The organism is Agrobacterium pusense (assembly GCF_013285525.1).
Taxonomy (GTDB): Bacteria; Pseudomonadota; Alphaproteobacteria; order Rhizobiales; family Rhizobiaceae; genus Agrobacterium; species Agrobacterium pusense.
In genome coordinates, this window is the sequence record NZ_CP053856.1 from 57672 (window position 1) to 114740 (window position 57069).

Sequence of the window (57069 nt, forward strand, 5' to 3'; positions counted from 1 at the left end):
CCAGCCCGACTGATTTTTCCGAGGATGTGGCAAGAACTTCCGGATAGGCGGCAGGGCGCTTGCGGATTTTCTCAAGCGTTTCGCCAATCAGCCGCGGCACGCCGGCATCCTTGATCTTGTCCGTCTTCGTCAGCACGATCTGGTAGGACACGGCCGCCTTGTCGAGGAGGGTCAGAACCTCCTCGTCATTCTTTTTCACGCCGTGGCGGGAATCGATCAGCACGTAAACGCGCTTCAGCGTCGCACGGCCGCGGAGGTAATCGAAGACGAGCTTCGTCCAGGCATCGACCTGATCCTTGGGGGCCTGCGCATAACCGTAACCGGGCATGTCGACCAACGCCATCGGCGGAAGATCGCCCTCTGCACCGGAGTAGCCATCGGGAACGAAATAATTCAGTTCCTGGGTGCGTCCCGGCGTGTTGGAGGTGCGGGCAAGCCCTTTGTGGCCCACCAGCGCATTGATGAGCGAGGACTTGCCGACATTCGAACGACCGGCGAAGGCAATTTCCGGCGGCCCTTCAGGCGGCAGGAATTTCATCGCGGGGACGCCGCGAATGAAAATCCAGGGTCGTCCGAATAGTGGCTTTTCGGTTGCCGCGCCGGTTTCAGTCATTTCGATTGCACCGGCTTTCGCTTGAACAGCCCTTTGATGTTATCGAACAGCTCGATCTTGGCGCCCTGGCGCTTCATGATGACCGCCTGCTGGGTGATGGAGAGCGTATTGTTCCATGCCCAGTAGATGACCAGACCGGCCGGGAAGGAGGCCAGCATGAAGGTGAAGATCAGCGGCATCCAGTTGAAGATCATCGCTTGTGTCGGATCGGGCGGCGTTGGGTTCATGCGCATCTGCAGGAACATGGTGATGCCCATGACCAGCGGCCAGACACCGATCATCAGGAAGTGCGGCACATCGTAAGGCAGAAGGCCGAAGAGGTTGAACAGCGATGTCGGGTCCGGCGCGGAAAGGTCGTGGATCCAGCCGAAGAACGGCGCGTGCCGCATTTCGATGGTGACGTAGATGACCTTGTAGAGCGCGAAGAAGACCGGGATCTGCAGCAGCATCGGCCAGCAGCCGGCAACAGGATTGATCTTTTCTTCCTTGTAGAGCTGCATCATCGCCTGCTGCATGGCCATGCGGTCATCGCCATGCTTGGCCTTCAGCTCTTCCATCTTCGGCTGCACGCGCTTCATATTCGCCATGGAAGCATATTGCTTGCTGGCGAGCGGGAAGAAGAGGGCCTTGACGACGATGGTGGTGAGCAGGATCGCTACGCCGAAGTTACCAAAATAACGGAAGAAGAAATCCATCATTTTGAACATCGGCTTGGTGATGAAGTAGAACCAGCCCCAGTCGATCAGAAGGTCGAACTTCGGAATTGCGTAGGTCGTCTCGTAACGGTCAACCAGCGGCACTTCCTTGGCGCCGGCGAAAACAAGGCTCTTCAGCTCGATCGACTGGCCGGGCTCGACCGTCATCGGGTCGCTCTTGAAATCTGCCTGATAGCTCGGCTGATTGCCGGTGATGTGCGAATAACGGGTTTCGAATGGCGTCGTCTGGGGCGGAACGATGGCCGCAGCCCAATATTTGTCAGTGATGCCGAGCCAGCCGCCGGTCGCCTTGGCAACCGTTACCGGTGCTTCTTCGACGTCCTTGTACTTTTCTTCCGTCAGGCTACCATCTTTGCCCGAAACGCCGAGAAAACCTTCATGGATGACGAAGACCGGCGGAACTGCGGGCTTGTTGTTACGCGTCACGCGGCCATAGGTGGCGAAGGAGATGGCCGCCTGGCCGGGGTTCTCAACCTTGTCGGCGACCGAGATCATGTAATGCTCGTCGATCGAAACCGTACGGGAGAAAATCACACCCTTGGAATTGGTGTAGGTGAGGGTGACCGGCGTGTTTTCCGTCAGCTTGTCGCCGCTTGCGAGCATCCAGACGGTGGTCGGACCGGGAACGCCGCCGACTTCCTGCGCTGCAACGTAACCGAGTTCGGTGAAGTAACCGTCCTTGGTGTCAGCGGGCGAGAACAGCGTGATGATCGGGCTCGAGTCATCGACGGTCTCATGGTAGTCCTTGAGCCGGATGTCGTCGAAGCGGGCGCCGGTGAGATTGATCGAGCCGGCGATGGCATTGGTGTCGATGGCCACACGCTGGGTTCTTGCAATCGACTCTTCGCGGGTCGCCGTTGCGGCAGTCTGCGGTGAGGAGGCGGGCGGTGCGCCTTCAACGGCAGCACCTGGTGCGGCGCCCGGCGCCGGCTGCTGTTGCTGCGTGGTCTGCTGCTGCGCCTGGCGGGCCTCTTCGGCGCGGCGCTGCTGCTCGATACGCGGATTCATGTAAAGGAATTGCCAGGCGAGGACGATGACAACCGAAAGGGCTATCGCGATGAAGTAATTGCGGTTCTTTTCCATCATTCTTTCCTGGAGCGGGTCTCCTGGGACCGTTTCGGTTTCGCCGTTCCTTCAATGCGCTCGGCAAGGAGAGACTGAAGTTTCGGGAAGGCCGTATCAAGCACATCCCTGCGGGCGACAATCACATAGTCATGACCGGGCTTCATTGCGACCCCGGCAGAAAGCCTGACGGCTTCCTTCAGACGGCGGCGCATGCGATTTCGCTCGACCGCGTTGCCTTGTCTTTTTGTTACGGTGAAACCGACGCGAGGCTCGGTTTCCGGGGATTTCCGATCAAGCACTTCCAGAAGAAAGGTGCTTCCCCGCCGTTTTTCACCTGCCTGAACGGCAAGAAACTCCGACCGGTTTTTAAGCCGGCCGGGGCTTTTCTTAGTCTCGCTCATGTGCCCACGACTTTCATCGGGCCACAGATCGGCAATTAAGCCGACAGACGGGCGCGGCCGCGCGCACGGCGGGCTGCGAGAACCTTGCGGCCGCCGGCAGTAGCCATGCGGGCACGGAAACCATGACGACGCTTGCGAACAAGCTTGGACGGTTGGTAGGTACGCTTCGACATTTATTTAATACCGCGGTGTGCGGCCCTTCTTGAATTTGCAATTATTTGCAAGAGCGTTTCGTTTTTTGCACGGCTAAACCCGCCTGGGCGAGCTTTCAATGGCCGAGCGTGCGCGGCTTATAAGGGCATAGGCCAAGCAAAGTCAATTGCCGAAGGGGTTTTCGCTCTTCACCTTTTGCGGAAAACGCACCGCGATTTCTCTTGTCGACGACAGATAAGGGCCGATTCCCATCCGCAATCGATAAAATCTGAAATTCTTTCTTAAGGCCGCATTGATAAATCTTGTGACGCGAAAAGTTATGCCAGCTTCCCATTTTCATCGCGCAGCTGGTTTTTGTTGGGGGAACGAAATTGAGAATTCGCGGTCGTATCAATCTACTTGTCGGACTGATGAGCCTTGTTGCCTGTACCATCGGCGGGCTGTCCATCTATGCGATCAACGAATTCTGGGTTCGGTCGCACCATTTCGAACAAGCGGCCGAACGTGCTTACAAGGGCGAGGCGCTCAACCGTCTGGTAACGGCAGTCGTCATGGAGGCGCGTGGCATCTATGCAGCGGCGGACATTGCTGCGGCCGCACCCTTTGCCGACGGCATGGTCAAGAACCTCGACGCCATGGACAAGCTCATTACCAGCTGGGCACCGCTCGTGCCGGCGGAACAGAAGGCTGGTTTCGACAAGCTTGCCGGCCGCTCGAAGGAATTCCGGACTTTCCGCCTGGAGACCGTCCGGCTGGCTAAGGAAAGCGGGCCTCAGGCGGCGAGCCAGCAGGGCAACAACGAAGCAAACCGCGCCAATCGCAAGGCCTATCAGGCGGAGATCGACAGTATCGTGAAAAACGACATTGCCGAGCTTGAAGTCGTCAAGGCGGGGGTCGACGCTTTCAGCACTTCCATATTCTGGGTGATTGTCGCGGTGACTGTCGCCGGCGTGGGGGCGGGGGCTGCTTTCGGCCTCTATATCGGAACGCGTCAACTGAGTGCGCCGATCCGCCGGGTATCCCAAGTCATGAGCGAGGTGGCCGACGGAAATCTGGATGTGGCAGTTCCCTACCTTGGGCGCAAGGACGAGATTGGCGAAATGGCCGCGGCCGTCGAGGTCTTCAAGACCAATGGCCGCGAAGTGCGCCGCATGAACGCTCAGGAATCCGCCATGCGGGCCAAGAGTGACGACCTGCAGGCCGGCATGGCCGTTGTCGTCGATGCCGCCGCCGCAGGGGATTTCAGCCGCCGTATCAACAAGGATTATGGCGACGACAACCTCAACCGTTTCGCAGCCACGATCAACGCCCTGCTCATCGGCGTGGACAATGGTGTCTCCGAGACCAGCCGCGTCATCGAAGGTCTTGCGCGGGGCGATCTGACGGAGAAGATGGATGGCGAGTTCCGCGGCGTGTTCGCCGAACTCCAGTCGAACGTCAACCAGACGCTGGCCAAGCTGCGGGAAACAATGCGCGAAGTGCGCAGCAGCACGGAGGGTATCAGCGGTAATGCCGGCGAATTGCGCTCGGCCGCCGATGATCTTTCCAGGCGAACGGAACAGCAGGCCGCGGCGCTCGAGGAAACATCCGCCGCTCTGGACGAGATCACTGCCGTCGTCCGAAATTCCACCGACCGCGCCCAGGAAGCCAGCGCCATGGTGGCTGAAACCAAGCAGAAGACCGAAGAATCCGCCAATGTCGTACGCGATGCCGTTTCTGCGATGGACCGTATCGAGCATGCGTCGCGGGAAATCAGCCAGATCATCAATGTCATCGATGAAATCGCCTTCCAGACCAATCTCCTTGCTCTGAATGCGGGCGTGGAAGCGGCCAGGGCCGGCGAGGCAGGCAAGGGTTTTGCAGTCGTCGCTCAGGAAGTGCGTGAGCTCGCACAGCGCTCGGCAACGGCGGCCAAGGACATCAAGGCGCTGATCACCAAGTCCGGTGAGGAAGTCGGGCGCGGGGTATCGCTGGTCCAGAGAACCGGCAGCGCTTTGAGTGAGATCGAAACGCGCGTCCTGGCGATCAACGAGCATATCCACTCCATAGCTACCGCGGCGAAGGAACAGTCCACAGGCCTGCACGAGGTGAATACGGCCATTAACCAGATGGATCAGGTTACACAGCGTAATGCCGCCATGGTGGAGGAAACCTCGGCCGCAACCCATAAGCTCAGCAGCGAGGCGGACCATCTTGTCACGCTGGTGACCCGCTTCAATGTCGGCGCGGATGGTGTTCAGCGGAACCTTCGCGCCGAGACCGCGTCGCGTCCGGCCCGCGCCGCGCAGCCCATGCGGCCCGTTGCAGTGTCAGACAGAACGACGGCGGTGGCTTCTCCGGCGCGCAAATTGATGAACAGCGTCAGCCGGGCACTCAGCGCTCAGCCAGCCGTAGCGCCGGCGCAGGGGGACTGGCAGGAGTTCTGACGGGGTTACCTGATAACTAAGCCGCTTCTTGCTTCAGACGCCGCCTTGTGGCGGCGTTTGTTTTATTGCAATGAAAACCTTGCGTCGCAGCGCATTGGAAAAAAATCCGTTAGGTCCTATTATCGTTGGTGCATATAAACCGAGCCGTTCAACCGAAGCGGCGGCGCGCATACAGGATCAGGCCCCGGTGTTTTCTAAAGGCGTAGACAGCTTGGACCGCACGGAAGATAATCCGGCGCACGGCATGCCGGGATTGACTGCCGGTCTTTCCGGGCGGCTGCTGTTGCTCACGGTCATTTTTGTCATGATCGCGGAAGTGCTCATCTTCGTGCCTTCCGTCGCAAATATGCGCCTGTCCTGGTTGAGGGATCGTCTGAATACGGCTGCCGCGGCCGGCGCGGTGATTGACGGATTGCAGGCCGAATTGCCGCGAAGCGTGCAGAACGATACCCTGATGGCGACAGGCGCGAAACTGATAGCCCTGCGCAAGGACGGTACGTCGCGGCTGCTGGCGGCTGCGGAAACCCCGCCTGGCGTCGATGAGCAATATGATCTTTCCGATGTGTCGCAGGTGGCCGCAGTACGCGATGCCTTTTCCACCCTGCTGTTCGGCGGTAACCGCGTCATCCGCGTTTTCGATGTCGTTGGCGACAGCGACACCATCATCGAACTGGTGCTGGGCGAGAACAAGCTCAGGGCTGCCATGCTGGCCTATGCCCGCAATGTGTTCCTCATTTCCATCGTTCTTTCGCTGATCACCGCCGGCCTCATTTTCATCTCCATCAACCGCATCATGATACGGCCGATACGCCGGCTGACGCTCGGCATGCAGAATTTTTCGGAAGATCCTGGCAACCCGGAGCGGATTTTCGTGCCGGAGGAGGGAACGGACGAGCTGGCCGTTGCCGGGCGTCATCTCGCCGATATGCAGACGGAACTGCAGAAAACGCTGCGGCAACAGAAAAACCTCGTGGATCTCGGCCTCGCCGTCTCGAAGATAAACCACGACATGCGCAACATCCTCTCATCCGCGCAGTTGATGTCTGACCGTCTGGTGGACGCAAAAGACCCGATGGTGCGAAGCTTCGCGCCGAAACTGCTGCGTACCATCGACCGTGCCGTTGCCTATACCGGCGAAGTTCTGGCCTATGGCCAGGCGACGGAAGGTGCGCCGAAACGCAAGATGGTGCAGTTGAGCCTTCTGGTGCGGGACGTGCGCGATATCCTGGCGCTGGAGCCGGACAGCGGTATTGAATTCCGCGACAGCGTGCCCGCGGAGTTGACGGTGGATGCGGATTCGGAGCAGCTATTCCGGGTAATCCACAATCTGTGTCGCAATGCCGTCCAGGCCCTGCAATCCGATGCCGCCAATGCCGCGCCGAGGTATCTTTCCATCTCGGGCCAGAGGGCCGGCAGCGTCGTCAGCATCGTGATCGACGATAACGGTCCGGGTATGCCGCGGAAGGCCAAGGAGAACCTGTTTTCCGCCTTCAGGGGCTCGGCCCGTTCCGGCGGCACCGGGCTCGGCCTGGTCATCGCCCGCGAACTGGTGCTGGCCCACGGCGGCACCATCGCGCTTGTCGAGAAGCCGGGCCCCGGCACGCAGTTCCGCATCGAAATCGCCGATCGCGCCACGACGGTGCAGGCGGCCAGAACCGCCTGAAAGGCCCCCACCCGGATAGTCCAGCGCAGCCTTCATACCCGCTGGATGATATGCGGCTCACGCGCTCTCGAAAACGCACGTTTAGGAATGTCGTTTATTTTCAATGCGATAATTGAATTGCTGCGGAAAAATGACAATTTCGAAGCAAAATCGCTTGCAATCGGAATGAGGACGTTTTAGAGGATCGCCACGCCACCGGAAACGACCGGAACGGCACGCACCCGTAGCTCAGCTGGATAGAGCACCAGACTACGAATCTGGGGGTCAGGAGTTCGAATCTCTTCGGGTGCGCCATTTCTTTTCTTAAAAACAAGCATTGAAACACGCGATATTTCTAGCCTCGTATGCGGCTTGGATGAGCAAGTCCGTTCCGCCAGATTCCTCGGCCCCTCTGGCACGCGGCAGGACCGAACGAATTCCACACATCCCGAATATATGTTAAAATCATCCGATCGTCGGATGGCTCGGGGTGAAAGCCATGTTGGAAGCGGATAAGGTATTTGCGGGGTCGATTCCGGAAAATTACGACCGCTATATGGTGCCGTTGATTTTCGCACCTTTCGCCACTGATCTGGCGCGGCGGGCGGCGGCCTTGATGCCGGTTGATATTCTGGAGGTCGCTGCAGGAACCGGCGCCGTCACGCGCGAATTCACGTCCCGATTATTGCCTGCCGCCAGCTATGTGGTGACCGATCTCAATCAGCCTATGCTCGACTTTGCCGCGTCGCAGCAGGCACCGGATCACCGCATAAAATGGCAACAGGCCGATGCCCAGCTCCTGCCTTTTGCAAGCGCTGTTTTTGATCTTGTCTTCTGTCAGTTCGGCGCAATGTTTTTTGGTGATCGGCCGTCGGCCTATCGTGAGGCAAAGCGGGTGCTGAAGCCCGGCGGGCATTATTTATTCAATGTCTGGGATCGCATTGGGGAAAACCACTTCGCAGATGAAGTGACAAACGCGTTGGCGCGCCTGTTTCCCGATGATCCACCCCGCTTCCTCGCACGCACCCCGCATGGTTATCATGATGTGGCCGCGATCCGCCGCGAACTGGAGGATGCGGGGTTTTCCTGGGTGACGATTGAAACGGTGGCGACGCAAAGTCGGGCCGATTCGCCCCATATTCCGGCGGTTGCTTATTGCCAGGGAACGGTTCTGCGCACGGAAATCGAGGCAAGGGCCCCCGGAACACTGGATGCTGCGACAGATTACGTCACCGCAGCCATTGAAGCCCGCCATGGCAGCGGTGAGGTTACCGGCAAAATTCAGGCGCATGTGATTCTCGCCGCATTATAAGTCTGCGCCCCCAGCGATTTTCGGTTCACGGACAAGCGCGGAAATACCCATCAATTTTAGTGGTTTCGAGTAAAGGCCCATTCATCGCGGTTTTCGATTGTCCGAGATTTCCGGGCTTTCGCGTGTCATCGAACTTTCCTCAAACCTTCGTCATATTGTCATACAATATAAGCATATGCGCTTCAGAAAAGGAGCGCAGAATGACGCCACAATCACTTGAACTTTCGGGCATCGGCAAAGGCTTCGGCGCCGACGATGTTCTGAAAGAGATCGATCTTTCCATCCGCCCCGGAGAGTTTTTGTCCCTGGTGGGCATGTCGGGCTGTGGCAAGTCCACGCTGCTGCGCATCATAGCAGGGCTCGAAACGCCGGATCGCGGTTCGGTGTCCATCGGCGGACAGGATGTGACCGAGATCGATCCGAGCGACCGTAATCTCGCGATGGTGTTCCAGTCCTACGCCCTTTATCCGCATATGAGCGTGCGCCAGAACATCGCGACGCCGCTTAGGATGCGGCGTTTGCCCTTTGCCGCGCGGCTACCGCTGATCGGGCGGTTTGCGGCCCCGGCCGAAACGGTGAGAGAGATCGAAGCAGCCGTCGAGCAGGCGGCCGAGACGCTGCAGATCGCGCATCTGCTGGATCGCAAGCCGGCGCAGCTTTCCGGCGGCCAGCGTCAGCGTGTTGCGCTTGCCCGGGCACTGGTGCGTTCGCCGGCCGCCTTCCTCATGGACGAACCGCTCTCCAATCTTGATGCGAAGCTTCGCGCCCACATGCGCGAAGAGTTGGCAGGCCTGCACCGGCGGCTCGGCGCGACTTTCATCTATGTCACCCATGACCAGATCGAAGCCATGACGATGTCCGACCGTATCGCGTTGATGTCTGAAGGTCGTATCGAGCAGCTTGGCACGCCGGATGAACTCTACCGCAAGCCCGCCACGCTCACCGTCGCGCGCTTCATCGGCACGCCCTCCATCAATCTGCTGCCGGTCGAAATCGCCGCCAGCGGCAAGGTGACGGCTTTCGCCCGGGATCTTGGTCTCGAAGCCGCGGGCCGCGACGCCGGTCCCGCAACGCTTGGTCTTCGCGCAGAGGATCTGCGTCCCGGCGCGGAAGGTTTGGCCGTGCGTGTGGTCCGCAGCGAAACCCATGGCGCAGACCGCTTCGTGAGTTGCCGTCTTTTAAGTGATGAGACGGTGGCCGTAACCCTGCGACAGGGTGCCGGCGAAACGCTTGGCGCTGATGCGAATGGCGTCATGACCCTCGGTTTTGTGCCGGAGCGCGCGCATCTTTTCGCCGCCGACGGTCTCCGCCGCAAGGTGACCGTTCGCGAGCAGGTGCCGGCATGACGGCGGTTGATTTTTCTGGCGCGGCGCGTGCCAGCGCTCGCCCGCGGCTTTCAAAGGCCGACCGGCGGATGATCCGGCGCGGCCTGATCTTTGCGGCACCCGCAAGCTTGCTGCTTCTGGCAATCTATATCGTGCCGATGCTCGTTCTCGCCGGGTTTTCCGTCACGGATTATCAGCTTGGCGCGCTGTCCACGCGCTTTGTGGGACTGGGAAATTTCGTCAAGGCGTTTCAGGATCCGGTTTTCCTGCGTGCCTTGACGAATACGGCCATCTACGCTGCCATCGTCATTCCCTTCGGCGTGTTTCTGGCGCTCGGCGTAGCCTTGCTTGTCTATAATCGCAAGCGCAGCCGCGCCTTCTGGGAAGTAGCTTACTTCCTTCCGGTCACCGCAACGCTGGTGGCCATGGCGACCGTTTGGCAATTCCTGCTCCATCCATCGCTCGGCCCGGTGAATGCGGCGATCAAGTGGATGGGCTTCGAACCCGTCGCTTTCCTCTCCAACCCCGTTCTCCTTATCCCTACCATGGCGCTGATGGGCGTCTGGCAGATACTCGGCTTCAACATGGTGCTGTTCCTTGCCGGTCTCACCGCCATTTCGAAGGATTTGCACGAGGCGGCGCGTCTCGATGGCGCGAAGAACCCGGTGGACCGCTTTCTGACGGTGACATGGCCGATGCTCGGACCGACGACCATGTTCGTTGTGGTCACCACTTCCATCTCGGCCTTTAAGGTGTTCGAGACGGTGGCAGTGCTGACCAAGGGCCGTTTCGGATCGGAGACGTTGCTGTTCGATCTCTATCTCGAAGGTTTTGAGTATTCCAACACCGGTTATGCCGCCGCGCTGACGGTGATCTTCCTCGCAATCGTACTGGTGCTTTCGATCGGCCAGACGCTGCATATGGACCGGAAGGTGCATTATTGATGGCCGCACTCCGCAAATATCTTCCGCATCTTGTGTTGGCGCTCGGCGCTTTCCTGATGCTCCTGCCGTTCTACTGGATGGTGCTGACGTCAATCCGTTCGCCGGCGGAAATATTCAACGTTTCGCTCTGGCCGATCCCGGAGAAATTCGACGCGGCCGATAATTACAATCGCGCAGCCGGGCAAGTGCCCATGGCACGCTTCATGCTCAATGGCGTCATCGTCTGCTTCGGTATTCTTGTCGTCCAGATACTGACATCTGTGCCGGCGGCCTACGCTCTGGCGAAACTGCGGTTCCCGGGCCGCAAGCTGCTTCTTGGCCTGGTCGTCGCCGCGCTCTGCGTCCCCATCCAGGCCCTTGCCCTGCCGCTTTTCGTCGGTCTGGCAAAGACGGAGCTGCTGAACACCTATTTCGCGATGATGATGCCCTTCTTTCTCTCCGTCTTCGCCATCTTCCTGTTCAATCAGTCCTTCCGCAGCTATCCGGATGAAATCATCGAAGCGGCACGCATGGACGGCTTCTCTGAAATGGAGATCTGCTGGGGGCTTGTGCTGCGTGGTTCGCTGCCTTCACTCGCCGCCTTCTCGGTCTTTTCGCTCGTCGCCCACTGGAACGACCTTTATTGGCCGATGATCGTTATCTCTGACACCAATCTCGCGCCACCGCCGCTTGGCATGATGTTTTTCGCCGATGTTGAATCCGGCGCAAATTACGGCGCGCTGATGGCGGGCGCGACACTGATTACCGCGCCGATGGTGCTGTGCTTCCTCCTGGCACGGCGGCATTTCATCGCCGGTATTACCATGACCGGCGTCAAGTGACGCCGTTCAGACTTCCTCCTCCCAACCTCTCTGGAGACTGACATGAAACTAAACCGACGCGCTGTGATGGCCGGTCTGGCCCTTGGCATGGCTTTTGCGGGCCTCGCTCAGCCGGTTTTCGCCAACGAAATCACGCTCAATGTTCTCTACAACCTGCCGGGCTTCACGAAATTCCATCAGCCGCTGGCCGATGAATTCATGAAGAAGAACCCGGACGTGAAGATAAACTTCCTCGCTCCGGCTGCCGGTTATAACGAAGGCCAGCAGCAGGTTCTGCGCTCTGCCGTTACCGGTAATCTGCCCGACGTTTATTTCTCGGGCTACAACCTGACGGCGGAACTGGTGCACACGCTCGCACCGCGCAACCAGATCACCGATCTCGGCCCGTTCATTCAGGCTGAAGGCGGTCAGGCTTTCCTCGACAAGAACTACAGCCCGAAGATGGCGGCACTCGGCCAGATCGACGGCAAGCAGTATGGTCTGCCGGTCAACGCTTCCTCGCCGATCATCTACATCAACTCGGACCTCGTCACCAAGGCCGGCGGCGACCCGGACAAGATGCCGACGACCTTTGCGGAGCTCATCGCTCTTGCCAAGAAGATCAAGGCTCTCGACCCCAAGTTTGCTGGCATGAGCTACGACATCAACGGCTGGCCGGATGACTGGCTGTGGCAGGCGCTCATCGTCGAACAGGGCGGCAAGCTCGTCGACGAGAAGACCAAGACCGTTGCGTTCGACAACGAGATCGGCCTCAACGCCCTGAAGATGACCCGCCAGTTCGTCACCGAAGGTGGCCAGAACCTGCTCGATTGGGACCAGTCCCGCCAGCAGTTCGGTGCAGGCCTCACCGGCTTCATCTTCTCGACGCCCGCTCACGTTCAGACGATCCAGGGCCTGGTTGGCGACCGCTTCAAGCTGAAGACGGCGACCTTCCCGCTGGACAACAAGGAAAAGGGCGGCGTTCCGACCGGCGGTAACTCTGCCGTTATCCTGACGCAGGACAAGGCCAAGCAGGATGCTGCCTGGAAATACCTGAAGTGGATCACCGGTCCGGAAGCGCAGAACACCATCGTTCGCATCACCGGTTACCTGCCGACCAACAAGCTGGCAACCGGCCCGGACTTCCTCGCTCCTTATTACGTCGAGAACCCGAATGTGAAAACCGCTTCGCTTCAGGCTGACCGTTCTCTGCCCTGGGCCGGTTACCCCGGTGGCGATTCCGTCCGCATCTGGCGCACCCAGCGCGATATCATCGGCACCGTCATGCGCGGTGAGGTGACGCCGGAAGCCGGCCTCAAGCAGATCGTCGAGCAGACCAACGCCCTGCTGAAATAATCAGCACCATCGAGAGGCTGCGGGAAATCCGTTCCCGCAGCCATTTTGCGCAGGAAGCCCCAAATGAAGATTATCCAGATCACCGATACCCATCTTCTGCTGCCCGGCGTCGCCATAAATGGCGTCGACCCGGAAAAGCAGCTGCGCGCGGCAATCGCCGATATCGTTGAAAAACACGCCGACGCCGATCTTCTTGTCATGACGGGCGATCTTTGCAATTACGGTGAGGCGGAAGCCTATGAGCTGCTGCGCGGCATCCTCGCGTCGGTCTCCATGCCGGTGCGGCTGATGCTCGGCAATCACGATCGCCGCCCGGAATTCGTGGCCGCCTTTCCCGAACAGCCTCGCGACGATAACGGTTACATCCAGTCCTTCATCGACACCGATTTTGGTCGTTTACTGTTTCTGGACAGCCATGAAGCCGATGTCATAGGCGGCATGTATGGTGAGGATCGTCTGGCATGGCTGGAGAGCGCGCTGGAAAGCGCGGGCGAGTTGCCCGTGACGGTTTTCATTCACCACCCGCCGATGGATTGTGGCATCCGCCATTTTGAACATATCGGCATGCATGATGACGGGGCTGTCATGCGCCGGCTCGCCGCTCACCCGGCCGGTGTGCGTCACATCATCTTTGGCCATATCCATGTGCCAATGGCAGGCACGACGGCCGAAGGCATCGCTTATAGTTCCGGTCAGGCCTGCGCGCATCGCTTTATCACCGATATCGACGTTGTCGATCCCCTGTGGACGGGCGGCAATCCCTGTTACCGGGTCATAAGCCTCGGCGCGTTCGGCCTGCGTGCCTATGATGTGGAAGTAGGGCAGGTCGTGCTTGGGCGGGCGCCTGTCTGCGAAGGCCCCTGACGAGATGCTTTTTCCTCACCGCGATGACGCGAAGTGGGGCTCGTCACTCCTCGCCGGTCACGGCGTAACGGAAGTCTCCTGCGGATCGCAGGGCCGGCATGGTGTGAGGGCCTGCCAGCCTGTCGCGCCGATGCGTCACTTATTGTCGCTGAACGGGATTTGATACGCAGAAGTGATGGTTCCCTTCTTGCCCTTGATCTATGTCAGTTTCATCGATGAAACTGCACGCCATAGTCGCCGAATAGGTGGCCAGCCGAATGCCGTGCCATCGTGATTGCAGATCATGGAGAAGTGCATGCTCGAAAAGCGTATTCGCAACGCGTCCCTTTTGAACCGGATCGTCAGTGCCGAAGAGGCCGCCAGTCTCATTCGGGATGGCATGACTGTGGGCATGAGCGGCTTCACGCGTGCCGGGGAGGCCAAGGCGGTGCCGCTGGCGCTGGCGGAGCGTGCCAAGCTGCATCCCATGAAAATCACACTGATGACGGGGGCATCGCTGGGCAATGATCTCGACAAGACCATGGTCGAGGCGGGCATGCTGGCGCGTCGCATGCCGTTCCAGTCCGATCCGGCTTTGCGCAAGGCGATCAATGACGGCAAGGTCATGTTCATTGACCAGCATCTCTCCGAGACCGTCGAGCAATTGCGCGGCGGTCAGATTCACGGCGTCGATATCGCCATCGTTGAAGCCGTGGCGATCACGGCTGAAGGTGGCATCGTGCCCACCACCTCCGTTGGCAATTCCGCGAGTTTCGCCATCCTGGCCGATAAGGTCATCGTCGAGATCAACCTGTCCCAGCCCGAGGTGCTGGAAGGGCTGCACGACATCTTCATTCCCGCAAAACGTCCGACCCGCATGCCCATCCCGGTGGTGGCGACGGATAGCCGTGTCGGACTGCCCTTCATTCCGGTGCCGCCGGAAAAAATTGCCGCTATTGTCCTGAGTGACAAGAGCGACAGCTTCTCGACAGTGCTGCCGCCGGATGATGAAACCAGGGCCATTGCCGGCCACCTCACTGAATTCCTGCTGAACGAGGTGCGTCAAGGCCGTATGACCCACGAACTTCAGCCGCTTCAGGCCGGCATCGGCACGATCGCCAATGCTGTGATGCACGGTTTCATTGATACGCCGTTTCACGATCTCAAAATGTATTCGGAGGTACTGCAGGACTCCACATTCGAACTTTTCGATGCGGGCAAGCTGACTTTCGCGTCGGGTTCGTCGATCACCTTGTCCTCCGCCATGAATGAGCGGGTCATGCCGCGTCTGGCCGAATATAAAAGCAGGCTCATTCTGCGCCCGCAGGAGGTCAGCAATCATCCCGAAGTTATCCGTCGCCTCGGTATCATCGGCATCAACACGGCGCTGGAATTCGATATTTACGGAAACGTCAATTCGACCCATGTCGGGGGAACGCATATGATGAACGGCATCGGCGGCTCGGGGGATTTTGCCCGGAACGCCTATATGTCCATCTTTGTCACCAAGTCTATCGCCAAAGGCGGCGCCATATCGAGCGTCGTTCCCATGGTCAGCCATGTCGATCACACCGAACATGATGTCGATATCCTCGTGACCGAGACGGGCCTTGCCGACCTTCGTGGCCTTGCGCCTCGTGAACGCGCAGCGGTCATCATCGAGAACTGCGTGCATCCGGCCTATCGTGATGCGCTAACGGACTATTTCCAGCGGGCAGTCTCGCGGGGAGGGCACACGCCGCATCTCATCGAAGAAGCGCTTTCGTGGCATGGCGCCCTGCGTGAAAGGGGCACCATGCTGCCGCAGAAATAGCGGCGGATCAGGAATCCAGCCTGAGGTATCGGACGCGCCCACGCGAAATTGGGTCCGTTTGGACACACCGGGATGGAAATCATCCGCCACTTCGCTGTGGTTGCTGGCGCGTCAGTTCCGCCTCCGGTAGAAAATCCTCTCTCTCGGCAGCGACCCGGCTGCCTCAGGGTTGCAGGAGAGTGATGTAATGCCCATTCGCTTCGTCGCCATGATCGCGATTGTTGCCCTGCTTGCCGGTTGCGGCGGGCGGCCGATCGGAGTGATGACGCCAACGGGACAAACAGTGGCCGGTACGACGCCGGTGAATCTCCTTGTCGCGACGACACGCGCGCCGTCTGACAATCCTGCGGTTCTTTTCGGCGGCGAGCGGGGTACGGGGCTGAAGGTCGACGCGGTCACCGTCTCGATACCGCCAGACGCCAACCGCAAGGTCGGACAGGTGCAGTGGCCGAAGAAGCTGCCGTCCAATCCGCTGAAGGATTTCACTACCGTTGCGGTCGAGCCCATTCGCTCCGAAGCCGAGACGCGAAGCTGGATCGGCCGGAATATTGAAAAGGACCGCCGCGTGCTGGTCTTCGTGCATGGTTTCAACAACCGCTACGAGGAATCCGTCTATCGATTTGCCCAGATCGTCCATGATTCCAGAACCGATGTCGTGCCCGTCGTCTTCACCTGGCCGTCACGCGCCAGCATCTTCGACTATAATTACGACAAGGAAAGCACCAACTATTCCCGTGACGCGCTGGAAGAGATGCTGACGCGGCTGGCGAAAGACAAATCCATCCGTGAAGTCACGGTCATGGCGCATTCCATGGGCACCTGGCTTGCGGTGGAGGCGTTGCGGCAGATGGCCATCCGCAATGGCCGCGTCGATCCGAAGATCGGCAACGTCATTCTGGCAGCACCTGATCTCGACGTGGATGTCTTCAGCCGCCAGTTCGCAAGCCTCGGCAACACACCACCGAAATTCACGCTCTTCGTTTCGCAGGACGACCGCGCGCTCAGCCTGTCGCGCCGCATTTCCGGCAATGTTGACCGTCTTGGCCAGATCGATCCTTCCGTTGAGCCCTACAGCAGCCAGCTGGAAAAGGCCGGTATCACGGTTCTCGATTTGACGAAGCTGCAATCGGGCGACCGCCTGAACCACGGCAAGTTTGCCGAAAGCCCGGAGGTCGTGCGTCTGATCGGCGACCGCCTCATCGCGGGCCAGACCGTGACGGATTCCGATGTCGGCCTGGGCGAAGCCTTGGGCGCCGTCAGCATCGGTGCCGCGCAGACGGTGGGAACAGCAGCGAGCGTTGTGGTCAGCGCGCCAATTGCTGTGTTCGATCCCCGCACGCGGGAAAACTACGGCAGGCAGGTGGAGCGGCTTGGCCGCTCGGTGGAAAATACCGTGGGATCGGTGGGTGATACGGCCGGCTCCGTGGTGGACGATCAGGCGCTTCAGTCGTCAAGGATCAACTGCGATGCCGCTGCCAATCGAAACCGGGCGGAATGCCGCAATCGCTAAACTGCGATGCGTTAGGGGCAGCGGGAACGTAGGCGCTTTTTGTCACAGAGCGTCGCAGATTTGTATACAGCTTGTATTTTTATCTGTATGGTCGGTCGACAACCCTTTTCGGAGTAAGACCCCATGCGTTGGAAACGCACCCTTCAGCTTCTCGATGTTCATTGCGAAGGCGAAATCGGCCGTGTCGTCACCGGCGGCGCGCCGAAAATTCCCGGCAATACGGTGGCTGAACAGCTTCACTGGATGAATACCGACCCAAAGGGAGAGGCGCTTCGTCGCTTCCTGACGCTGGAGCCGCGCGGCACGCCCATGGGCTCGGTCAATCTGCTTCTGCCGCCGAAGCATCCGGATGCGCACGCCGCCTTCGTCATCCTTCAGCCGGACCAGGCGCATGCCAGCTCCGGATCGAATTCCATATGCGCGACGACTGCGCTTCTGGAAAGCGGCATGGTGGAGATGCACGAACCGGAAACCGTTATCAATCTGGAAACGGCGGCCGGTCTGGTGAAGGCAACGGCCACCTGCCGCGACGGGCGCTGCGAAAAGGTCAAGTTGACCATGGTGCCGTCTTTCGTGCATGCGCTTGATGTCAGCATCGACACACCCCAATGGGGCAAGGTGACGATGGACATCTCCTATGGCGGCATTTTTTATGCGCTGGTGGATGTGCGTCAGATTGGTCTAACGATCGAAAAAGCCAATGCCGCGAAGCTGGTCTCTGCGGGTATGATCCTGAAGGACCTGGTCAACCGCGAAATGACCGTTGTGCATCCCGAAATCCCCGCCATATCGGGCGTGGCCTATGTGATGTTCCGCGATGTGGACGCCGATGGCTCCATCCGCACCTGCACCACCATGTGGCCGGGCCGGGCGGATCGTTCGCCCTGCGGCACCGGTAATTCCGCCAATCTCGCCACGCTTTATGCGCGCGGCAAGGTGAAGGTGGGCGACGAGTATAAATCCCGCTCGATCATCGGTTCGGAATTCGATGTCGGCCTTTCCGCCGTCACCGAAGTTGCGGGCCGTCCGGCTGTCATTCCCACGATTGCCGGGCGCGGCTTTACCTTTGGTCTGCATCAGGTCGGCCTCGACCCATTCGACCCATTGGCCGATGGTTTTGCCATGACCGACGTTTGGGGTCCGGAAGCGGGCAACATCTAAAGCGCGCTTCAAAAAAATGACATTTACGGCTGCCTGATCATGTCGGGCGGCTGTTTTCCCGCGACAAAAGATGCTAAGCGGGCGCAATTCCATCATGCTCCGAGGTATCCCGATGAAGTCGCTCACCCTGCGCCGCCCTGATGACTGGCACCTGCATCTTCGTGATGGCGCCATGCTGGAAGGGGTGATCGGGGATACGAGCCGTCATTTCGCCCGCGCCATCATCATGCCGAACCTGGTGCCGCCGGTTGTCACCACCGCAGATGCCCGCGCCTATCGCGACCGCATCGTCAAGGCCATTCCCGCGGGCGACAGCTTTGAGCCCTTGATGACGCTCTATCTGACCGAGGACACGCAGGCCGACGACGTGGAAGAGGGCAAGAAAAGCGGCCTGATTACCGCTGTAAAGCTTTATCCCGCCGGTGCCACAACCAATTCCCACGGCGGTGTGCGCGATTTTAACAAGGCCATGCCTGTTCTGGAGCGCATGGCGAAGATCGGCCTGCCCCTCTGCGTGCATGGAGAAGTAACAACGCCGGAAGTTGATATTTTTGACCGCGAGAAGGTCTTCATCGAGACGGTTCTGGAACCGCTGCGCCAGCGCCTGCCGGAGTTGAAGGTGACGATGGAGCACATTACCACCCGCGATGGCGTTGACTATATCAAGTCTTCCAAGGCCAATCTGGCCGGCTCGATCACCACGCATCATCTCATCATCAACCGCAACGCCATTCTGGTTGGCGGCATCAAGCCACATTATTACTGTCTGCCCGTCGCCAAGCGTGAGGAGCACAGGCTTGCGCTGCGGGCTGCCGCGACCTCTGGCGATGCGCGCTTTTTCCTTGGCACGGATTCCGCTCCGCACGTGGACCCGCTGAAGGAATGCGCCTGCGGTTGCGCGGGCATTTACACGTCCATCAATACGATGAGCTGCCTTGCCCATGTCTTCGAGGACGAAAACACTCTCGACAAGCTGGAAGCTTTCGCTTCGCTCAGCGGCCCGGCCTGGTATGGTCTGGCGCCGAATGAGGAGACGATCACGCTGGTCAAGCGCGACGAGCCAGTGTCATTCCCCGCCAAGATCGAAACGGGCGCCGGGCCGGTGACCGTATTCGATCCGATGTTCCCGCTTCATTGGGATGTAAACTGATTTTATGACCGCCGGCACTGCCGGCGGTTTTGTTATGGTCCGCCGGCACCTCGGCTGGCGCACGAAATACCGAACAAAGACGCGTGCTTTCCGAACACCGATCCGGGTTTTCGGAGCGAGAAACCAAGGCCTAAAAGGAGAACGCCTATGAACCACTTCACATTCACCGATCGCGCCGTCGTTGCCGAACTGGTTGCGAAAATGTTGTGGGAAATCAAGGCGGTCCATTTTAATTCCGAAAGCCCATACACCTTCGCGTCAGGCATGAAGAGCCCTGTCTATATCGACATGCGCAAGCTCATCTCCTTCCCGCGCATTCGCTCCGCAGCCATGGATTTTGCGGCGGCGGCTGTCCTGCGTGAGGCCGGTTTCGAGAAGTTTGACTGTGTGGCCGGCGGCGAAACTGCGGGCATTCCCTTCGCCGCTTTCCTTGCCGAGCGCCTCGGCCTGCCGATGATCTATTGCCGAAAGAAGCCGAAAGGCCATGGCCGCAATGCCCAGATCGAAGGACATATGCCCGAGGGTGCCCGCGTTCTCGTCATCGAGGATCTGACGACCGCAGGTGGCTCGATGTTTACCTTTATCGACGCCATCCGTGCGGCGGGCGGCATCGTCGATCACGGCATCGCACTCTTCTATTACGGCATCTTCCAGGAGGCGGAAGCACGCTTTGCCAACGGCAATGTTAAGCTGCATTACCTGACGACCTGGCGCGATGTTTTGACCGTTGCCCGGGCTGAAAAACTGTTCGATGAAAAGACCCTCTCCGAGGTTGAAGCCTTCCTCGATAACCCGCTGCCCTGGTCGGCAAAGCACGGCGGTGTCAGCGAATTGCCGCAATCCTAATTTCGGATGCGGGTGGCCAGCTTGTGGCTGGCCTTCCGATCCATCTTCGTCTAAATCGATTTAAGTCCATTTGATTTGCTGTTTTGAGGAGGACCGTAATGATCCTGTGTTGTGGTGAAGCCCTGATCGACATGCTGCCCCGGCAGACAACGCTGGGAGAGGCGGGTTTTGCCCCTTATGCAGGCGGTGCGGTCTTCAACACGGCCATCGCGCTGGGACGTCTCGGCGTTCCCTCCGCCTTTTTCACCGGTCTTTCCGATGACATGATGGGCGATATCCTGCGGGAGACCCTGCGCGCCAGCAACGTGGATTTCAGCTATTGCGCCACTCTTTCGCGCCCGACCACCATCGCCTTCGTGAAGCTGGTCGACGGTCATGCGACCTATGCCTTTTATGACGAGAACACCGCCGGCCGGATGATTACCGAAGCCGAGCTTCCGGCGCTGGGCGCCGATTGCGAAGCGCTGCATTTCGGAGCCATCAGCCTCATCCCCGAGCCCTGCGGCAGCACCTATGAAGCGCTGATGACGCGTGAGCAAGAAAGCCGTGTCATCTCGCTCGATCCAAATATCCGCCCCGGCTTCATCAAGGACAAGCAGTCGCATATGGCCCGCATCCGCCGCATGGCCGCCATGTCCGATATCGTCAAGTTCTCGGATGAGGACCTTGCCTGGTTCGGTCTTGAAGGCGATGAGGACACGCTTGCCCGCCACTGGCTGCACCATGGCGCAAAGCTGGTCGTCGTCACCCGCGGTGCGAAAGGTGCCGTTGGCTATACGACCGGCCTGAAGGTCGAAGTTGCTTCTGAACGCGTGGAGGTGGTGGACACCGTCGGTGCGGGCGACACCTTTGATGCCGGCATTCTTGCGTCGCTAAAAATGCAGGGCCTGCTGACCAAGGCGCAGGTGGCGTCACTGACGGAAGAGCAGATCAGAAAGGCGCTTGCGCTCGGTGCAAAGGCGGCGGCAGTCACCGTTTCGCGCGCTGGCGCCAATCCGCCTTTCGCGCACGAAATCGGCTTGTGATGGGTTAGGGTTGAACCATTTTGAAAAGATGGTTCAACACGCATCACGCCGCCAAAATCGTGAAAAACCGTTATTTCGGTATTATCAAGCTTGTGTCTGCTGTTTTTTCGAGAAACAAGCGTCGCATGAGTGTTTCAACAGCCCATCCCTTTAATTTCGACCCGACCTACGGCATGCAACGCGAGCAGTTGCTTGCCATCACGCCCCCGGAAGCGCCACCCGGTTTCGATGACTTCTGGGAGAAGCGCTATCGCCGCGCGCTCGCCACTGATCCGCGCCCGGTGCTGCGCCGGAGCAAGCTGAGCGATCCCCGTTGGCAGGTCCTCGATCTGACCTACACCTCCACCGACGGTTTCCGTATCGGTGGATGGCTGCTGTTGCCGCGCGAAGGACAGGTCCGCCGCGGCCTGGTCGTCGGCCACGGTTATGGCGGGCGCGGCGAGCCTGATTTCGATGTGCCGGTGGAAGAGACAGCCGTGCTGTTTCCCTGCTTTCGTGGACTGTCGCTGAGTGCCTGTCCGCCGATTTCATCCGATCCGGCCCTTCACGTTCTCTATAATATCGAGCGGAAAGACGATTATATTATCGGAGGCTGTGTCGATGACCTTTGGATCGCGGTCTCGACGCTCGTCAGCCTTTATCCCTGGCTGGAAGGGCAGGTGGGTTATAGCGGCATCAGCTTCGGGGGTGGTATCGGCGCTCTTGCGATCCCTTATGATAAGCGTATCGACCGCGGCCATCTCGTCGTGCCGACCTTCGGCCACCGACCGTTCTGGCTGACGCTGCCAACGGTCGGCAGCGCGGACGCCGTCCAGACCTATGCGAAGACGCACGCCCATGTGCTTGAAACGTTGCGCCTCTTCGATGCGGCCTGCGCGGCCGCCCGCATAAGCGTGCCCATGCTGATTGCGCCTGCGCTTTTTGATCCAGCCGTGGCGCCGCCCTGCCAGTTCGCGGTGGCCAACGCTTTGCCGCCGTCAAAATTTAATGAAATCTTCATCCTCGACGCCGGGCATTTCGATTACCCTGACAGCGCATCGCAAGATGCGGTCCATAAGGACAAGGTCAGACGGTTTTTCAAGGTGCCATGAAACGCGAATATCTCCGTTGGTATAGTCACAGGCTCCATCGCGACATGGAGCTCCTGATATTCGGTCATGCCGGCGCGAAGGTGCTGATGTTCCCGACACGCGACGGGCGCTTCTTCGAATATGAGGAGTTGGGCGTCGTCGAAAGTCTTTCTCACAAGCTGGAGGCCGGCCACCTCCAGCTTTATTGTATCGAGGGTCTGGCACGGGAAAGTTTCTACGCGGGCCACAACCACCCCGCTGACCGTCTCCGACGTCACGCCGCACTCGAGGCCTATATTCTGGGCGAAGTGCTGCCGCTGATGGCAGAGAAAAATCCGCACGGCAGCACCATCGTGCAGGGCTGCAGCCTCGGTGCCTTTCAGGCCGCCAGCCTCGTCTTCCGTCACCCGCATCTCTTCACCAAGCTCGTCGCTTTTTCCGGCCGCTATGACCTGACGATGGAGGTGGAGTCTTTCGGTGATCTATTCGACGGCTATTATGACGATGAGGTCTATTTCCACATGCCGAGCCACTTTCTTCCCGGGTTAAACTGCCCATGGCGGCTCGATCACCTGCGCCGCATCGACATGGTCTTCACCATTGGCGATGCAGACCCCTTTCTGGACAACAATCACCACTTAAGCCGCGTGCTTTCGGGCAAGCAGGTGGGGCACCAGATGCATGTATGGGAAGGCCGCGCGCATCGGGCGGGTGCGTGGCGCAAGATGGCGGCCCTTTATATTTGAGGCTGGAGCCCGCGCCTCAGGCGAGAAGAAATTCCATCAGGGCATTCTGGGCATGTAGAAGAAAAGCTTTTGCCGACCGGCTCTGACAGGCCGGATGGGCCATTGCGTCCGCGGTCACCTCTTGGCCACGCGAGACTGGCGGACAGGGCAAAAAAATCACATCAGGCCGCATCCTGTCGAGAAGGGACGCGGATATGCTATAATCGGCCAGATGATGATTGGCGTCGGACGGCCAGGAATCGGTAATGACCACATCCGCATCCAATAGCTCATTCATGTCCGTGCTTGCCCGGAAGTTCGGATTGATGAGCGCGGCATCCGTGACGTGCCATTGATCCGGGTAAACCTGCGTGACCTGAATGGGCAGGGAAATCGAGGCTTCGACCCAAGAGCGTAAAATATTGGCGTCCGGTGCTACACCGACGATTTTGAGGCCGGCTGTCTGGCCCCTCAGGCTTTTCACATAGGCTAAATCACCAAGCGTTTCACATGGATGATTGAATTTTGTCCGCGCGTTGATGACAGGTGCGCGCATGTCGGCTGCAAGTGCCCGGAGTGTCGAGAGTTCCTTCGTGCGGATAATCAAAAGATCGAACCAATTGTCGAGATAACCAGCCAGATCGGCAATCTCTTCTCGGCCGTTAAAGTTGATCGGAACGGTAACGCAGGTGCCGCCCATCGCCTGGATACCGAGATCAAAGGCGGCGGTATTGCGCCAGCCGGTGTCGTCAACGATCAGCCCGACACGTTTTCCCTTGAGCGTCTGTGGCATCGTGCCCTGTAACCAGTCCTCGGCCAGAGCGCACGCGCGGTCGATGATCGAGAAGATCGCGTCCGCACTCAGGTTGTGAAACTCCAGAAAGTCCCTGCCCGGCCGGAACGACATATGCACCTCCAAATGACATTCGATCAACGCTGCATTGAAAAAAGCCGGAAGTCGCCCTCCGGCTTTCGTAAATTGCAGTGCCTGGATTTACCCCGCCAGACCCGCCAGCGCCTTCACCAGGCCCTGCGTAGAGCTGTCATGGCCAGCGGCGCTTTCCTTTCCTTCGACGACCGGAAGCAGGCCGGTCGCCAGTTCCTTGCCAAGCTCCACGCCCCATTGGTCGAAGGAGTTGATGCGGAACAGCACGCCTTCGACGAAGACGCGATGTTCGTAAAGCGCGATCAGGCGGCCAAGCGCGAATGGCGTCAGCTTGTCGTAGACGAAGGTGATGGACGGACGATTGCCGGTGAAGACACGGTGCGGCGCAATGAAATCCGCATGTCTGTCATCCACGCCCTTGGAGGTGAGCTGGGCTTTTGCCTCAGCCAGCGTCCGCCCCTTCATCAGCGCTTCCGACTGCGCCAGGCAATTGGCGATGAGAAGCTGGTGCTGGTGGCGCAGTTCGGGCTCGAAACCGTTGGCTGCGATCATGAATTCCGCCGGGATGACGCTCGTGCCCTGGTGGATCAGCTGATAGAAGGCGTGCTGACCATTGGTGCCGGGCTCGCCCCAGACAACCGGGCCGGACTGGCCTTCGACCGGCGTGCCGTCGATGGTCACACCCTTGCCGTTCGATTCCATGTCCAGCTGCTGCAGATAAGCCGGGAAACGCGACAGCCGCTGGTCATAGGGCAGGATTGCCCGCGTCGGGTAATTCAGTACGTTGCGGTGATAAAAACCGATCAGGCCGAGCAACATCGGAAGATTTTCACGGACCGGCGCCTCGCGGAAGTGGCGATCCATGGCGTGGGCGCCATCCAGGAACTTGCCGAAATTATCCGGACCGATGGCGATCATCAGCGGCAGCCCGATGGCAGACCAGATCGAGTAACGGCCGCCAACCCAGTCCCAGAAACCGAAAATGCGGTCGCTTTCGATGCCGAAGGCGGTAACCTTGTCCAGCGCTGTGGAAACCGCGGCAAAGTGATGCTTGACGGCGTCTTCGCCAAGCTTTTCGGCAATGAAGCGGCGCGCCGTGGCGGCGTTCGTCATCGTCTCGATGGTGGTGAAGGTCTTCGACGCCACGATGAAGAGCGACGTCTCGGGGTCGATGAGCTTCAGCGTATCGGCAATATGCGCGCCATCAATGTTCGAGACGAAATGCGCCCGCGGGCCGTCATGGAAAGGTGCCAGCGCCAGCGTTGCCATGACCGGGCCGAGGTCGGAACCGCCGATGCCGATATTGATGACATCGGTAATCTTTTTACCGGTCGCGCCCTTCAGCGAACCGGAACGGATGGCATCGGCAAACTTGCCCATGGCAGACAGAACCGCGTTCACATCGGGCATCACGTCCTTGTCGTCAACGAGAACCGGCGTGTTGGCGCGATTGCGCAACGCGGTATGCAGGACGGCACGGTCTTCAGTGAAATTGATCGCCTTGCCGGAGAACATCTCCTCGCGCTTGGCCTCGACGCCGCCTTCTTGTGCAAGCTGTTCGAGAAGCGTGACGATCTCTTCATTCACGGCGCACTTGGAATAATCCATCAGCAGGTCATCGAACTTGGCGCTGAAACGGCTAAATCTCTTGTCATCGGCCGCAAAGGCGGCGCGAAGATCGGTTGCGGCTGTGCTGCTCGCCGTTGCTTTCAGTTTTTCGATGGTGGCCTGCATCTTGTGCTCCTCGGCTTCCGTGGAAGGATGAGGAAACTATTCTTTTTCAGGCGGCCAAATCAAGGCGGCTTCGATAAAAGAAAAGAGCCGGTCACCCGGCTCGATTTCGTTCAGTTCAGATTGCGCAATTCGCGCCGCAGGATCTTGCCGACATTCGATTTCGGCAGCTCGGTACGGAACTCGATGATCTTCGGCCGCTTGTAGTTTGTCAGGTTCTTGGCGCAGAAAGCCTTGAGTTCCGCTTCCGTGAGCGACTGGTCCTTCTTGACCACAAAAAGCTTGACGGTTTCGCCGGAGTGCTCGTCCGGAACGCCGATGGCGGCGCATTCCAAGACGCCTGGATGGCTGGCGGCCACTTCCTCCACCTCGTTCGGATAGACGTTGAAACCGGAGACGAGGATCATGTCCTTCTTGCGGTCGACGATCTTGGTATAACCGCGTTCATCCATGAAGCCCATGTCGCCGGAACGGAAGAAGCCGTCTGATGTCATCGCCTTTGCCGTCTCGTCCGGCCGCTGCCAATAACCCGCCATCACCTGCGGCCCACGAATGCAGATTTCTCCGACCTCTCCGGTGGGCAGGCTGTTGCCGTCCTCGTCGCGAATATCGATTTCGGTGGAAGAGATCGGCAGGCCGATGGTTCCGCTGAACTCCGTGGAATCGAGGCGGTTGACGGTGGCAACCGGCGATGTCTCGGAGAGGCCGTAGCCCTCCGCAATGGGGCAGCCGACGATGGAAAGCCAGCGTTCCGCGACAGGCCTTTGCACCGCCATGCCGCCGCCGAGAACCAGAATGAGCGACGACAGATCGAGCTTGCGGAAATCCTCGTTGTTCATCAGCGCGTTGAAAAGCGTATTGATGCCGGGGAAAATATGCGGCTGATAATGCGACAATTCTTTCACAAAACCGGGAATATCGCGCGGATTGGCAATCAGCAGATTGTGGCCGCCAAGCGCAATGCCCATCAGCGAATTCACCGTCAAGGCGAAGATGTGGCAGAGCGGCAGCGCGCAGATGAAGTTGAGAACTTCCGGGCGATCCTTTTGGCCGTTGAAGGCGGCGTCCAGCCACAGGCTGATCTGAAGCTTGTTGGCCAGAAGGTTGGCATGCGTGAGAACCGCACCCTTGGATACACCCGTCGTGCCCCCGGTATATTGCAGGAAAGCAATGTCCTGCGCCGTGAGGCTGACCGGCTTCAGCGAAAATCCCTGACCTTCCTTCAGCATCGCCTTGAAGCTGATGGAGCCGGGAATGGTATAGGCGGGCACCAGTTTCTTGACCTTGCGGACCACCAGATTGACGATATGTCCCTTGAGGCCGAGAAGATCGCCCATCGCCGCGACGACCACGTGCCGCACCGCGGTTTTCGGCACCGCCTGCTGCGCCACATGTGCAAAGTTCTCCAGCACGAAAAGCGCCTTCGCGCCGGAATCCTTCAGCTGATGTTCCAGCTCGCGCGGTGTGTAAAGCGGATTGACATTGACCACCACCATGCCTGCCCGCAGGATTCCATAAACCGCAACCGGATTTTGGAGGATGTTCGGCATCATCACGGCAACCCGGTCGCCCTTTTCCAGTCCTCTGGACTGCAGCCAGGCGGCGACGGCTCGGGTTTCAGCGTCCAGTTCCCGGTAGGTCAGCGACTTTCCCATGCTGGAAAAGGCCTTCCGGTCGGCAAACTGCACACAGCTCTTTTCGAGAAGATCGACGAGGGAGGCATTGGTCGATACGGGAATTTCGGAAGGAACGCCCGGCGGATAGGAAGACAGCCAGCGCTTCCCAATGACGGCGTTCTGCGGGTGTCCCAGGGACAATTCACTCATGCTGCTCCTCCCAGAGTCTCTTCGCGCCGCGCATTCTGTGGAACGCGTGAACAGCGCTTTCGGCTGCCTGATGTTCAAGAGGCTCCCGCACCTGCCCGCATCTGCCGGCGTGAGGGAACCACTTGTGACGTCACCGGATCGACTGCTCCTCCCGCTCCCCGGTGACGAATGATAGACGCGTAATCCCTTGACGTCCATCTTATCGGCGAAACCTATTTAACTCTAACGTAAACGTCAATATTGCTGCCGCACATCTCGCCAACTCGTGATGGAAAATGCATTTTCCCGGTCTTTTTTGACTTTAATCCTGATTTGAGCGATCAACATAATTCGCAAAGCAGGGCAGGATTGGAAATGGCAGGCAGCGCAGCGCTAGAACTGAAATCGGTGGGCAAGAAATTCGGTGATACGGATGTATTGTCCGACATCGATCTGTCCGTCGAAAGCGGTGAGATCATTTGTCTTGTAGGGCGCTCCGGCTGCGGAAAATCAACCTTGCTGCGTATCATCGCAGGCGTGGAGACACCCGATAAAGGCAGCGTTTCCCTGAACGGCGCTGTCGTGGCCGGGTCTGGAGTTTTCATCGAGCCCGAAAAGCGCAATATCGGTTTCGTATTTCAGGATTATGCGCTCTTCCCGCATCTTACCGTCGAGCAGAACGTCATGTTCGGCCTCCGCTCGCTGCCGAAAGCGCAGGCCCGGGCGCGCACTGCCGAGATGATCGAACACGTGCATCTCAAGGAACTTGCGAAACGTTATCCGCATACGCTGTCGGGCGGTGAGCAGCAGCGCGTCGCGCTTGCCCGTGCACTCGCCCCGCAGCCTGGGCTTCTGCTGATGGACGAGCCCTTTTCCAATCTGGACAGGGGATTGCGTGACGATGTGCGCGAAGAGACGCTCGGTCTTCTACGCCAGCTGGGCACGACGGCAATCATGGTTACCCACGATCCCGAAGAAGCGCTTTCGGCGGGCGATCGCGTGGTTCTGATGCAGCGCGGACGGATCGTGCAAAGCGGCACGGGTTATGAAATCCACGACAATCCCAAGACCCGCTATGCCGCTGATTTTTTCTGCGCCTTCAACAAGATTGAAGGACGGGTAAGGCAGGGTCGCGTGGAAACGCCGCTTGGCCTGCTGGGGGATGCCTCCGATCTGCCCGATGGCCTCCCGGCGGTTGCCTATGTTCGGCCCAATGCGATTTCGATTATCGAAGACGCCGCGAAAGAAGGTATTGCTGGCGAAATATCGAGCCGGGTCTTCCTGGGGGAGATCGAACAGCTCGGCATCGCCGTGCCCGGATTACCAGCTGATCTTCGCGTCAGAACAATGCAGCGTACAGCCGCCAAGACGCGGGCGATACGCTTCGGAATTGATCCGAAGGGTGTGCTGATATTTACCTGAAGTTGAATGAGCGCATTTGCATGTTCGTTTTCTGCCCGTTTTCAACTCTTGGTGATCAAAAGGCGGCGGAAAATGGCGAAATAAAACTTGATTTGTATCATCATGTATGATGTCTGCTCCCCCTATTGCCGTTATCGGAGAGGGAGACAAAACATGAAGAAATTTACCGGGTTCGCCCTGCTTGCCAGCACGGTTGCCTTTGCAGCCGGCGCAGCCAATGCCGCTGAACTCAATATCTATACCACCCGCGAGCCGGGCCTCATTCAGCCCCTCCTGGACTCCTTCACCGCTTCGAGCGGCGTGAAGGTCAATACCGTGTTTTTGAAGGACGGCCTTGCGGAGCGTGTTCTGAGCGAAGGCGCGAGTTCGCCGGCTGACGTTCTGATGACGGTGGACGCCGGCAATCTTGTCGATCTCGCTGAAAAGGGCGTAACGCAGGCGGTCGAATCCGAGACCCTGAGCAAGGCCATCCCCGCTGAACTGCGCGATGCCAAGGGTCACTGGTTCGCGCTTTCCATGCGAGCCCGCGTTCTGTATGCAGCTAAGGACCTCGATCTCGCTTCCTTCAATTATGAAGATCTCGCTGATGCGAAGTGGAAGGGCAAGGTCTGCATTCGCGCCGGACAGCATCCCTACAATACGGCGCTGTTTGCGGACTACATCGCCCATTATGGCGCTGAAGACACCGAGAAGTGGCTTGCCGGAGTCAAGGAAAACCTCGCCCGCAAGGCAGGTGGCGGTGACCGCGATGTCGCCAAGGACATCCTCGGCGGCATTTGCGATATCGGTATCGCCAACTCCTATTATGTCGGCCTGATGCGCTCGGGCAAGGGCGGCGAGGAGCAGGTGAAGTGGGGCGACGCCATCAAGGTGGTTCTGCCGACCTTCAAGAATGGCGGCACGCAGGTCAATATCAGCGGCGCAGCCGTGGCGAAGAATGCGCCGAACAAGGCGGAAGCTGTCAAGCTTCTGGAATATCTCGTTTCCGACGAAGCCCAGAAGATCTATGCCGAGGCCAACTACGAATATCCGGTCAAGCAGGGCGCGGCTCTCAACGAGATCGTCGCTTCGTTCGGCACGCTGAAGATCGATAACAAGCCGCTGACGGAAATCGTATCGCATCGCAAGCAGGCGAGCGAGCTGGTCGACAAGGTCGGTTTCGACAAGTAAAGGCCAATCAGCGATAACATGTGAAAGGCGTTCGCAATTGCGGGCGCCTTTCCGCGTATTTTCCAGAAGCACATGAACCCAGACGCCACCCAGCCATTGTCACCTCGTGCCCGAGCCAGATTTTCATCCTCCTTCTGGTGGCTGTGCCTTTCAGTGCTGGCGGTTTGCGGCGCCATGGTTCCGGTTCTGGCGCTTGTCTCGCAGGCGTTGCAGGGTTCTGATGGCCTTTGGTCGCATCTGGGCTCAACCGTGCTCTGGACGGCGCTTCCGGATACGGCGATCCTTCTTGCCGGTGTCGGGCTGCTGGCAGGTATCCTCGGAACCTGTGCCGCTTGGCTGGTCACCGCCTATGATTTTCCCGGCCGCAAAATATTGGAATGGGCGCTGCTGCTGCCGCTGGCCATGCCCACCTATATCGTCGCTTACGCCTATCTGGATATTCTGCATCCCATCGGGCCTGTGCAGGGCGCGATCCGCTGGCTGCTCGGCTATTCCAGCCCGCGTGAATTCCGTCTTCCGGACATAAGGTCCATGACCGGATGCATCGTCCTTCTCGGCTTCGTGCTGTTTCCCTATGTCTATATTCCCGTGCGTGCCATGTTCCTCACGCAGGCAGGCAACCTGCTGGAAGCGGCGCGCACGCTCGGAGTCTCCAGACGTGCGGCTTTCTTCAAGGTAGCGGTGCCGCTGGCGCGCCCGGCGATTGCGGTCGGCGTCAGCCTTGCCTTGATGGAAGCGCTGAACGATATCGGCGCGTCCGAATTTCTTGGCGTCCGCACACTCACCGTCTCCGTCTACACCACCTGGGTCACGAAATCCGACCTGCCGGGTGCGGCGCAGATTGCGCTTTCCATGCTGTTCATCGTTGTCGCCCTCGTGGCGCTTGAGCGCTGGGCGCGACGCAAGCAGCGCTACGCGGTCTCTGCGCAGAAAAGCAGGCAACTGGAGCCGCTGCGGCTCAATGGCCTGAAGGGTTGGGCCGCTTTCTTGTTGGGCAGCTTGCCGGTCCTGATCGGTTTTATGGCGCCAGCCAGCTATCTCGTCACAGAGGCATGGAAACGGTTTCGTTTCAACGGATTGTCCCCCCGTTTTGCCGATGAGGCCCTGAACACCATCGTCTTTGCCGGGGTGGCGACGGTGATCACCCTCATCCTCGGCCTTGTCGTCGCTTACGCCATGCGCCTTGCGCCGGGCCGCCTGTCGCTCTGGTCCTATCGTCTTTCGACGGTGGGATATGCCGCCCCCGGAACGGTCATCGCCATCGGCGTCCTGATCGCGCTCGGCGGCTTTGACCGCTTTGTCGACGCGACCATGCGCGACTGGTTCGGCATATCGACAGGCCTCATCTTCATCGGCAGTGGCGCCGCGCTGATCTACGCCTATTCCGCACGTTTCCTTACCATTGCCGCCGGTGGGGTGGATGCTGGCCTCAGCCGCATCCCGCAGTCCTTCGATCACGCCTCGCGAACGCTCGGGCGATCCGCAACGCAGACATTCCGACACGTCCATCTTCCGCTTTCCAAGGCCTCACTTGCGGCTGCGGCACTGCTGATCTTCGTGGATTGCGTCAAGGAGCTTCCCGCTACGCTCCTGTTGCGGCCGCTCAATTTCGAAACCTTTGCCACCCATCTTTATGGCGAAGCGGCGCGTGGCACCTACGAGGAGGCGGCCATCGCAGCGCTGGCAATCGTCGTCATCGGCATGCTTCCGGTCATGCAACTTGCAAGGATCGGCCGGCGCAAGAACTGACATCGAAGCTCCGCCGGATAAATTGCGGGCGAAAAATTGTGCAAGAGGCCAATAAGCTTCAAATCCACCCAGAAAACGACAAGCATCGGGCCTTAATCCTGATGTAAATACTCAGCTTAATTGAGGTGCTGCGACCCTTGGGATATCAATATGGTCGCGATGTTTTCGGGGCATATCTTGAAAAATTTGCATGGGATGTTTTTGCGCCATCTGGCTTTGGGAACGGCTGCCGTAGTTTTGCTGGCGCCTGCGATGGTGCACGCGCAGGACACAACCGTCCTTCAGCAGATTACCGTTGACGGGCAGGGCGCGGAAAATGCAACCGGTCCCGTCCGGGGCTACGTCGCGAAGAAAAGCGCGACGGGTTCAAAAACCGAGACGGAAACCAGAGATATTCCGCAATCCGTATCGGTCGTCGGCCGCCAGGAAATGAACGACCGCGGCGCGGTGACGAAGATCGACGAGGTGCTGCGGTATACCCCAGGCGTGACGGCGGAGCCCTTTGGCACGGATCCGGATACGGACTGGTTTTATATTCGCGGTTTTCAGGCCACCCAGACTGGGGTGTTTTTGGATGGGCTGAACCTGTTCAGTTACGGTTTCGGCGGTTTCCAGATGGATGCCTATGGTCTGGAGCGGGTTGAAGTCCTGAAGGGGCCTGCGTCGGTGCTCTACGGCGGCGCCAATCCCGGTGGCATCGTTGAGATGATCCGCAAGCGCACCCAGGAGGAACCCGTTCGCGAAACGGAAATCGGCATCAATAATTTCGGCAACGCTTTCTTCGGTTTCGATCTCGGCGACAAGGTGGATGATGAGGGCGTATGGAAATACCGCGTCACCGGCAAGGTCTCGGGCGGCGACAACTATACGAATTACTCCGAGGATTTGCGCGGCTTCATCATGCCGCAAGTCACTTTCGAGCCGGATGCGCAGACAAGCGCCACGCTCTATGGGTATTTTTCGGCGCTTGACCAGGTGCATGTGGGCAACGGTTTCCTGCCTTATGTCGGCACCGTGGCCGACGCGCCCTTCGGCAAGCTCAACCGTGAAGCCTTTTATGGTGAGCCGGGCCTTGATAACGGCCGCGTCTATCAATCGATGGTGGGCTACGAGGTCAGCCATGAATTCGACAATGGCTGGAAGATCAGTCAGAACGCCCGCTATGGGCATCTGTACAAGCACGAGACCGGGCCCTATCCCGGCGGCTGGGCAAATGCCGATGCCAACGGCCAGCCGAGACTCGATCCGATCACCAAGGACTATATGTTGACCCGCTTCGGTTACGACGGCGTGTCGAAGGTCGATAGCTTCGGTGTGGATAACCGAGTGGAAGGCCAGTTCGATACCGGCGCTGTCAGCCATTCACTGCTCTTTGGTCTGGACTATAAATATTACCGGCTGGATCAGGTGCAGGCCTGCTGCGGGTCGAATGCGATCGGCGCGCTCAATCCGGTTTACGGTTCGGCGCAGGGAACGAATTTCGTTTATGCCGATAACATCGTGACCCAACAGCAGATCGGCATTTATGCGCAGGACCAGCTGCGGTTCGGAGATCGCTGGCTTGTGACGCTGAATGGCCGTTACGACTATGTCGATACGGAGCTGAACAACAGATTGCCGACGGGCCTGTCCCGCCGCTCCAATGACGACGCGCTGAGCGGCCGCGCCGGCCTTGCCTACGAATTCGACAATGGCCTGACGCCCTACGTCTCCGCCGCCACCTTCTTTAATCCGCTTATCGATACGCTTGCAGACGGCACACCCGCCGTGCCGGAAGAAGGCCACCAGTTCGAAGCCGGCATCAAATACGAGCCGACGTTCTTCGATGGCAGCATCACCGCCTCGGTCTTCAAGCTGGTCAAGGATAATGCTATCGTGTCCTATACGGCGGGTGGGGTGACCACCAGCGGCCAGTTCGGACAGGTCGAATCCACCGGCTTCGAGCTGGAGGCCAAAGCCAATCTCAATGAAAACTGGAAGGCACTTGCCTCCTATTCCTACACCGATATCGACATTACCCGCGATGCCAATCCAAATCTCATTGGCAAATCGCCATGGATCGTGCCCGCCCATACCGCTTCGCTGTGGCTGGACTATGCTTTCACCACGGATACACTTGACGGACTGAGCATCGGCGGCGGTGTGCGGTATCAGGGCAAATCCTGGGCGGATGCGGCGAATACATTGCGCGTTCCTGACGCCGCTGTTTTCGATGCCGCGGTCCGTTACCAGAAGGACGACTGGACCGCATCCATCAACGTCGCCAATGTCTTCGACAAGGAATACGTCAAGGGCTGCGCCGGTGTCTCCGTCTGCGGCTGGGGTGACAGCCGAACCATCACCTTCAAGCTTTCCAAGAAGTGGTAAGGCCTGGTCAAAGGCCGCAGTTGCGGGAAAATTGGTTTGCCACTATAAACATGAATAAACTTATCATGTTATATTGGCGCCATGGCGCGCCATGCGGGATCGAGAAGCCATGGCTTTCCGCGTGCGGATGGAAAATGAGATTGACGGTTTTGCCGTTATAGGCGGCCCGCGCTCAAGGGTCTGGAACGGCATCGTTGCCGATCTCTGGGACGTGCGTTGTGCACCGAAAGCAGGTGGACGTTATGTCGGCAAGGACCCGCGGTTTATTTTTCTGCTGGAGATGGATGGAATGGATGATGGCAGGGTCGTCATGAACGGCTGCCGCCGCGACAAGTATACCGCCTCCGAGGTGAACCGTATTTCCTTCGTGCCTGCCGATCTGGATGTGCATGCGGAGTTGAGCAACGTTTCCTTCCTCCGCCACCTCGATCTGCACTTCGACGCTGGACTGCTGGGGGCTCGGTTGGTGCAGGGTTTCGATCCGCACGGTTTGCTCGACCCGCATCTGATGTTCGAGGATGAGCGCCTGCTGGCGCTGGCGCGGTTGATCGCAGCCGAATGCGACAATCCCGATCCGCTGCACGATCTCTATGGCGAGAGCCTCGTGCTGGCGCTGCTGACGGATTTTCTGAAAGTGAGGCGGGAACCCGTCAAAAAGCGCAGCAAGCTCGCCGCCTGGCAATTGAGGGCGGCGACGGATTATATTCGCGAACATTGCCTTCGGTCGATCCGGCTTGAGGAACTTGCGGAACTTACAAACCTGTCACAATCCCATTTCAGCCATGCCTTCAAGGCCTCCACCGGCGTTCCGCCGCACCAGTGGCAGATGCAGGCGCGTATTGATCGGGTCAAGGATCTGATGATGCGAACCGAGATGGCGCTTACCGACATTGCCATCGCAGCCGGATTTTCCGATCAGGCGCACTTCTCCCGCGTCTTTCGAAAGATGGTGGGGGTGTCCCCCTCGGTCTGGCAGAGGAGCCGCCAGTAACTGCCTTTTGTTCCGTTCGTTCTCCAAAAAAATCCCTGACGGCATCTGAAACGCACCGGAACGATTTCTCCGGCGACGGGTTTACAGACGTGACCCATTGAGGAAATCAAGGAGGAAACTATCATGTTGCATCAGGAACCCCGCGCCGGCCAGGACCCCTATGTGAAGGACACGCCCAGCCTCATCGCCAGCGACAAGGTTGAAGGCACCCGCGTTTACGGCGCCGACGGCAAGCATATCGGCTCGATCCAGCGCACCATTCTTGAGAAGCGCGGCGGCCGCGTAGCCTATGCGGTGTTGAGTTTCGGCGGTTTTCTCGGCATTGGCGACGATTATTATCCGCTGCCGTGGGAAAAGCTGCATTACGACGAAGAGCTCGACGGCTACCGCATCGACCTGACGAAGGAACAGATCGAAAATGCCCCGCATTTCGCCAATCTCGATGATGACGAATTGCTGAACGCAAGGGATCGTAAGGTCTACGACTATTACGGCGTCGCCCCCTACTGGATGTAAGGCGAATAATCTTGCCAATGGGCATTGTGGCGTTTTCGGCTCATCTTCAGCCGGAAACGCCTGACGAAAACGGCTCCTGAAGGAGCCGTTTTTTCTGTATTAATGTGGGTTCTTCTGCATGTCGGAAACCGCATCTGTGAAGCACTTACGCGCTTCCTCCGGCGATTTTCGCCCGTCAAGTGCAGCGCGGCAGGCACTTCTGGCTCTCACGAAACTCAATCCGCGCCGATTTGGCCAGCCTTCGGTCAACAATGTCAGTGCTTCGAATGGGCCGGGGACGACACTCTTGCCGTTCGCATCCAGATTGACCTCAACAGGCTCTGTCCATCTCTCGTTCTTCATCGTGCACCTCCCAGAGCAACGCGATCCCGAAACAAACCCGACAGCGGAGCAACCCATGAACGCTGTCCTGTGTCACTACCGCCTAGGATAAGCGCAAGCAATGGAATTGACAACGGTGATCAGCGGAAGCCGAAAAACGAAAGGATCGCCAGGACGATAACGACGAGGCCGACGATGTAGATGATCTGGTTCATGATTTTCTCCTTGTCTATGTCATCACCATAACGTGAAGGAGAAGATGCGGTTCCAGAAGCACATGATAATTTAATCACGTGCTAAAAAATTGCGGACATTCCATCATCACGCGATGCGGAACGTCACCTCCGCACGATCACCCAGATCGCGTGGATGATGCCGGGCACATAACCGCACAGTGTCAGAAGAATGTTGAGCCAGAAGTGTAGCCCCAGTCCGACCTGGAGAAATACACCAACCGGCGGCAGGATGATGGCGATGAGAATACGAATGACGTCCACGATGACAGGCCTTCCGGTTGACTGTTGACCAGCCGGAGAACGTGTGTGGGGCGGTTTGGTTTCACTTAAGCACGGACGTGCTTTTTGAGATGGATTTTTGTTTGAAAATGGTGCCGCTTACGTGACTCGAACACGTGACCCCATCATTACGAATGATGTGCTCTACCGACTGAGCTAAAGCGGCCCGGTTGTGATCCGTCTGTCACGGATCAGCTTCATGGCGGGCTGATACAGGCAATGCCGACGGATTTCAAGCCTTGAATGCGTGGCTTTTGAAATTTCCGCAAAAAGCTTTGCCTGTCCAATGTTTAAGGGGCGTATCAGGCTAAGGCGCAGATGCGGCCCCTCGCAACCTCGTATTCCTGGACCAGCCGATCAACCAGAGCCGCTACCGGCTCCACCGACTTGACCGCGCCAATACCCTGGCCCGCGCCCCATATGTCCTTCCAGGCTTTTGCGCCGCCGGAAGCCGATTCGAAATCCATCTTAGAGGGATCCGCTTCCGGCAGCTTGCCGGGGTCGAGGCCGGAGGCGACGATCGAACTTTTCAGATAATTGCCGTGAACACCGGTGAAATAGTTCGAATAGACGATGTCTTTGGCCTGCGCATCGACGATTGCCTGCTTGTAGGCTTCGGATGCGCGGGCCTCCTGCGTGGCGATGAAAGGGGAGCCGATATAGGCCATGTCCGCGCCCATCGCCTGTGCCGCGAGGATGGAGCCGCCATTGGCAATGGCGCCGGCAAGCAGCAGCGGGCCATCGAACCACTCGCGGATTTCCTGCACGAGGGCGAAGGGAGAAAGTGTGCCCGCATGGCCGCCGGCGCCCGTCGCGACGGCGATCAGCCCATCCGCGCCCTTGCGGATGGCCGACCTTGCATGGCGATCGTTGATGACATCGTGCAGGACGATGCCGCCATAGGAATGCACGGCCGCATTGACTTCCGGCACGGCACCGAGCGAGGAAATAACCACCGGGACCTTATATTTCACGCAAAGGCCGAGATCATGTTCCAGTCGCCGGTTGGACATATGCACGATCTGATTGACCGCGAAAGGCGCCGCCGGACGATCCGGGTTGGCCCGGTTGTGCGCGTCAAGCTCTTCGGTGATCATCGCCAGCCACTCATCGAGCTGGCTTTCCGGCCGCGCATTCAGCGCCGGGAAAGCGCCGATGACGCCCGCCTTGCATTGCGCCAGCGTCAGTTGAGGGTGCGAAATGATGAATAATGGTGACGCTATGACCGGAAGACGCAGATTGTCTTTCAGCACGGACGGTAGCATGGCTCCTCCCCCAGATTACGTTTACGCGCACGTAAGTCATTATCGTGTTCGGTGTCGGATTGGAAGCGAAAACAGTACCGCGAGGCGTCGCCGGACCTGCGTTCGTAGCGCCACAATAGATCGATTTTCCCCAAGACAATCCGGTCTTTATCACAAACGATGCTTGCGGAGGGGCGGCATAGCCGTTACCGAATCGTGAACCCATGGCGCAGCGCCGCATATTTTGCAAAGCGCATTAGAACAAGGATCGGTCGTGAGCGGACTGGAAACGGCAATCAGAAATGCTCTGGAAAAATCGGACAGATCGAACGCCGAAGTTCGTGCACGTATTTATCAATCGTCCCGTCAGGCGCTGGAAGCGGGCCTGCGCAAGCAGGGCATCGACGACCCGCAGATTGTTGCCCAGCAGCGCCAGCGGCTTGAAAGCCTGATCCACCTCATCGAGAACGAGGAACGCAACCGGCTTCTGGACAGGGTGGAGCAGCAATTGCGGCCGCCCGTGCAGGAAAGCGCGGCGCAGGATGATGGTTCCGTCGATCCCGTTTCGCAGCCGCCCCATCGGGATGAAGTGTCTGTCGAGCCGGAACTGCGCGGTGAAACGCGCGATGCGCGACCCGGTGCCGCCACGGCTCCGGAATCCCCCCGACCAGGCCGGCGCGGCGGAAAACCATCGAGAAGAGGTTCCAGCGCGGCTGACGCATCGCTTGCCTTCCGCCCCGAAGGTGCTGTTGGTCGCCGCAAGCGCCGCGGGCTTTTTGCCCGGCTTTTCATCTATGTCACGCTTCTGGCCTTTGTCGGTTTCGGCGCCTGGTGGGCCTATTCCTCGGGTGTCCTGCTCTCTCCGGAACAGCGGGATACCAGCGTGCCCAATCCGCCGGCGCAGGTGCAGGCAGAGGACTTTAATGGCGCCGAGCCCGCCCCGAGCCTATCGGCCGGGCGTGGCTTTTCGGACGACTGGGTCGAGGTTTTTAATGCCGAGCGCGGTAATTCCGGAGTTTCGGCAGGTCCACGCGCCAATGTCGAAAATATCGCAACGCCCGCCGGCAAGGCAATTCGGGTGACGTCAAGAAGCGTGGCGCAGGATGGCGCCGTCAGCATCGAGGTTCCAGTCGAAGTGATGCGGGACATGGCCGGGAAATCCTCGACCATATCCATTACCCTGCAATCCTCCAGTGACCGGCAGACGCAGGTGTCCGTCGCATGCGATTTCGCTACCTTGGGCGATTGTTCGCGCCACCGGTTTACGGCCACGGCCGAGCGCGCCGACATGCTGCTGAACGCGACATTCGAGCGTTCGCTGGCCCCCAACGCGCCGGGCAGGATTTTCATCAACAGCGATATCGATGGCAGCGGCCGCCCGGTCAACCTTTATTCCGTGCGCATCCTGCCGGGTCAGTAAAAGGGTACGAGCGGCCGCAAAGGCGGCTCTCCTCATTTCCCTTCGGCTTTTCCGAGAAAATTCGGGCCCGCCCCCAATATCTTATTGTCGATCTCGCCGATCGCCTTCTTGTCCTTGCCCTCATAGTCCAGCGAATTGAGAATGTGGCGGATGAGATTGACCCGGGCCCGGCGCTTGTCATTGGCGCGTACCACCGTCCAGGGCGCGACATCCGTATGGGTCTTTTCCAGCATCTCGTCGCGCTTTTGCGTGTAGTCGTCCCACTTCGCCAGCGCGGCTATGTCCATGTCCGAAAGTTTCCAGCACTTCAGCGGGCTATGGCGGCGATCGTGGAAACGGTCGATCTGCGTTTCCCGTCCGATATCGAGCCAGAACTTGAAAAAGTGGATGTCCTCATGGGCGAGCATCTTTTCCAGGCGCGGCGTTTCCTTGAGGAAGCGCTTATGTTCCTCGGGGGTGCAGAAACCCATCACCGGTTCCACTCCGGCCCGATTGTACCAGGAGCGATCGAACAGAACCAGTTCGCCTGCCGTGGGAAAATGCGAGATATAGCGCTGGAAATACCATTGCCCACGCTCGGTTTCCGTTGGCTTGGTCAGCGCCACGACGCGGGCATAGCGTGGGTTGAGATAGGACCGGATCGCGAAGATGGCGCCGCCCTTGCCGGCCGCATCGCGGCCCTCGAAAACTGCCATGACCCGCTTGCCTGTGGCCTGGAGCCAAAACTGGACCTTCACGAGCTCGATCTGCAGCGCCTCCAGCGCGGCATCGTATTCCTCGCGCTTCATTTTCTTGTCATAGGGAAAATTGCCGGCCGAGAGCTTGTTTTCTTCCACCCAGTCGGGAAGAACCGGATCGTCGATGTCAAAGCTGCGCAGCTTTCCGCCAACGGTAATCTCGACTGTCCGCTTCTTCGTTTCATCGGCCATGGTTTCCTCCGGCTGTTGTTGTGTAAAGGCAACTCGCCGCCAATGAGTTCACATCGCCCGGCAGAATTCAAGCGAAAGAGGATTGCTTGAGAAAGCTGTGGCGGTGTGACGATTGCAGCGTGGAATTTGCACATATACGCTGTGGAAAATATGCGGTGATGAATCTCTGTCATGAAGCTGGCCTATGAGATTTCGATGCGCTGTCGAGCGAGAGTGGAAAGCAGGCTGAAATGGCAGTCATGGAAGGCGATAGTGGATTAAGGCTTTTGGCAAAGAAGCTTGGCCGAAACTGGCTGCCCGTGCTCGTCGTCAGCATGCTCGCCATCGTGGCAGTTTCCGAGTTGCACACGCCCTATATGCCGGCCGTCCTCTGGCTCTGCGCGGTTATCGCCATTCTGGCCGTTCGCGAAAAACCGGCCTTTTCCGAAAAGGCCAAAAACGCGGCCGGACAGGTGGATGAGCCTGATGTTCCAGCTGAAAGTGTCATTTCCGGCGTCAGGGCGGGCCTTGCCGTGCTGGATACGCCCGTTTTCGTTCTCGACAAGAATGCCAGCGTGCTGTTTCAGAACGGCGCGGCCGAACGGGCGTTTGGTCAGCTTCCCGCCGGGGCGCATATTTCCGCAAGGCTGCGCTCGCCGGGCCTGCTGGATGTCATTCGCGAAACCATAACCACCGGTGAGCCCAATCAGGTCGAACATTCCGAGCGTTTCCCCTCAGAACGGGTCTTCATCGTCCGTATCGCCCGTGCGGATATGGGCGAGGGGGCGGGCCCGCTTTTCTACATCCTGTCATTCCGCGATGTCTCGGAACTTCGCCGCATCGACCGCATGCGCAGCGATTTCGTCGCCAATGCCAGCCATGAACTGCGCACTCCGCTGGCTTCCCTGCGCGGTTTCATCGAAACCATGCAGGGGCCGGCACGCAACGATCCCAAGGCGCAGGAGCGTTTCCTCGCCATCATGCTCGATCAGGCAACCCGCATGAGCAGGCTCGTGGATGACCTCATGTCCCTTTCGAGGCTGGAGCTGCGCGCCAATATCGCGCCGGATCAGAAGGTCGATCTCGTTCCCGTCATAGGTCATGTGCGCGATACGCTTCTGCCGCTTGCCAACGAACTCGATGTCGATATCACCCTGCATCTGCCGGATGGTCCTGCGGAGGTGCAGGGAGATCGCGACGAACTGGTGCAGGTATTCCAGAACCTCGTGGAAAATGCATGCAAATACGGCCAGGAAGGCAAGATTGTTGATGTCTGGCTGCGGGCTGAGCCCGGCAAGCCGGTAGAGGTGAGCGTCGTCGACCGGGGGCCGGGCATACCGGCCGAACATGTGCCGCGGCTGACGGAACGGTTTTATCGCGTCAGCGTCGCCGACAGCCGCTCCAAAAAGGGAACGGGGCTTGGTCTTGCCATCGTCAAGCACATTCTCACCCGCCACCGCGCTCGGCTCATCATTAAATCTGAACTGGGCAGCGGCACGGATTTTACCGTCAGATTCTGACATAAACACCCGTACATACAAAATATCACGTAAATTTTCATTTTAAATCAATTATTTAGCTTGTCACAAATCTTTCATTGAAGTGACATAAAAGGATGGGGCTACGGTGGTTAAGAAGAGGTCGCCGAGCGCATGCTAAGAGCGAGTGCCGCTATCGGCTGCGTCCACAAACAAGCCCACGACGGGAGAGACAAATGAACTTCGTTAAATTTTCCGCAGCAGCTCTGGTGGCTTCTGTCGCCTTCGCTGGCGCCGCCGCTGCTCGCGACCAGATCCAGGTTGCCGGTTCCTCCACGGTTCTGCCTTATGCCAAGATCGTTGCCGAGACTTTTGCCGAAACCTTCCCGAACTTCAAGGCTCCGGTCGTCGAGTCGGGCGGCACGGGTGGCGGTCTGAAGGCGTTCTGCTCGGGCGTGGGCGAAGGCACCATCGACGTCGCCAACGCATCGCGCAAGATCAAGAGCGACGAACTGGCCGCCTGTAAGGCTGCTGGCGTTACCGACGTTCAGGAAGTGAAGATCGGTTACGACGGTATCGTCTTCGCAATGGATTCTTCCAACAAGGACATCAAGCTTGAGCCGAAGGACCTTTACCTCGCTCTCGCCGCTGAAATCGTCAAGGACGGCAAGCTCGTTGCCAATCCCTATAAGAAGTGGTCGGAAATCAACAAGGAACTGCCGGATGTAGCGATCGCCGCTTACATCCCGGGTTCCAAGCACGGCACCCGCGAAGTCTTCGAAGAGAAGATCATGGCTGACGGCTGCAAGGAAGCCAAGGCGACCGACGTCATCAAGACGCTGATCACCGACGCCAAGCAGGCTGCTGCCAAGTGCGTAGCAGTCCGTAAGGACGGCGCTGCAGTCGACATCGACGGCGACTACACCGAGACGCTCGCTCGCATCGACGCCAACAAGACCGGCCTCGGCGTCTTCGGCCTCGCTTTCTATGAAAACAACGCCGACCGCCTGAAGGTCGCAACCGTTTCGGGCGTCGTTCCGTCCACTGAAACCGTTGCCAGCGGCAAGTACCCGGTTTCCCGCCCGCTGTTCTTCTATGTGAAGAAGGCTCACCTGGGCGTTATCCCGGGCCTTAAGGAATATGTCGAGTTCTTCGTTTCCGACGAAATGATCGGCCCGGATTCCCCGCTCGCAAATTACGGCCTGGTTGCCGCTCCGGACGCAGAGCGCGAAGAAATCCGTGCCAAGTTCTCGGCCGGTTCCACGATGTAATGAAGAAGGAGGGGTGCGGCCTGCCGCGCCCCTCATACCATCCGGTGCCTCTCCGCTTGGGCGAATGTCTCCGGTTGACAGTTCCTATTCATCGTCGTCCACATGATTGTCTATGGATTACAGATGGATAGGATGTATCAACCTTGACGCTTGCCGGACTTTGATACAGTCACTTGGCAGGCATTCCGGGATGGTCCAGCGGTCTCGTTTTGATGACTTTTTGATTTGCCCTATATCGCACCGTGCTCCTGCGGCACGCCGAGGGAACTCTAATGAACACATCGATCCTTTTGCTGATACTGGCGCTGATCGGCATCGGCAGTTATCTGCTCGGCAGCCGCCGTGCCGTTGCGCTGTCTGGTGGGCGTCCTTCCAGCATGCATTCCCGAGCCGGTTATCACGGTTCATACGCGGTCGTCTGGGCGGTACTGCCCGCGGCGTTCATTCTCAGCGTCTGGCTGATTATCAGCCCGCTCATCGTGACGTCAGCGGTCCGCGGCGATTTCCCGGAAGACATCCGGGCGCAATCCGAGGCGCAGCAGAGCCTGACCTACGGCATGGTAACCTCCATCGCCCGCGGCCTTCAGCGGCTGACACCGGAAGAAACGGCGCAGGTCGATGCGGACACAAGCGCGGTGAGGCCTCTGCTTGCATCCAAGGGCGTGGCGATTGCCGGTGATCCGGAACGGTTCATGGTTGACGCCGCCCAAACGCTGAACACCATGACCGCCACGAGCCGTCTTGCGATGATCGCTGTCGTGCTGCTGGCCGCGCTTGGCGGCGCCACCTATGCGCTGCGGGCGATTGCACCGCGCTTCCGGGCACGCAACAAGGTCGAAAAGGTCATTCTCGGCGCTCTTCTTGTCGCGTCTTCCATCGCTATCCTGACAACGATCGGCATCGTTCTGTCGATGCTGACGGAAGCGATCCAGTTCTTCAACATGGTTCCGGCTCACCAGTTCTTCTTCGGCACGGTGTGGGATCCGCGTTTTGCGGCTGCCGGTGCGACCGATTCATCGGGACAGTTCGGCCTGATCCCGCTGCTTGCCGGCACACTTTATATCGGCTTCGTCGCCATGCTGGTTGCCGTGCCCGTCGGACTGTTTTCGGCGATCTATATGTCGGAATATGCGTCACCCCGCCTGCGCTCGGTGGCAAAACCGCTGCTCGAGGTGCTCGCCGGCATCCCCACCATCGTCTACGGCTTTTTCGCGCTGACGACGGTCGGTCCTTTCCTCAGAGACATTTCTGCGCAGATCAACGGACTGGCGACGGGTAACTACGCCAACTTCATCCAGGCGCAGAGTGTCATCACCGCCGGCTTCGTCATGGGTATCATGTTGATCCCCTATGTGTCGTCGCTGTCGGATGACATCATCACCGCCGTGCCGCGTTCGCTGCGCGATGGTTCGCTCGGACTTGGCGCCACGCGCTCCGAAACCATCAAGAGGGTCATTCTTCCGGCTGCTCTTCCCGGCATCGTCGGCGCCGTGCTGATGACGGCGTCGCGCGCCATCGGCGAAACCATGATCGTGGTTCTGGCGGCAGGTGTCGCTGCCCGACTGCAGCTTAATCCCTTCGAGCCCATGACCACGGTGACGGTCAAGATCGTCAGCCAGTTGACGGGCGACCTTGAATTCACCTCGCCGCAGACGCTGGTTGCCTTTGCGCTTGGCATCACGCTTTTCGCCATCACGCTTTGCCTGAATATCTACGCGCTTTACATCGTGCGCAAATACCGGGAGCAATATGAATGACCGACATCGCCTCTCCCGCAGCTGGTGCGAACGCCGTCAAGGCGACGCGTCGTGATATCGGCATCAAGCGCCGTTATGCCGCCGAACGCCGTTTCCGTGCTTATGGCATGGCAGCGATTTCCTTCGGCCTCATCTTTCTCTTCCTTCTGCTTTTCTCGGTTGTCTCCAAGGGTTACACCGCGTTCCAGCAGACGATGATCACCGTTCCGGTTGAGTTCTCCGAACAGATCATCGATCCCAAGAACGAGCGTGCCACCAATCCGGCCAAGCTTATGACGGCCAATTATCCCGTTCTTGCCCGTGATGCGGTTGCCAAGGTTCTGGGCGTCGCGCCAACAGACCGCGCCGGTCTTCGCGCCGTCAACCTTCTGATCTCCGATAGCGTACGTACGCAGCTTCGCGATATCGTCGTTGCCGACCCCGCCGTTATCGGCACCACCCGCACGGTGACGCTTCTGGCCTCGGGCGACGTCGACAGCGCCTTCAAGGGCCAGGTCGATCTGACGGCGGATGAAGCCAATCGCCGTATCTCGAATCAGCAGCTCGGCTGGATGAACCAGCTCGCCGAAAGCGGGCAGCTTGGCAAGCATTTCAATACCGGCATCTTCATCAACGGCGCCTCGAGCCGTCCGGAAGCGGCGGGTGTCGGCGTGGCGCTGATCGGCTCCTTCTACATGATGCTGATCGTGCTGGTGCTGTCGCTGCCAATCGGTGTTGCGGCTTCGATCTACCTTGAGGAGTTTGCTCCGAAGAACCGTCTGACTGATCTCATCGAGGTGAACATCAACAATCTCGCGGCTGTTCCCTCGATCGTTTATGGTCTGCTCGGCCTCTCTGTCTTCATCAACTTCATGGGCTTTCCCCGCTCAGCCTCGCTGGTCGGCGGCCTCGTCCTGACGCTGATGACCCTGCCGACGATCATCATTGCGACCCGCGCTGCCCTGAAAGCCGTGCCGCCGTCAATCCGCGCCGCCGCTCTGGGCCTCGGCGCTTCCAAGATGCAGACGATCTTCCACCACGTGCTGCCGCTCGCCATGCCCGGCATCCTCACCGGCACCATCATCGGCCTCGCCCACGCGCTGGGCGAAACTGCGCCGCTGCTGCTGATCGGCATGGTGGCATTCGTAGCAAATTACCCGACAACGCCGATGGACCCGTCCACGGCCCTGCCGGTGCAGATTTACATGTGGGCGAATGAAGCGGAGCGCGCCTTTGTCGAAAGGACTTCAGGCGCTATCATCATCCTGCTTTTGTTCCTCATCGTCATGAATGTTGGCGCAATCCTGTTGCGTCGCCGCTTCGAACGGCGCTGGTAAAGGGAGATTGAGCAATGAACATGTTGTCGGAAGCAGCAGTTGAAAAGGCGCTGGACAAGAAAATGAATGAAGTCTCATACAAGATGATCGGCAAGGACGTTTCGGTTTATTACGGCGAAAAACGCGCGCTTTACGACGTGAACCTCAACGTTCGCGAAAATACGGTAACCGCGCTTATCGGCCCGTCCGGCTGCGGTAAATCGACCTTCCTGCGTACCCTGAACCGTATGAACGACACGATCGACGGTTGCCGGGTCACGGGCAAGATCACGCTCGACACCGATGATATTTATGATCAGGCGATTGACGTCGTGGAGTTGCGCGCCCGCGTCGGCATGGTGTTCCAGAAGCCAAACCCTTTTCCGAAGTCGATCTACGAAAACATTTCCTACGGTCCACGCATTCACGGTCTCGCCCGCAACAAGGCGGATATGGACCAGATCGTTGAGCAGAGCCTTCAGAAGGCGGGTCTCTGGAACGAGGTTAAGGATCGCCTGCACGAATCCGGCACCGGTCTTTCCGGCGGTCAGCAGCAGCGCCTGTGCATTGCACGCGCCGTTGCCGTCAGCCCGGAAGTGATCCTGATGGACGAACCCTGCTCGGCGCTGGATCCGATCGCCACTGCCAAGGTCGAGGAACTGATCCACGAACTGCGCACCAATTACACGATTGTTATCGTCACGCACTCCATGCAGCAGGCGGCTCGTGTTTCCCAGCGTACGGCCATGTTCCATCTCGGTCACCTTGTCGAGGAAAATGAAACCGACAAGATGTTCACCAATCCGGATGACCAGCGCACGCAGGATTACATCATGGGCCGCTTCGGCTGATCGCGGCCGGCGCTTTATCGCAACCCAACAAGACTGGTGCCGCTGCGGGCCCGCTTCGGGCGGTCGCATGCAAGGCCAAGCCGGAGGAATAGACCGTGAACCAGACAACGACCCATTCGCATATCCTGTCTGCTTATGATGACGAACTGAAGTTCCTGACGCGACGCATCGCCGAGATGGGCGGTCTCGCCGAGCAGATGTGTGCTGACGCCGTGCGTGCGCTCGTCAATTCCGACGCCGCGCTTGCCCAGAAGGTCATTTCCGATGACGCTATCCTTGATCATTCCGAGCGGGAGATCGGCGACAAGGCCATCGTCACCATCGCCAAGCGCCAGCCGATGGCGGCAGACCTTCGCGAAATCATCGGCACCCTGCGGATCGCCGCCGACCTCGAACGCGTTGGCGACCTCGGCAAGAACACCGCAAAACGCGTCATCGCGGTCGCCGGAACGGGCGTGCCGCGCAAACTCGCCCGCGGCATAGAGCACCTGTCGGAGCTGGCGCTGGTACAGCTCAAGGAAGTCCTTGACGTCTATTCGACACGTTCCGCCGAAAAGGCCAATGCCATTCGCGAGCGCGACGAGGAAATCGACGCCATGTATACCTCGCTCTTCCGCGAGCTTCTGACCTACATGATGGAAGATCCGCGTAACATCACCACCTGCACGCATCTTCTGTTCTGCGCCAAGAATATCGAGCGCATCGGTGACCATGCCACCAACATCGCCGAGACGATCTATTACATGACCACCGGCAGCCAGCCGGAGGGCGAGCGTCCGAAGGACGACAGTTCCAACACGCTCGGTTCGGTGACCGAGTAACAGACAAGCAGCGGCTTGCGGAGTTAGCATATGGTGCCCAAGATTGCAGTTGTGGAAGATGAGGAAGCGCTGAGCGTCCTGCTTCGTTACAATCTCGAGGCTGAGGGATATGACGTCGACACCATACCCCGTGGAGACGAGGCAGAGATCAGGCTGCAGGAACGTATTCCGGATCTGCTCATCCTGGATTGGATGCTTCCCGGCGTTTCCGGTATCGAGCTGTGCCGTAGGCTCAGGATGCGGCCGGAAACCGAGCGCCTTCCCATCATCATGCTGACGGCGCGCGGCGAGGAAAGCGAACGGGTTCGCGGCCTCGCCACCGGCGCGGACGATTATGTGGTCAAGCCGTTTTCCACGCCGGAACTGATGGCCCGCGTCAAGGCCATGCTGCGCCGGGCCCGTCCGGAGGTTCTGTCTTCGGTGCTGAAGTGCGGCGATATCGAGCTGGATCGCGAAACGCATCGCGTTCACCGCAAAAGCCGCGAGGTGCGTCTCGGTCCGACGGAGTTCCGCCTGCTGGAATTCCTGATGACCTCTCCGGGCCGCGTGTTCTCCCGCTCGCAATTGCTGGACGGCGTCTGGGGTCACGATATCTATGTGGATGAGCGGACGGTTGACGTGCATGTCGGACGTCTCCGCAAGGCGCTCAACTTTTCCCATATGCAGGATGTCATCCGCACCGTGCGCGGTGCCGGATATTCGATGGAAGCCTGATCGGAACCGAACTGAGGGTTCCCCTCAGCATGACGTTCCGCCAGAATCGAAAGGCCCGAAACCGGAATGGTGTCGGGCCTTTTCATTTTGAACCTTCCGCAAGCACGATACTTTCATCTCTTTGACGAGCGGTGGAAGATCTACCGAAATTCGGATTGAAGGGCGAAACCCGACGACGATGAATAAGCCTTGGTGTTCTGCTGTCGCTGCCCGGGAAGCGCGGTATTTTGTCACAAAAAAACGGGCCCGAAGGCCCGTAGTTTTTGAGTGTCAAATGTGTGCCGCAACACTCAAGCCTTGCGGCGCTCGCTGACCGGTTGGTAGGCGAGTTTCGCATGGAATTTGCAATAAGGTGACGATTCCAGCGCTTCACAGCCGCAGAAATGGAAATCGTCTTTCAGGGGGTCGCCGACCGGCCACTTGCAGGTGCGCTCCGTCAGTTCCGTCAGCGTCAGCCGGCGGGAGATCGGAGTAACGACGTTTCTGGACGGAACGTAATCGAGAATTTCCGCAGTTTCGATGCCGACCTCTTCCTGAAGAGCGGTCGCCGCGTTGGAGCGGGTCAGGATCCGAGCAGGTGCAGCGTTGACGCGGCCAGCGAAATTCGCCGTGCGCGGGGCAGGTGCAGCAGTCCGCTTGGGCGCAGAACGCGCCGACGTCACCGGGCCGCCAGCCTTGACGCGTCCGGGCAGATTAAGACGATGGACCTTGCCGATCACGGCATTGCGGCTGACGCCGCCCAGCTGAGCTGCTATCTGGCTGGCGCTCAGTCCTTCGGCCCACAATTTCTTGAGTTTCTCGACCCGCTCGTCTGTCCAGTTCATGCCGCTTCTCCGCTTTTCGCGTGTATTTCGACAGAATCCTTCTCCGTCTCGCGGGCATGCCGCGAGCGTGGTTTCTGCCTGATTTTTGGTGACTAGTTCCGCCGCAATGCAGTCTAGTAATTAGCGATTAACCTAGTGCCACGCAGACTCCGTGGCAAGAGTCGCGGGAATCATCTCGAATCGATTTTCCGGTTTTCCCCAACTTGCTGGCGAGTTGAGTCAGAAAGGCAACACCTTGGGCCTTGCGACCTGCAACCTACTAGGGCTTGAGAAGCCTAGGAAATACGGACTTTTGTTGACATCGGCAAGCGAAGTGACAATAGTGCCCCTGCCGCCGCGAGGCGGCATTTTTGATTTTCAGGCGAGGGATAACCCTCGAAGCCTATTGACAACCGTCTGACAGCGCATCCGCGCAAGGAGTGATACAGCCATGGCCGAAGCCGCCGCGCCATTGTTCGATACATTTGCAAGAGCCCCCCTCCGCTTCGAGCGAGGCGAGGGCGTCTGGCTGTACACGGAAAGCGGCGAGCGATATCTCGATTTTGCGGCCGGCGTTGCCGTCAATTCGCTGGGCCATGCCCACCCGCATCTTGTCGACGCGATCAAGACGCAGGCCGAAAAGGTCTGGCATGTCTCGAACCTCTATGAAGTTCCGGGCCAGGAAAAGCTTGCCAAGCGTCTGACGGAGGAAACGTTTGCAGACAAGGTCTTCTTCACCAACTCCGGCGCGGAAGCACTGGAATGTGCAATCAAGACCGCGCGTCGTTATCATTATTCCAAGGGCCACCCGGAAAAGTTCCGGATTATCACCTTCGAAGGCGCCTTCCATGGTCGTACGCTTGCAACGATCGCAGCCGGCGGCCAGCAGAAATATCTCGAAGGTTTCGGTCCCAAGGTCGAAGGCTTTGACCAGGTACCTTTCGGTGATGTCGATGCGCTGAAAGCCGCCATCACGGCCGAGACGGCAGCGCTTCTGATCGAGCCCATTCAGGGTGAGGGCGGTATTCGCGCACCCAGCAAGGAATTCCTGCAGTTACTGCGGTCGCTTTGCGACGAACACGGTCTGCTGCTGATTTTCGATGAGGTGCAGACGGGCGTTGGCCGCACGGGTAAGCTCTTTGCCTATGAACACACTGGTGTCGCCCCTGATATCATGGCGGTTGCCAAGGGCATCGGCGGTGGTTTTCCGCTGGGCGCATGCCTCGCGACGGCTGATGCCGCTTCCGGCATGACGGCGGGCGTGCATGGCACCACCTATGGCGGCAATCCGCTGGCCATGGCAGTCGGTAATGCCGTGCTTGATGTCGTCCTCTCTGACGGCCTTCTGGAAAAGGTTCGTGATGTCGCGCTGGTTTTCCGCCAGGGCCTTGCTTCGCTGAAGGACCGTTATCCTGACGTTATCGAGGAAATCCGTGGCGAAGGCCTGCTTCTCGGCATCAAGGCCAAGGTGCCATCGGGCGAGCTGTTGCAGGCCATGCGCGCCGAGCGTCTGCTGGGCGTACCAGCGGGCGATAATGTCATTCGTCTCCTGCCGCCGCTCGTCACCACGGCGGAGGAAGCCCGTGAGGGGTTGGCACGCGTGGAAGCGGCCGCCGCTTCTCTCACAGCGAAACAGGCAAAAATCGCCTGAGGAAACACTGAAGGGCGGGCCTTTTTCCTGGGGCTCGCAAGCATGGGACAGTTTGAAATGGCTTCACCTAAACATTTTCTCGACCTGTCGGCCGTCAGCTCGCAGGACCTGCGGGTAATTCTCGACGATGCCCGCGAACGCAAGGCGGCCACCAAGGCCGGAACGGCGGAAAAACCGCTTGCCGGCAAGATGCTGGCCATGATCTTCGAAAAGCCATCCACGCGAACCCGCGTCTCCTTCGATGTGGGGATGCGTCAGCTTGGCGGCGAGACGCTTTTCCTCTCTGGTACGGAAATGCAGCTCGGCCGCGCAGAAACGATCGGTGATACGGCAAAGGTGCTGTCGCGTTACGTTGACGCCATCATGATCCGCACGACAGATCATTCGCGCCTGCTCGAGCTTGCCGAACATGCGACAGTGCCTGTCATCAACGCCCTGACGGATGACACGCATCCATGCCAGATCATGGCTGACATCATGACGTTCGAAGAACATCGCGGTCCGGTCAAAGGCAAGACGATTGCGTGGACAGGGGACGGCAATAATGTCCTGCATTCTTTCGTGGAGGGCTCGGCCCGTTTCGGCTACCGCATGACGATGGCAGTGCCGATGGGCTCCGAACCGCATGACAAGTTCCTGAACTGGGCCCGCAACAATGGCGGCGAGATAATGTTGTGCCACGATGCCGACAAGGCGGTGGCGGGCGCCGATTGCGTCGTCACCGATACCTGGGTCTCCATGAATCAGGAACACAAGGCGCGCGGCCACAACATCTTCCAGCCCTATCAGGTCAATGAAGCCCTGATGGCCAAGGCGGAAAAAGACGCGCTGTTCATGCATTGCCTCCCGGCTCACCGCGGCGAAGAGGTGACGGATGCGGTGATCGACGGCCCGCAATCGGTGGTCTTCGACGAGGCGGAAAACCGCCTCCACGCGCAGAAATCCATCATCGCCTGGTGCATGGGCGTCATCTGAAAATATCACCCTTTTGATCAACGTCGGGCGGGTGCTTGAACTTCTCGGCAGCGATTACCATCTGTTGGACTTCGAAGAGGCTCGTCGGTTTTCTGGCGGGCCATCGTCACGATTTGCACGTTTTTCCCCGGAAGCGGTTTCTCTTCCCGGGTCTCTGTGCGACAAGCGGAAAAAGCACATTTCGAAAGCCGGACTTTTGGACGGTAGCGGCGCCACGGCTGCGCCAGGGAGTATGACATGGCAGATGTAACGGTTGAACTGGACGATCTCGATTTTGCTGGCGACGACAAGGTCGTGCCCTTTCAGGTCGAAGGTCTGGATGTGCGCGGCCGCGCCGTGCAGGTGGGTCCGCTGCTGAATGCCATTCTCGAGCGCCACGATTACCCGGCTGCGGTCGCCCGCCTGCTGGCGGAAGCGACCGTTCTGACGGCGTTGATCGGCACATCGCTCAAGTTTTCCGGCAAGCTGACGGTACAGACCAAGGGCGACGGTCCGGTGGACCTCCTGGTGGCGGATTTCACCGCGCCGGAAAGCATGCGCGCTTATGCCCGTTTTGATGAGGAGCGGCTGGCAGAGGCGCTTGCGGCAGGGGCGACTTCGCCGGAACAATTGTTGGGCAACGGTATTCTGGCCTTCACGATCGATCAGGGCGCGGGCATGCAGCCCTATCAGGGCATCGTGCCACTCGATGGCTCGTCGTTGGAAGACATTGCCGGGGTTTATTTCCGTCAGTCGGAGCAGCTTCCAACCCGTGTGCGCCTCGGTGTGGCCGAATTCTTCGATCGCGACGGGGAAGGCAAACCGCGTCACGGCTGGCGTGCGGGCGGCGTTATCGCCCAGTTCCTGCCGCAGGCGCCCGAGCGGCTGCGTATGCGTGACCTGCACGGCGGCGATGGCGATGAAGGCGGTCACGATGTGCAGGAGGACGATGCCTGGACGGAAGCCGTGACGCTTTTGAACACCGTGGATACGGACGAACTGACGGATCCGCAGGTGCCGGTGGAACGTCTCCTCTTCAGGCTGTTCCATGAAAGCGGCGTGCGCATCTATGATCCGCAGTCCATTTTCGATCGCTGCAGCTGCTCGCGGGATAAGATCAAGGGCGTGCTCTCGGGTTTTACCGCCGAAGAGATCAAGGCAAGCGAGGAAGACGGCGCGATTGCCGTGACCTGTGAGTTCTGCTCGACCACTTATCGCTACGATGTCAGCGAATTTGAAAACGCCTGAATAAGGGCCGCGCCTGCAAAGGCGCGGTTTTTCATGGCCTGCGGGTCAGTTCAAGACCCGCATCAGCCCCGGAGAATCCAGCGAAAAAGCGGGTATGGTGACGTTGAACACTTCTCCGCTTTCCGTTTCCATCTCGTAATGTCCGAACATAAGGCCGGACGGCGTGTCCAACGGGCAGCCGGAGGAATATTCGTAGGTGTCGCCGGGCTTGAGATGCGGTTGTTCTCCCACGACACCCGGTCCGTAGACTTCGTCGACCTGACCGTTCTGGTCAGTGATATGCCAATAGCGATTGACGAGAGTAACGGGAACATCCGAGTTATTCGCGATCACGACCTTGTAGCCCCAGACGTAGCGGTCGTCATCCGGGTCGGATTGTTCTTCGAGATAATACGGATCAACCGTCACCTCTATATCCCTTGTCAGAGCACGATACATACGCGCCACACCTCGATATTTTCCCTGCCCGCTTATCCTACACTATAGGCTCTGGCTATCGTCAAGAAAATGAATGACTTGAGGGGCAGGAGCTGTCTCCCGTTGCGCTGTTTTTTACCGTTAGGGATAACGGAAAAGGTAAATAATGGTTGCCTGATACTGGCTTTCGAGGCCATCAAACGCGACATGGCCCGGCGTTCCGGCCGGGCCATGTCGATTATTGAATATGAATGTCAGGCCGAAACGGCTGCCAGACCCTTTGCCAGATCTTCCAGCAGATCGTCCGTATCCTCGATGCCGCAGGAAAGGCGCAAAGTGCCGCCGGAGATACCGAGTTCCGCCCGTGCCTCGTCTGTGAGGTTCTTGTGCGTCGTGGTGCCGGGATGGGTGATGAGGCTCTTGGCGTCGCCCAGATTGTTGGAAATCTTCACGATCTCAAGCGCGTTCTGCAGCTTGAAGGCCGCTTCCTTGCCGCCTTTCAATTCGAAAGCCACCAGCGTCGAACCACCGGACATCTGCCGTGCAATGATGTCGGCCTGCGGGTGATCGGCGCGCCCGGGATAGATGACCTTGGCGACCTTAGCGCTATCGGCAAGGAAGTCCGCGATCTTCGAGGCATTGGCCGTCTGCTGCTTCACGCGCAGCGGCAGCGTCTCGATGCCCTTCAGAAGCGTCCAGGCATTGAACGGCGACATGGCCGGGCCGGTGTGGCGGAAATAATCCTGCAGCTCTTCCTCAATCCATTTCTTGTCGGAAAGGATCACGCCGCCGAGGCAGCGACCCTGGCCGTCAATATGTTTGGTGGCCGAATAAACGACGATATGGGCGCCGAGTTCGAGCGGTTTCTGGAAAAGCGGTGTGGCGAAGACATTGTCAACGACCACTTTCGCACCGATCTGGTTGGCAAGCTTCGCTACGCTGGCGATATCCACCACTTCGAGTGTCGGATTGGTCGGGCTTTCGAGGAAAAACAGCTTGGTGTTTGGCTGGATTGCCTTTTCCCAGTTGCCCAGATCACGTCCGTCGATCAGCGTGCATTCGATGCCATATTTCGGCGCGAGCGTTTCAACCACCCAGCGGCAGGAGCCGAAGAGGGCACGGGCGGCAACGATATGGTCGCCGGCGCGCAGCTGACACATGATGGCGGCGGTGACGGCGGCCATGCCCGAAGCAAGTGCGCGGGCGTCTTCAGCGCCTTCCAGCAGGCACATGCGCTTTTCGAACATGTCATTGGTCGGGCTGGCGTAGCGGGCGTAGATAAAGCCGTCGGTTTCACCCTTGAAGCGCGCTTCGGCTGCTTCAGAGTTTTCGTAGACGAAACCCTGGGTCAGATAAATCGCTTCCGACGTTTCACCGTAAGGGGAGCGTAGCGTACCGCCGTGAACGAGCTGGGTTGCCGGGCGCCATTTATTGCTCATGTGATCACCTTCAAAACAAAAAAACCGGCCGCAAAAGCAGACCGGTTCCTAGCACCCGGTCTTTTTAGCCACTTGTTTAACGTGGCTGCAAGCCGACCGGCCAAATCACCACGGGATAAGCTTGCCATACTGCCGTTACCGGCTTGCGTCAATGCTTTCCTTTTGGTTTTGTCGCCGTAAAAAGGAATGACGACCATGATGAGAACCACGGGCATTTTGGCGGATGGCGCAATCCGCGAGCTGTTTGCAGGCGGCAAGCTGAAAAGCGAGGCCGATCTCGATGTCGATCAGGTGCAGCCCGCCAGCCTCGACCTCAGGCTTGGCTCCAGGGCCTATCGTGTTCGTGCAAGTTTCATGCCCGGCCCCGGAACCAAGGTCATCGACAAGCTCAATCGTCTCAGCCTGCACGAGGTGGATCTCAGTCAGGGCGCGGTGCTGGAAACCGGCTGTGTCTATATCGTTCCGCTGATGGAAAGCCTTGCGCTGCCGGCGGACATGTCGGCCTCGGCCAATCCTAAGAGTTCGACCGGTCGCCTCGATATCTTCACCCGCGTCATGACCGACAATGCGCAGGAATTCGACAAGATACCGGCGGGATACACAGGTCCGCTCTATCTGGAAATCAGCCCGCGCACCTTCCCCGTGGTGGTTCGCCGTGGCTCGCGCCTGTCGCAGATCCGTTTCCGCATTGGCCATTCGCTCCTGAGTGAAAGCGAGCTTCTGAAACTGCACGAGACGGAAACGCTGGTCGCCAGCGAAAGCCCGAACGTGACGGGCGGTGGTATCGCACTCTCGATCGACCTCAAGGGATTTGGCGAAAACGGGCTGATCGGTTATCGCGGCAAACACCATACGGCGGTGGTGGATGTCGACAAGAAGGCCCAGCACGATGTTCTCGATTTCTGGGAACCGCTCTATGCGCGCGGCCGCGCCGAACTGATCCTCGACCCGGACGAGTTCTATATTCTCGTTTCGCGCGAAGCCGTCCACGTGCCGCCGCTTTATGCGGCCGAAATGACGCCCTTCGATCCGCTGGTGGGCGAATTCCGTGTGCACTATGCCGGTTTCTTTGACCCCGGCTTCGGCCACGCGCAGGCGGGGGGCACCGGCAGCCGCGCCGTGCTGGAAGTGCGCAGCCACGAGGTGCCCTTTATCCTCGAGCATGGCCAGATCGTCGGCCGGTTGGTTTATGAGCATATGCTGCAGAAACCGGAAGGCCTTTATGGCACCGGTCTCGGCTCCAACTATCAGGCGCAGGGGCTGAAGCTCTCCAAGCACTTTCGCGCCGCATAATGAGCCCCGGCGGGCGCTTGACACCCGCCGCGAACTATCCGATGTCTTGTTTGTGGGTGCGGGTGTAGCTCAATGGTAGAGCAGCAGCTTCCCAAGCTGAATACGAGGGTTCGATTCCCTTCACCCGCTCCAGTCTCCCCTTGATCTCCTCGCCAAAAAATGTTGGCCCCTGTCTGCTGCCACGTCGGTGGCCGCGGGACTATGTGATTTTGCTTGACTACGATTAAATTGCACGTAATAGTTGATCCAGTCGTAACATGATGGGGAAGTGTTATGAGTCGCAAACTTCTTTCTGAATTTTTGGGAACCTTCTGGCTGGTCTTTGGTGGCTGTGGCAGCGCGGTTTTTGCTGCTGCTTTTCCTGAACTCGGCATTGGCTTCCTGGGTGTCGCGTTCGCCTTCGGCCTGACGGTTCTGACCATGGCCTACGCGGTTGGCGGTATTTCCGGCGGGCATTTCAATCCAGCTGTTTCGGTCGGCCTGTCCGTTGCCGGTAAATTTCCGGCAGCAAACCTACTGCCCTATATCGTTGCGCAGGTCTTGGGGGCGGTCGTTGCCGCGGCGGCTCTTTACGTGATCGTCACCGGCAAGGCGGGGGCGGACATTGGCGGTTTTGCTGCCAATGGCTATGGGGAGCATTCGCCGGGGGGATATTCGCTCCTGTCGGCGTTGCTGATCGAGGTTATTCTGACGGCGTTTTTCCTGATCATCATTCTGGGGTCGACGCATGGCAGGGTGCCGGTCGGTTTCGCGCCGATCGCCATCGGTCTTGCACTTACTCTCATTCATCTGATCTCCATTCCGGTCACCAACACGTCGGTCAACCCGGCCCGCTCCACGGGGCAGGCCCTGTTTGTCGGTGGATGGGCTCTGCAGCAGCTGTGGCTGTTCTGGCTTGCCCCGATCGTCGGTGGGGCGATTGGCGCTTCAATCTGGAAAATTTTCGGTGAGGAAGAGAAGGTCGGCCACGCCGGCTCCATCCAGCCCGCACAGACGTGATTAGGATGCTTTGTTTTTCCGAATGGTCGGGAAAACAAGTGAGGAGGATGACATGGATCTTGCTTCGATATTGGCCCAGATCATCGGCGGTGCGGCTGGTGGGACAGCCGGTGGAAAGATACTGAAGGACTCTGACC

The 57069-nt window shown here is 58.9% G+C and carries 50 protein-coding genes, 3 tRNA genes and 1 riboswitch (2 of these 54 running past the window's edge); of the genes, 38 read left to right on the forward strand and 15 right to left on the reverse strand.

Going from position 1 to position 57069, the window contains the following annotated elements; translation table 11 throughout:
* The 4 genes in view from yihA to rpmH are tightly spaced (at most 35 nt apart) and all read right to left on the reverse strand, a layout consistent with a single transcriptional unit that may run on beyond the window.
* On the reverse strand, positions 1–613 hold the 5' portion of the coding sequence (gene yihA / locus HQN82_RS00290) for a ribosome biogenesis GTP-binding protein YihA/YsxC (protein ID WP_035206707.1). The gene continues 41 nt to the left of window position 1, outside the view; the window shows 613 of its 654 coding nt (coding positions 1–613); its start codon is at positions 611–613; its stop codon lies beyond the left edge, outside the window.
* The gene (gene yidC, locus HQN82_RS00295) at positions 610–2412 is read right to left on the reverse strand and encodes a membrane protein insertase YidC (protein WP_112766099.1); all 1803 of its coding nucleotides are present in this window, start codon (positions 2410–2412) and stop codon (positions 610–612) included. The genes yihA and yidC overlap by 4 nt, the downstream gene beginning before the upstream one ends.
* A complete protein-coding gene (rnpA, locus tag HQN82_RS00300; RefSeq protein WP_004439680.1) occupies positions 2412–2795 on the reverse strand; it encodes a ribonuclease P protein component in 384 nt (127 codons plus the stop codon). The genes yidC and rnpA overlap by 1 nt, the downstream gene beginning before the upstream one ends.
* A 35-nt stretch (positions 2796–2830) precedes the next feature.
* Entirely contained in the window at positions 2831–2968 is a 138-nt protein-coding gene (gene rpmH, locus HQN82_RS00305) for a 50S ribosomal protein L34 (RefSeq protein WP_003493611.1), read from the reverse strand.
* Positions 2969–3319: 351 nt separating this feature from the next.
* Between rpmH and HQN82_RS00310 the strand changes: the two genes are divergently transcribed.
* The 17 genes from HQN82_RS00310 (at position 3320) to HQN82_RS00390 (ending at position 22917) form a co-directional block, all read left to right on the forward strand.
* On the forward strand, positions 3320–5374 hold the full coding sequence (locus HQN82_RS00310) for a methyl-accepting chemotaxis protein (protein ID WP_112766100.1): 2055 nt from the start codon (positions 3320–3322) through the stop codon (positions 5372–5374).
* A gap of 244 nt (positions 5375–5618) precedes the next feature.
* Entirely contained in the window at positions 5619–7037 is a 1419-nt protein-coding gene (locus HQN82_RS00315) for an ATP-binding protein (RefSeq protein WP_006698926.1), read from the forward strand.
* A gap of 217 nt (positions 7038–7254) precedes the next feature.
* Positions 7255–7331 (forward strand) — tRNA-Arg (locus tag HQN82_RS00320).
* Positions 7332–7515: 184 nt separating this feature from the next.
* Positions 7516–8328 (forward strand): class I SAM-dependent methyltransferase, encoded by an 813-nt coding sequence (locus tag HQN82_RS00325; RefSeq protein ID WP_112766101.1) that lies wholly within the window; start codon positions 7516–7518, stop codon positions 8326–8328.
* A 200-nt stretch (positions 8329–8528) separates the two neighbouring features.
* Positions 8529–9674 (forward strand): ABC transporter ATP-binding protein, encoded by a 1146-nt coding sequence (locus HQN82_RS00330; RefSeq protein WP_162699350.1) that lies wholly within the window; start codon positions 8529–8531, stop codon positions 9672–9674.
* Positions 9671–10597 (forward strand): carbohydrate ABC transporter permease, encoded by a 927-nt coding sequence (locus HQN82_RS00335; RefSeq protein WP_035206712.1) that lies wholly within the window; start codon positions 9671–9673, stop codon positions 10595–10597. The genes HQN82_RS00330 and HQN82_RS00335 overlap by 4 nt, the downstream gene beginning before the upstream one ends.
* On the forward strand, positions 10597–11418 hold the full coding sequence (locus HQN82_RS00340) for a carbohydrate ABC transporter permease (protein WP_112766102.1): 822 nt from the start codon (positions 10597–10599) through the stop codon (positions 11416–11418). The genes HQN82_RS00335 and HQN82_RS00340 overlap by 1 nt, the downstream gene beginning before the upstream one ends.
* 42 nt (positions 11419–11460) lie before the next feature.
* Complete coding sequence (locus tag HQN82_RS00345; RefSeq protein WP_112766103.1) at positions 11461–12753, forward strand: ABC transporter substrate-binding protein; 1293 nt, start codon at positions 11461–11463, stop codon at positions 12751–12753.
* 63 nt (positions 12754–12816) lie between these two features.
* On the forward strand, positions 12817–13617 hold the full coding sequence (locus HQN82_RS00350; protein WP_112766104.1) for a phosphodiesterase: 801 nt from the start codon (positions 12817–12819) through the stop codon (positions 13615–13617).
* 295 nt (positions 13618–13912) lie between these two features.
* The gene (scpC, locus tag HQN82_RS00355; protein ID WP_006698932.1) at positions 13913–15409 is read left to right on the forward strand and encodes a succinyl-CoA:acetate CoA-transferase ScpC; all 1497 of its coding nucleotides are present in this window, start codon (positions 13913–13915) and stop codon (positions 15407–15409) included.
* Positions 15410–15596: 187 nt separating this feature from the next.
* Positions 15597–16919 carry an alpha/beta hydrolase gene (locus HQN82_RS00360; protein WP_112766105.1) on the forward strand — a complete coding sequence of 441 codons (1323 nt, stop codon included), beginning with the start codon at positions 15597–15599 and terminating at the stop codon, positions 16917–16919.
* Positions 16920–17042: 123 nt separating this feature from the next.
* Positions 17043–18080, forward strand: a complete 1038-nt coding sequence (locus tag HQN82_RS00365; RefSeq protein WP_173614435.1) for a 4-hydroxyproline epimerase — start codon at positions 17043–17045, stop codon at positions 18078–18080.
* A gap of 112 nt (positions 18081–18192) precedes the next feature.
* A complete protein-coding gene (gene pyrC / locus HQN82_RS00370) occupies positions 18193–19230 on the forward strand; it encodes a dihydroorotase (protein ID WP_112766107.1) in 1038 nt (345 codons plus the stop codon).
* A 147-nt stretch (positions 19231–19377) separates the two neighbouring features.
* The gene (locus tag HQN82_RS00375) at positions 19378–20076 is read left to right on the forward strand and encodes an orotate phosphoribosyltransferase (RefSeq protein WP_112766108.1); all 699 of its coding nucleotides are present in this window, start codon (positions 19378–19380) and stop codon (positions 20074–20076) included.
* A 98-nt stretch (positions 20077–20174) separates the two neighbouring features.
* The gene (locus HQN82_RS00380) at positions 20175–21101 is read left to right on the forward strand and encodes a carbohydrate kinase family protein (protein WP_004439708.1); all 927 of its coding nucleotides are present in this window, start codon (positions 20175–20177) and stop codon (positions 21099–21101) included.
* A gap of 125 nt (positions 21102–21226) precedes the next feature.
* The gene (locus HQN82_RS00385; protein ID WP_112766163.1) at positions 21227–22192 is read left to right on the forward strand and encodes an acetylxylan esterase; all 966 of its coding nucleotides are present in this window, start codon (positions 21227–21229) and stop codon (positions 22190–22192) included.
* On the forward strand, positions 22189–22917 hold the full coding sequence (locus HQN82_RS00390; protein ID WP_112766109.1) for an esterase family protein: 729 nt from the start codon (positions 22189–22191) through the stop codon (positions 22915–22917). The genes HQN82_RS00385 and HQN82_RS00390 overlap by 4 nt, the downstream gene beginning before the upstream one ends.
* A gap of 16 nt (positions 22918–22933) precedes the next feature.
* Here HQN82_RS00390 and HQN82_RS00395 read toward each other — a convergent pair whose 3' ends face one another.
* The 3 genes from HQN82_RS00395 to HQN82_RS00405 all read right to left on the reverse strand — a co-directional run bounded on the left by HQN82_RS00395 (position 22934) and on the right by HQN82_RS00405 (position 27339).
* Positions 22934–23803, reverse strand: a complete 870-nt coding sequence (locus tag HQN82_RS00395) for a Rossmann-fold NAD(P)-binding domain-containing protein (RefSeq protein WP_112766110.1) — start codon at positions 23801–23803, stop codon at positions 22934–22936.
* An 87-nt stretch (positions 23804–23890) separates the two neighbouring features.
* The gene (pgi, locus tag HQN82_RS00400) at positions 23891–25516 is read right to left on the reverse strand and encodes a glucose-6-phosphate isomerase (protein ID WP_112766111.1); all 1626 of its coding nucleotides are present in this window, start codon (positions 25514–25516) and stop codon (positions 23891–23893) included.
* A 110-nt stretch (positions 25517–25626) separates the two neighbouring features.
* Positions 25627–27339 carry a long-chain fatty acid--CoA ligase gene (locus HQN82_RS00405; protein WP_004439720.1) on the reverse strand — a complete coding sequence of 571 codons (1713 nt, stop codon included), beginning with the start codon at positions 27337–27339 and terminating at the stop codon, positions 25627–25629.
* A gap of 354 nt (positions 27340–27693) precedes the next feature.
* Between HQN82_RS00405 and HQN82_RS00410 the strand changes: the two genes are divergently transcribed.
* The 6 genes from HQN82_RS00410 (at position 27694) to HQN82_RS00435 (ending at position 35533) form a co-directional block, all read left to right on the forward strand.
* A complete protein-coding gene (locus HQN82_RS00410; RefSeq protein WP_112766112.1) occupies positions 27694–28740 on the forward strand; it encodes an ABC transporter ATP-binding protein in 1047 nt (348 codons plus the stop codon).
* 153 nt (positions 28741–28893) lie between these two features.
* Positions 28894–29910, forward strand: coding sequence for a Fe(3+) ABC transporter substrate-binding protein (locus HQN82_RS00415; protein WP_004439728.1), 1017 nt, complete (start codon positions 28894–28896; stop codon positions 29908–29910).
* A 72-nt stretch (positions 29911–29982) separates the two neighbouring features.
* Positions 29983–31659: an ABC transporter permease gene (locus tag HQN82_RS00420; protein WP_112766113.1), complete on the forward strand. Its 1677-nt coding sequence runs from the start codon at positions 29983–29985 to the stop codon at positions 31657–31659.
* A 195-nt stretch (positions 31660–31854) separates the two neighbouring features.
* Positions 31855–34026, forward strand: coding sequence for a TonB-dependent siderophore receptor (locus HQN82_RS00425; RefSeq protein WP_234904877.1), 2172 nt, complete (start codon positions 31855–31857; stop codon positions 34024–34026).
* A 109-nt stretch (positions 34027–34135) separates the two neighbouring features.
* A complete protein-coding gene (locus tag HQN82_RS00430) occupies positions 34136–35017 on the forward strand; it encodes a helix-turn-helix domain-containing protein (RefSeq protein WP_162699351.1) in 882 nt (293 codons plus the stop codon).
* Positions 35018–35140: 123 nt separating this feature from the next.
* A complete protein-coding gene (locus HQN82_RS00435) occupies positions 35141–35533 on the forward strand; it encodes a PRC-barrel domain-containing protein (RefSeq protein WP_112766114.1) in 393 nt (130 codons plus the stop codon).
* Positions 35534–35632: 99 nt separating this feature from the next.
* Here the strand turns inward: HQN82_RS00435 and HQN82_RS00440 are convergent, their stop codons facing one another.
* The 4 genes from HQN82_RS00440 to HQN82_RS00455 form a co-directional block, all read right to left on the reverse strand.
* Positions 35633–35875 (reverse strand): DUF982 domain-containing protein, encoded by a 243-nt coding sequence (locus HQN82_RS00440; protein WP_173614436.1) that lies wholly within the window; start codon positions 35873–35875, stop codon positions 35633–35635.
* A 317-nt stretch (positions 35876–36192) separates the two neighbouring features.
* The gene (locus HQN82_RS00445) at positions 36193–36351 is read right to left on the reverse strand and encodes a YqaE/Pmp3 family membrane protein (protein WP_004439740.1); all 159 of its coding nucleotides are present in this window, start codon (positions 36349–36351) and stop codon (positions 36193–36195) included.
* A 108-nt stretch (positions 36352–36459) separates the two neighbouring features.
* Positions 36460–36535 (reverse strand) — tRNA-Thr (locus HQN82_RS00450).
* Positions 36536–36671: 136 nt separating this feature from the next.
* The gene (locus HQN82_RS00455; RefSeq protein WP_173614437.1) at positions 36672–37634 is read right to left on the reverse strand and encodes an NAD(P)H-dependent flavin oxidoreductase; all 963 of its coding nucleotides are present in this window, start codon (positions 37632–37634) and stop codon (positions 36672–36674) included.
* Positions 37635–37887: 253 nt separating this feature from the next.
* On the opposite strand from HQN82_RS00455, the gene HQN82_RS00460 reads away from it, so the two are divergent.
* Positions 37888–39033: a hypothetical protein gene (locus tag HQN82_RS00460; RefSeq protein WP_077986614.1), complete on the forward strand. Its 1146-nt coding sequence runs from the start codon at positions 37888–37890 to the stop codon at positions 39031–39033.
* A 32-nt stretch (positions 39034–39065) separates the two neighbouring features.
* Here the strand turns inward: HQN82_RS00460 and ppk2 are convergent, their stop codons facing one another.
* On the reverse strand, positions 39066–39962 hold the full coding sequence (ppk2, locus tag HQN82_RS00465) for a polyphosphate kinase 2 (RefSeq protein ID WP_173614438.1): 897 nt from the start codon (positions 39960–39962) through the stop codon (positions 39066–39068).
* Between the two features lie 230 nt (positions 39963–40192).
* Between ppk2 and phoR the strand changes: the two genes are divergently transcribed.
* From phoR to phoB, 7 genes are all read left to right on the forward strand, one after another.
* Positions 40193–41461 carry a phosphate regulon sensor histidine kinase PhoR gene (gene phoR / locus HQN82_RS00470; protein ID WP_173614439.1) on the forward strand — a complete coding sequence of 423 codons (1269 nt, stop codon included), beginning with the start codon at positions 40193–40195 and terminating at the stop codon, positions 41459–41461.
* Between the two features lie 194 nt (positions 41462–41655).
* Positions 41656–42690, forward strand: coding sequence for a substrate-binding domain-containing protein (locus HQN82_RS00475; RefSeq protein ID WP_004439763.1), 1035 nt, complete (start codon positions 41656–41658; stop codon positions 42688–42690).
* A gap of 272 nt (positions 42691–42962) precedes the next feature.
* On the forward strand, positions 42963–44447 hold the full coding sequence (gene pstC, locus HQN82_RS00480) for a phosphate ABC transporter permease subunit PstC (protein ID WP_004439765.1): 1485 nt from the start codon (positions 42963–42965) through the stop codon (positions 44445–44447).
* A complete protein-coding gene (pstA, locus tag HQN82_RS00485) occupies positions 44444–45763 on the forward strand; it encodes a phosphate ABC transporter permease PstA (RefSeq protein WP_022555564.1) in 1320 nt (439 codons plus the stop codon). The genes pstC and pstA overlap by 4 nt, the downstream gene beginning before the upstream one ends.
* Positions 45764–45777: 14 nt before the next feature.
* Positions 45778–46593, forward strand: a complete 816-nt coding sequence (pstB, locus tag HQN82_RS00490) for a phosphate ABC transporter ATP-binding protein PstB (RefSeq protein WP_003519986.1) — start codon at positions 45778–45780, stop codon at positions 46591–46593.
* Between the two features lie 95 nt (positions 46594–46688).
* Positions 46689–47414 (forward strand): phosphate signaling complex protein PhoU, encoded by a 726-nt coding sequence (gene phoU / locus HQN82_RS00495; protein ID WP_004439770.1) that lies wholly within the window; start codon positions 46689–46691, stop codon positions 47412–47414.
* A gap of 30 nt (positions 47415–47444) precedes the next feature.
* Complete coding sequence (gene phoB, locus HQN82_RS00500; RefSeq protein ID WP_003493692.1) at positions 47445–48128, forward strand: phosphate regulon transcriptional regulator PhoB; 684 nt, start codon at positions 47445–47447, stop codon at positions 48126–48128.
* Between the two features lie 290 nt (positions 48129–48418).
* On the opposite strand, the gene HQN82_RS00505 is transcribed toward phoB, so the two are convergent.
* The gene (locus HQN82_RS00505; protein WP_004439774.1) at positions 48419–48952 is read right to left on the reverse strand and encodes a GcrA family cell cycle regulator; all 534 of its coding nucleotides are present in this window, start codon (positions 48950–48952) and stop codon (positions 48419–48421) included.
* Positions 48953–49382: 430 nt separating this feature from the next.
* On the opposite strand from HQN82_RS00505, the gene HQN82_RS00510 reads away from it, so the two are divergent.
* The 3 genes from HQN82_RS00510 to HQN82_RS00520 all read left to right on the forward strand — a co-directional run bounded on the left by HQN82_RS00510 (position 49383) and on the right by HQN82_RS00520 (position 52784).
* The gene (locus tag HQN82_RS00510; RefSeq protein ID WP_173614440.1) at positions 49383–50582 is read left to right on the forward strand and encodes an aspartate aminotransferase family protein; all 1200 of its coding nucleotides are present in this window, start codon (positions 49383–49385) and stop codon (positions 50580–50582) included.
* A 57-nt stretch (positions 50583–50639) separates the two neighbouring features.
* Positions 50640–51557, forward strand: a complete 918-nt coding sequence (gene argF, locus HQN82_RS00515) for an ornithine carbamoyltransferase (protein WP_004439776.1) — start codon at positions 50640–50642, stop codon at positions 51555–51557.
* A gap of 237 nt (positions 51558–51794) precedes the next feature.
* On the forward strand, positions 51795–52784 hold the full coding sequence (locus HQN82_RS00520) for an Hsp33 family molecular chaperone (protein ID WP_035206751.1): 990 nt from the start codon (positions 51795–51797) through the stop codon (positions 52782–52784).
* A gap of 45 nt (positions 52785–52829) precedes the next feature.
* On the opposite strand, the gene apaG is transcribed toward HQN82_RS00520, so the two are convergent.
* Together apaG and HQN82_RS00530 are read right to left on the reverse strand one after the other, a co-directional pair.
* Positions 52830–53222 carry a Co2+/Mg2+ efflux protein ApaG gene (gene apaG, locus HQN82_RS00525; RefSeq protein ID WP_006698948.1) on the reverse strand — a complete coding sequence of 131 codons (393 nt, stop codon included), beginning with the start codon at positions 53220–53222 and terminating at the stop codon, positions 52830–52832.
* A gap of 233 nt (positions 53223–53455) precedes the next feature.
* Complete coding sequence (locus tag HQN82_RS00530) at positions 53456–54640, reverse strand: O-succinylhomoserine sulfhydrylase (RefSeq protein ID WP_112766119.1); 1185 nt, start codon at positions 54638–54640, stop codon at positions 53456–53458.
* 43 nt (positions 54641–54683) lie between these two features.
* Positions 54684–54762, reverse strand: a riboswitch (SAM riboswitch).
* 73 nt (positions 54763–54835) lie between these two features.
* On the opposite strand from HQN82_RS00530, the gene HQN82_RS00535 reads away from it, so the two are divergent.
* The 4 genes from HQN82_RS00535 to HQN82_RS00550 form a co-directional block, all read left to right on the forward strand.
* Positions 54836–55933 (forward strand): 2'-deoxycytidine 5'-triphosphate deaminase, encoded by a 1098-nt coding sequence (locus HQN82_RS00535; protein WP_112766166.1) that lies wholly within the window; start codon positions 54836–54838, stop codon positions 55931–55933.
* Positions 55934–55991: 58 nt separating this feature from the next.
* A tRNA-Gly gene (locus HQN82_RS00540) sits at positions 55992–56065 on the forward strand.
* A 141-nt stretch (positions 56066–56206) separates the two neighbouring features.
* Entirely contained in the window at positions 56207–56932 is a 726-nt protein-coding gene (gene aqpZ, locus HQN82_RS00545; protein ID WP_112766120.1) for an aquaporin Z, read from the forward strand.
* Positions 56933–56984: 52 nt separating this feature from the next.
* Positions 56985–57069, forward strand: partial view of a hypothetical protein gene (locus tag HQN82_RS00550; protein ID WP_006698952.1) — the start only. It continues 209 nt past the right edge of the window; the window shows 85 of its 294 coding nt (coding positions 1–85); the start codon lies at positions 56985–56987; its stop codon lies off the right edge, out of view.

What these genes read in the sequence shown, in the direction of transcription:
- HQN82_RS00455 (WP_173614437.1), bottom strand. Translation starts at nt 37,634, where the DNA reads ATGCTACCGTCCGTGCTGAAAGACAATCTGCGTCTTCCGGTCATAGCG.
- HQN82_RS00360 (WP_112766105.1), top strand. Translation starts at nt 15,597, where the DNA reads ATGCCCATTCGCTTCGTCGCCATGATCGCGATTGTTGCCCTGCTTGCC.
- HQN82_RS00415 (WP_004439728.1), top strand. Translation starts at nt 28,894, where the DNA reads ATGAAGAAATTTACCGGGTTCGCCCTGCTTGCCAGCACGGTTGCCTTT.
- HQN82_RS00425 (WP_234904877.1), top strand. Translation starts at nt 31,855, where the DNA reads ATGTTTTTGCGCCATCTGGCTTTGGGAACGGCTGCCGTAGTTTTGCTG.
- HQN82_RS00535 (WP_112766166.1), top strand. Translation starts at nt 54,836, where the DNA reads ATGATGAGAACCACGGGCATTTTGGCGGATGGCGCAATCCGCGAGCTG.
- HQN82_RS00390 (WP_112766109.1), top strand. Translation starts at nt 22,189, where the DNA reads ATGAAACGCGAATATCTCCGTTGGTATAGTCACAGGCTCCATCGCGAC.
- pyrC (WP_112766107.1), top strand. Translation starts at nt 18,193, where the DNA reads ATGAAGTCGCTCACCCTGCGCCGCCCTGATGACTGGCACCTGCATCTT.
- HQN82_RS00395 (WP_112766110.1), bottom strand. Translation starts at nt 23,803, where the DNA reads ATGTCGTTCCGGCCGGGCAGGGACTTTCTGGAGTTTCACAACCTGAGT.
- pstA (WP_022555564.1), top strand. Translation starts at nt 44,444, where the DNA reads ATGACCGACATCGCCTCTCCCGCAGCTGGTGCGAACGCCGTCAAGGCG.
- HQN82_RS00330 (WP_162699350.1), top strand. Translation starts at nt 8,529, where the DNA reads ATGACGCCACAATCACTTGAACTTTCGGGCATCGGCAAAGGCTTCGGC.
- pgi (WP_112766111.1), bottom strand. Translation starts at nt 25,516, where the DNA reads ATGCAGGCCACCATCGAAAAACTGAAAGCAACGGCGAGCAGCACAGCC.
- HQN82_RS00440 (WP_173614436.1), bottom strand. Translation starts at nt 35,875, where the DNA reads ATGAAGAACGAGAGATGGACAGAGCCTGTTGAGGTCAATCTGGATGCG.
- HQN82_RS00325 (WP_112766101.1), top strand. Translation starts at nt 7,516, where the DNA reads ATGTTGGAAGCGGATAAGGTATTTGCGGGGTCGATTCCGGAAAATTAC.
- aqpZ (WP_112766120.1), top strand. Translation starts at nt 56,207, where the DNA reads ATGAGTCGCAAACTTCTTTCTGAATTTTTGGGAACCTTCTGGCTGGTC.
- HQN82_RS00345 (WP_112766103.1), top strand. Translation starts at nt 11,461, where the DNA reads ATGAAACTAAACCGACGCGCTGTGATGGCCGGTCTGGCCCTTGGCATG.
- rnpA (WP_004439680.1), bottom strand. Translation starts at nt 2,795, where the DNA reads ATGAGCGAGACTAAGAAAAGCCCCGGCCGGCTTAAAAACCGGTCGGAG.
- HQN82_RS00375 (WP_112766108.1), top strand. Translation starts at nt 19,378, where the DNA reads ATGAACCACTTCACATTCACCGATCGCGCCGTCGTTGCCGAACTGGTT.
- HQN82_RS00435 (WP_112766114.1), top strand. Translation starts at nt 35,141, where the DNA reads ATGTTGCATCAGGAACCCCGCGCCGGCCAGGACCCCTATGTGAAGGAC.
- HQN82_RS00365 (WP_173614435.1), top strand. Translation starts at nt 17,043, where the DNA reads ATGCGTTGGAAACGCACCCTTCAGCTTCTCGATGTTCATTGCGAAGGC.
- rpmH (WP_003493611.1), bottom strand. Translation starts at nt 2,968, where the DNA reads ATGTCGAAGCGTACCTACCAACCGTCCAAGCTTGTTCGCAAGCGTCGT.
- HQN82_RS00380 (WP_004439708.1), top strand. Translation starts at nt 20,175, where the DNA reads ATGATCCTGTGTTGTGGTGAAGCCCTGATCGACATGCTGCCCCGGCAG.
- HQN82_RS00430 (WP_162699351.1), top strand. Translation starts at nt 34,136, where the DNA reads ATGGCTTTCCGCGTGCGGATGGAAAATGAGATTGACGGTTTTGCCGTT.
- HQN82_RS00315 (WP_006698926.1), top strand. Translation starts at nt 5,619, where the DNA reads ATGCCGGGATTGACTGCCGGTCTTTCCGGGCGGCTGCTGTTGCTCACG.
- HQN82_RS00505 (WP_004439774.1), bottom strand. Translation starts at nt 48,952, where the DNA reads ATGAACTGGACAGACGAGCGGGTCGAGAAACTCAAGAAATTGTGGGCC.
- HQN82_RS00475 (WP_004439763.1), top strand. Translation starts at nt 41,656, where the DNA reads ATGAACTTCGTTAAATTTTCCGCAGCAGCTCTGGTGGCTTCTGTCGCC.
- HQN82_RS00530 (WP_112766119.1), bottom strand. Translation starts at nt 54,640, where the DNA reads ATGAGCAATAAATGGCGCCCGGCAACCCAGCTCGTTCACGGCGGTACG.
- HQN82_RS00340 (WP_112766102.1), top strand. Translation starts at nt 10,597, where the DNA reads ATGGCCGCACTCCGCAAATATCTTCCGCATCTTGTGTTGGCGCTCGGC.
- ppk2 (WP_173614438.1), bottom strand. Translation starts at nt 39,962, where the DNA reads ATGGCCGATGAAACGAAGAAGCGGACAGTCGAGATTACCGTTGGCGGA.
- scpC (WP_006698932.1), top strand. Translation starts at nt 13,913, where the DNA reads ATGCTCGAAAAGCGTATTCGCAACGCGTCCCTTTTGAACCGGATCGTC.
- HQN82_RS00410 (WP_112766112.1), top strand. Translation starts at nt 27,694, where the DNA reads ATGGCAGGCAGCGCAGCGCTAGAACTGAAATCGGTGGGCAAGAAATTC.
- HQN82_RS00385 (WP_112766163.1), top strand. Translation starts at nt 21,227, where the DNA reads ATGAGTGTTTCAACAGCCCATCCCTTTAATTTCGACCCGACCTACGGC.
- HQN82_RS00335 (WP_035206712.1), top strand. Translation starts at nt 9,671, where the DNA reads ATGACGGCGGTTGATTTTTCTGGCGCGGCGCGTGCCAGCGCTCGCCCG.
- HQN82_RS00420 (WP_112766113.1), top strand. Translation starts at nt 29,983, where the DNA reads ATGAACCCAGACGCCACCCAGCCATTGTCACCTCGTGCCCGAGCCAGA.
- pstB (WP_003519986.1), top strand. Translation starts at nt 45,778, where the DNA reads ATGAACATGTTGTCGGAAGCAGCAGTTGAAAAGGCGCTGGACAAGAAA.
- phoR (WP_173614439.1), top strand. Translation starts at nt 40,193, where the DNA reads ATGGCAGTCATGGAAGGCGATAGTGGATTAAGGCTTTTGGCAAAGAAG.
- HQN82_RS00350 (WP_112766104.1), top strand. Translation starts at nt 12,817, where the DNA reads ATGAAGATTATCCAGATCACCGATACCCATCTTCTGCTGCCCGGCGTC.
- pstC (WP_004439765.1), top strand. Translation starts at nt 42,963, where the DNA reads ATGAACACATCGATCCTTTTGCTGATACTGGCGCTGATCGGCATCGGC.
- HQN82_RS00520 (WP_035206751.1), top strand. Translation starts at nt 51,795, where the DNA reads ATGGCAGATGTAACGGTTGAACTGGACGATCTCGATTTTGCTGGCGAC.
- yidC (WP_112766099.1), bottom strand. Translation starts at nt 2,412, where the DNA reads ATGGAAAAGAACCGCAATTACTTCATCGCGATAGCCCTTTCGGTTGTC.
- apaG (WP_006698948.1), bottom strand. Translation starts at nt 53,222, where the DNA reads ATGTATCGTGCTCTGACAAGGGATATAGAGGTGACGGTTGATCCGTAT.
- HQN82_RS00405 (WP_004439720.1), bottom strand. Translation starts at nt 27,339, where the DNA reads ATGAGTGAATTGTCCCTGGGACACCCGCAGAACGCCGTCATTGGGAAG.
- HQN82_RS00510 (WP_173614440.1), top strand. Translation starts at nt 49,383, where the DNA reads ATGGCCGAAGCCGCCGCGCCATTGTTCGATACATTTGCAAGAGCCCCC.
- argF (WP_004439776.1), top strand. Translation starts at nt 50,640, where the DNA reads ATGGCTTCACCTAAACATTTTCTCGACCTGTCGGCCGTCAGCTCGCAG.
- phoB (WP_003493692.1), top strand. Translation starts at nt 47,445, where the DNA reads ATGGTGCCCAAGATTGCAGTTGTGGAAGATGAGGAAGCGCTGAGCGTC.